This is a genomic window from Williamwhitmania taraxaci, assembly GCF_900096565.1.
GTDB classification, from domain to species: Bacteria; Bacteroidota; Bacteroidia; order Bacteroidales; family Williamwhitmaniaceae; genus Williamwhitmania; species Williamwhitmania taraxaci.
On sequence record NZ_FMYP01000021.1, the window covers coordinates 1 to 54,368 of the forward strand.

Annotated in this window: 40 protein-coding genes and 3 tRNA genes; 14 read left to right on the plus strand and 29 right to left on the minus strand. The window is 43.0% G+C overall.

Annotated elements, in window-relative coordinates; all coding sequences use genetic code 11:
- Nucleotides 1–228 (plus strand): ATP-binding protein (locus tag BLS65_RS07155; protein ID WP_170830030.1); only part of this gene is annotated, 228 nt, incomplete at its 5' end.
- 27 nt (nucleotides 229–255) lie between these two features.
- Entirely contained in the window at nucleotides 256–603 is a 348-nt protein-coding gene (locus tag BLS65_RS07160) for a YbaN family protein (RefSeq protein ID WP_170830031.1), read from the plus strand.
- Between the two features lie 54 nt (nucleotides 604–657).
- Here the strand turns inward: BLS65_RS07160 and BLS65_RS07165 are convergent, their stop codons facing one another.
- Nucleotides 658–1,044 (minus strand): hypothetical protein, encoded by a 387-nt coding sequence (locus BLS65_RS07165; protein WP_092437412.1) that lies wholly within the window; start codon nucleotides 1,042–1,044, stop codon nucleotides 658–660.
- Nucleotides 1,045–1,303: 259 nt separating this feature from the next.
- On the opposite strand from BLS65_RS07165, the gene BLS65_RS07170 reads away from it, so the two are divergent.
- Both BLS65_RS07170 and BLS65_RS07175 read left to right on the plus strand, forming a co-directional pair.
- A complete protein-coding gene (locus tag BLS65_RS07170) occupies nucleotides 1,304–3,985 on the plus strand; it encodes a glycosyltransferase (protein WP_092437414.1) in 2,682 nt (893 codons plus the stop codon).
- 7 nt (nucleotides 3,986–3,992) lie between these two features.
- Nucleotides 3,993–5,630, plus strand: a complete 1,638-nt coding sequence (locus BLS65_RS07175) for an alpha-glucosidase (RefSeq protein WP_092437416.1) — start codon at nucleotides 3,993–3,995, stop codon at nucleotides 5,628–5,630.
- Nucleotides 5,631–5,704: 74 nt separating this feature from the next.
- Here BLS65_RS07175 and creD read toward each other — a convergent pair whose 3' ends face one another.
- From creD to BLS65_RS07265, 17 genes are all read right to left on the minus strand, one after another.
- Nucleotides 5,705–7,036, minus strand: coding sequence for a cell envelope integrity protein CreD (gene creD / locus BLS65_RS07180; RefSeq protein WP_092437418.1), 1,332 nt, complete (start codon nucleotides 7,034–7,036; stop codon nucleotides 5,705–5,707).
- A 127-nt stretch (nucleotides 7,037–7,163) separates the two neighbouring features.
- Nucleotides 7,164–11,108, minus strand: coding sequence for a PAS domain S-box protein (locus BLS65_RS07185; protein ID WP_092437420.1), 3,945 nt, complete (start codon nucleotides 11,106–11,108; stop codon nucleotides 7,164–7,166).
- 501 nt (nucleotides 11,109–11,609) lie between these two features.
- Nucleotides 11,610–12,125 carry a chemotaxis protein CheW gene (locus tag BLS65_RS07195; RefSeq protein ID WP_092437424.1) on the minus strand — a complete coding sequence of 172 codons (516 nt, stop codon included), beginning with the start codon at nucleotides 12,123–12,125 and terminating at the stop codon, nucleotides 11,610–11,612.
- A gap of 68 nt (nucleotides 12,126–12,193) precedes the next feature.
- On the minus strand, nucleotides 12,194–13,930 hold the full coding sequence (locus BLS65_RS07200; RefSeq protein ID WP_092437426.1) for a methyl-accepting chemotaxis protein: 1,737 nt from the start codon (nucleotides 13,928–13,930) through the stop codon (nucleotides 12,194–12,196).
- A gap of 228 nt (nucleotides 13,931–14,158) precedes the next feature.
- A complete protein-coding gene (locus BLS65_RS07205; protein ID WP_092437428.1) occupies nucleotides 14,159–15,436 on the minus strand; it encodes a sugar MFS transporter in 1,278 nt (425 codons plus the stop codon).
- Between the two features lie 139 nt (nucleotides 15,437–15,575).
- Nucleotides 15,576–15,980, minus strand: a complete 405-nt coding sequence (locus BLS65_RS07210) for a VOC family protein (protein WP_092437430.1) — start codon at nucleotides 15,978–15,980, stop codon at nucleotides 15,576–15,578.
- 178 nt (nucleotides 15,981–16,158) lie between these two features.
- Nucleotides 16,159–16,965, minus strand: coding sequence for an undecaprenyl-diphosphate phosphatase (locus tag BLS65_RS07215; protein ID WP_092437432.1), 807 nt, complete (start codon nucleotides 16,963–16,965; stop codon nucleotides 16,159–16,161).
- A gap of 164 nt (nucleotides 16,966–17,129) precedes the next feature.
- Nucleotides 17,130–18,212: a methyltransferase gene (locus BLS65_RS07220; RefSeq protein ID WP_092437434.1), complete on the minus strand. Its 1,083-nt coding sequence runs from the start codon at nucleotides 18,210–18,212 to the stop codon at nucleotides 17,130–17,132.
- Nucleotides 18,213–18,250: 38 nt separating this feature from the next.
- Nucleotides 18,251–19,531, minus strand: a complete 1,281-nt coding sequence (locus BLS65_RS07225) for a hemolysin family protein (protein ID WP_092437436.1) — start codon at nucleotides 19,529–19,531, stop codon at nucleotides 18,251–18,253.
- 345 nt (nucleotides 19,532–19,876) lie between these two features.
- A complete protein-coding gene (locus BLS65_RS07230) occupies nucleotides 19,877–20,269 on the minus strand; it encodes an OsmC family protein (RefSeq protein ID WP_092437438.1) in 393 nt (130 codons plus the stop codon).
- Nucleotides 20,270–20,384: 115 nt separating this feature from the next.
- Nucleotides 20,385–21,920 carry an acyl-CoA carboxylase subunit beta gene (locus tag BLS65_RS07235; protein ID WP_092437440.1) on the minus strand — a complete coding sequence of 512 codons (1,536 nt, stop codon included), beginning with the start codon at nucleotides 21,918–21,920 and terminating at the stop codon, nucleotides 20,385–20,387.
- A 101-nt stretch (nucleotides 21,921–22,021) separates the two neighbouring features.
- Complete coding sequence (locus BLS65_RS07240) at nucleotides 22,022–22,531, minus strand: acyl-CoA carboxylase biotin carboxyl carrier protein subunit (protein WP_092437442.1); 510 nt, start codon at nucleotides 22,529–22,531, stop codon at nucleotides 22,022–22,024.
- Between the two features lie 26 nt (nucleotides 22,532–22,557).
- Nucleotides 22,558–24,066 carry an acetyl-CoA carboxylase biotin carboxylase subunit gene (accC, locus tag BLS65_RS07245; RefSeq protein ID WP_092437444.1) on the minus strand — a complete coding sequence of 503 codons (1,509 nt, stop codon included), beginning with the start codon at nucleotides 24,064–24,066 and terminating at the stop codon, nucleotides 22,558–22,560.
- A 230-nt stretch (nucleotides 24,067–24,296) separates the two neighbouring features.
- On the minus strand, nucleotides 24,297–25,883 hold the full coding sequence (locus BLS65_RS07250; protein ID WP_092437446.1) for a carboxypeptidase-like regulatory domain-containing protein: 1,587 nt from the start codon (nucleotides 25,881–25,883) through the stop codon (nucleotides 24,297–24,299).
- A complete protein-coding gene (locus BLS65_RS07255) occupies nucleotides 25,864–26,898 on the minus strand; it encodes a FecR family protein (RefSeq protein ID WP_092437448.1) in 1,035 nt (344 codons plus the stop codon). Before BLS65_RS07255 ends, BLS65_RS07250 begins: the two co-directional genes overlap by 20 nt.
- A 19-nt stretch (nucleotides 26,899–26,917) precedes the next feature.
- Complete coding sequence (locus BLS65_RS07260; protein WP_092437450.1) at nucleotides 26,918–27,475, minus strand: RNA polymerase sigma-70 factor; 558 nt, start codon at nucleotides 27,473–27,475, stop codon at nucleotides 26,918–26,920.
- A 168-nt stretch (nucleotides 27,476–27,643) separates the two neighbouring features.
- Nucleotides 27,644–28,924, minus strand: a complete 1,281-nt coding sequence (locus tag BLS65_RS07265) for a carboxypeptidase-like regulatory domain-containing protein (RefSeq protein ID WP_170830032.1) — start codon at nucleotides 28,922–28,924, stop codon at nucleotides 27,644–27,646.
- Between the two features lie 261 nt (nucleotides 28,925–29,185).
- On the opposite strand from BLS65_RS07265, the gene BLS65_RS07270 reads away from it, so the two are divergent.
- The 3 genes from BLS65_RS07270 to BLS65_RS07280 all read left to right on the plus strand — a co-directional run bounded on the left by BLS65_RS07270 (nucleotide 29,186) and on the right by BLS65_RS07280 (nucleotide 32,590).
- Nucleotides 29,186–31,588 carry an efflux RND transporter permease subunit gene (locus tag BLS65_RS07270; RefSeq protein ID WP_092437454.1) on the plus strand — a complete coding sequence of 801 codons (2,403 nt, stop codon included), beginning with the start codon at nucleotides 29,186–29,188 and terminating at the stop codon, nucleotides 31,586–31,588.
- A 100-nt stretch (nucleotides 31,589–31,688) separates the two neighbouring features.
- Nucleotides 31,689–31,988, plus strand: a complete 300-nt coding sequence (locus BLS65_RS07275) for a YciI family protein (protein ID WP_244500673.1) — start codon at nucleotides 31,689–31,691, stop codon at nucleotides 31,986–31,988.
- Nucleotides 31,985–32,590 (plus strand): class I SAM-dependent methyltransferase, encoded by a 606-nt coding sequence (locus tag BLS65_RS07280; RefSeq protein WP_092437456.1) that lies wholly within the window; start codon nucleotides 31,985–31,987, stop codon nucleotides 32,588–32,590. The genes BLS65_RS07275 and BLS65_RS07280 overlap by 4 nt, the downstream gene beginning before the upstream one ends.
- Before the next feature lie 250 nt (nucleotides 32,591–32,840).
- Here BLS65_RS07280 and BLS65_RS07285 read toward each other — a convergent pair whose 3' ends face one another.
- The 9 genes from BLS65_RS07285 to BLS65_RS07325 all read right to left on the minus strand — a co-directional run bounded on the left by BLS65_RS07285 (nucleotide 32,841) and on the right by BLS65_RS07325 (nucleotide 42,186).
- Complete coding sequence (locus tag BLS65_RS07285; RefSeq protein ID WP_092437458.1) at nucleotides 32,841–34,928, minus strand: methyl-accepting chemotaxis protein; 2,088 nt, start codon at nucleotides 34,926–34,928, stop codon at nucleotides 32,841–32,843.
- A 208-nt stretch (nucleotides 34,929–35,136) separates the two neighbouring features.
- Nucleotides 35,137–37,029, minus strand: coding sequence for a methyl-accepting chemotaxis protein (locus BLS65_RS18205; protein WP_092437460.1), 1,893 nt, complete (start codon nucleotides 37,027–37,029; stop codon nucleotides 35,137–35,139).
- A gap of 224 nt (nucleotides 37,030–37,253) precedes the next feature.
- Nucleotides 37,254–37,328, minus strand: a tRNA-Pro gene (locus tag BLS65_RS07295).
- A gap of 59 nt (nucleotides 37,329–37,387) precedes the next feature.
- Nucleotides 37,388–37,462 (minus strand) — tRNA-Pro (locus BLS65_RS07300).
- 19 nt (nucleotides 37,463–37,481) lie between these two features.
- Nucleotides 37,482–37,573 (minus strand) — tRNA-Ser (locus BLS65_RS07305).
- A 118-nt stretch (nucleotides 37,574–37,691) separates the two neighbouring features.
- Nucleotides 37,692–38,678: a flotillin-like protein FloA gene (gene floA, locus BLS65_RS07310; protein WP_092437462.1), complete on the minus strand. Its 987-nt coding sequence runs from the start codon at nucleotides 38,676–38,678 to the stop codon at nucleotides 37,692–37,694.
- Nucleotides 38,679–38,680: 2 nt separating this feature from the next.
- Nucleotides 38,681–39,148, minus strand: a complete 468-nt coding sequence (locus tag BLS65_RS07315; RefSeq protein ID WP_092437463.1) for an NfeD family protein — start codon at nucleotides 39,146–39,148, stop codon at nucleotides 38,681–38,683.
- Between the two features lie 10 nt (nucleotides 39,149–39,158).
- The gene (locus BLS65_RS07320; protein ID WP_092437465.1) at nucleotides 39,159–39,446 is read right to left on the minus strand and encodes an ATP-dependent Clp protease adaptor ClpS; all 288 of its coding nucleotides are present in this window, start codon (nucleotides 39,444–39,446) and stop codon (nucleotides 39,159–39,161) included.
- Nucleotides 39,447–39,462: 16 nt separating this feature from the next.
- Nucleotides 39,463–42,186: a PD40 domain-containing protein gene (locus tag BLS65_RS07325; RefSeq protein WP_170830033.1), complete on the minus strand. Its 2,724-nt coding sequence runs from the start codon at nucleotides 42,184–42,186 to the stop codon at nucleotides 39,463–39,465.
- A gap of 791 nt (nucleotides 42,187–42,977) precedes the next feature.
- Here BLS65_RS07325 and carA point away from each other — a divergent pair.
- The 7 genes from carA to BLS65_RS07370 all read left to right on the plus strand — a co-directional run bounded on the left by carA (nucleotide 42,978) and on the right by BLS65_RS07370 (nucleotide 52,085).
- Entirely contained in the window at nucleotides 42,978–44,060 is a 1,083-nt protein-coding gene (gene carA / locus BLS65_RS07335) for a glutamine-hydrolyzing carbamoyl-phosphate synthase small subunit (RefSeq protein ID WP_092437471.1), read from the plus strand.
- Between the two features lie 22 nt (nucleotides 44,061–44,082).
- A complete protein-coding gene (gene carB / locus BLS65_RS07340; RefSeq protein WP_092437473.1) occupies nucleotides 44,083–47,301 on the plus strand; it encodes a carbamoyl-phosphate synthase (glutamine-hydrolyzing) large subunit in 3,219 nt (1,072 codons plus the stop codon).
- Nucleotides 47,302–47,490: 189 nt separating this feature from the next.
- The gene (locus BLS65_RS07350) at nucleotides 47,491–48,018 is read left to right on the plus strand and encodes an RDD family protein (RefSeq protein ID WP_092437477.1); all 528 of its coding nucleotides are present in this window, start codon (nucleotides 47,491–47,493) and stop codon (nucleotides 48,016–48,018) included.
- Between the two features lie 135 nt (nucleotides 48,019–48,153).
- Entirely contained in the window at nucleotides 48,154–50,241 is a 2,088-nt protein-coding gene (locus tag BLS65_RS07355; protein WP_092437493.1) for a dipeptidyl-peptidase Dpp5, read from the plus strand.
- A 218-nt stretch (nucleotides 50,242–50,459) separates the two neighbouring features.
- On the plus strand, nucleotides 50,460–51,158 hold the full coding sequence (locus BLS65_RS07360; RefSeq protein WP_092437479.1) for a hypothetical protein: 699 nt from the start codon (nucleotides 50,460–50,462) through the stop codon (nucleotides 51,156–51,158).
- Nucleotides 51,159–51,408: 250 nt separating this feature from the next.
- Nucleotides 51,409–51,705: a type II toxin-antitoxin system HigB family toxin gene (locus BLS65_RS07365; protein WP_092437481.1), complete on the plus strand. Its 297-nt coding sequence runs from the start codon at nucleotides 51,409–51,411 to the stop codon at nucleotides 51,703–51,705.
- An 11-nt stretch (nucleotides 51,706–51,716) separates the two neighbouring features.
- On the plus strand, nucleotides 51,717–52,085 hold the full coding sequence (locus BLS65_RS07370; protein ID WP_092437483.1) for a helix-turn-helix domain-containing protein: 369 nt from the start codon (nucleotides 51,717–51,719) through the stop codon (nucleotides 52,083–52,085).
- A 113-nt stretch (nucleotides 52,086–52,198) separates the two neighbouring features.
- On the opposite strand, the gene BLS65_RS07375 is transcribed toward BLS65_RS07370, so the two are convergent.
- Both BLS65_RS07375 and BLS65_RS07380 read right to left on the minus strand, forming a co-directional pair.
- Complete coding sequence (locus BLS65_RS07375; protein ID WP_092437485.1) at nucleotides 52,199–53,518, minus strand: DEAD/DEAH box helicase; 1,320 nt, start codon at nucleotides 53,516–53,518, stop codon at nucleotides 52,199–52,201.
- 199 nt (nucleotides 53,519–53,717) lie between these two features.
- A complete protein-coding gene (locus tag BLS65_RS07380) occupies nucleotides 53,718–54,203 on the minus strand; it encodes a helix-turn-helix domain-containing protein (RefSeq protein ID WP_092437487.1) in 486 nt (161 codons plus the stop codon).
- Between the last annotated feature and the right edge of the window lie 165 nt (nucleotides 54,204–54,368).

Below are 54,368 nucleotides of genomic sequence, written 5' to 3' on the forward strand. Positions count from 1 at the left end.
GACGATCCTGCAAGAAATGCCCTAATGGATATCGTTGAACAGAAATATGACAAGACTTCTATTATCATTGCCGCACAGATACCAGTAAAAAACTGGCATGAAACAATTGGCGAAGGAACCATTGCCGATGCAATTCTAGACCGCATGGTTCACTCTTCACATCGCATTGAATTAACAGGAGAGTCAATGAGAAAAAACAAGATGAAAAAAACTCAAATTAATTCATAAATTTGGTCACGAAATCATCCTTTTTTTGTGGCACAATATCACCGAAACAAGTGGCACAATATCACCGAAATATCAACCACCACCCCATTTCTCTTGCTCGCGGCCTGGCTCTTTTTCCGAAGTTCGAGTCGTACATACCAATGGCTCCTGAACAGTAGGCTCGCTGGAAATTATATTCGCGCCTTTCGGGAGCAACGGGCAATTCCCCTGCACGCGAAGGTTATCTCCATTTTCTTGCTTTGGCTATCCATAAGTTACAGCATATTCTGGGTAGTGTCCCACACTTGGATTAAGGTATTGCTGATGGGAATCGCCATTGGGGTAAGCGTCCACATTCTCTCCTACAATACGTTGGTGAAAAACCGAAAAGAGTAGATAATTCAATTACGGACAGGGAGACTTATTACTAGTCAAAAAAATATTTTCTTACTATCGCGTAATCAGAGCGGTTTTAACAATTGTGGCAGTCCCTTGTGTGTCTTGTATTAAAGAAAGCCGGTCCTCCATAAGTCTTAATGATTTTCGAATACCCTCCTGCCACGCATAGATATCGCGAGTATATCGCTTATCATCTTGAATATCGGTAGGGTCTACAGATTCAACAGTAGCCTTCAGATGAAGAATAAATGAGTAGCCCACAATTTTATTGCTCCGTAATTTATCCCGAATGCTATCCACCTCAACAGAAATCCCCTCCGACTCAAGGTATTCCTCAAGCGCAGCCTCAAAAAGAAGATAGTGCTTGTGGCCATAATCAACTATAGCCTGACAAGCAAGCGGATAAGACTTTGCTAATGATCGGTAGGTAAGAACCATCTCAAGACTGTTATATTACAATTTTACATCAAAAAAGGATATAATAGGGTAAATGACAGGCAAATTTTTACGAAATGGTCAATTCTGAAGATGATTGACATATTTGCACTTACAAAGAAATTCGCTCATCGCAAAAAAACACAATAATTATAGATGAGAGTTTTCATAAAATTAGCTTATTAATAGCTATTTATTATATACCCAATCAATATGCAAGTAGTAAAATAGCACTATCAAAAACCAAATTAATACATCAGAAATGATAAACCAATTTAGACACAACCCATCGTTCTACACCTCCCTTAATACGGAATTAGATTCGTTTCTTTCTTATCAGAAGACACGTTTCCCCTTGGAAGATATGCTGACCATGGATATGCACTGTCATGACTTTAACAGTGATATACCCGATGAGCTAATCGGTAGAATCCTTAACGTTCCCGAAACATGGCTACCTACCGAAGATCTACTAAAAACACTCAAACACCATGGCTGCAATGCATTTACTATTACAAATCACAATAATGCCCGAAGTTGTTATGAACAGGCTAAAAACGGTGTAGACATTCTGACTGCCGCCGAATTTAGCGTTATGGTTCCCGATTTTCAGGTTGGAATCCATGTTCTCACCTATGGCTTTAATGAAGAGCAAGAAATCAAACTAAACAAACTGCGGAAAAACGTATACGATTTTCAGGAATACGCCAATGCGCAAGACATTCCAACCATTTGGGCACATCCACTTTATCACTATACGGCTAAAGTAATGCCTCCTTGGGAGTTTTTTGAAAAGATGGCGCTTGTTTTTCAACGATTTGAGATTATTAATGGACAGCGTGACACTTGGCAAAATATGCTTTCGAAGGTTTGGGTTGAGAGCCTTACTCCCGAATACGTTAAGGCTCTTGAAGAAAAACACAATATCGACTCATATAGGTATAGCCGTAACCCATATGAGAAATCCATGTCCGGTGGATCTGACTGCCATATGGGTATATTTGCTGGTCTTACGGGAACAAAACTCTACATCCCTAACCTTCAAGAGCGGTTAAAGAAGGAGTCTTCTGCGCGCCTTGCGCTCGAGGCAATTAGAGAGGGACGTATGGCACCTTTTGGAGCCAACAACCAAAGCGAGAAACTCACAGTAGCCTTTCTAGATTACTTTATGCAGATAGCACTCAACAGTAAAGATCCAGGATTGCTGCGAATTTTACTCCACCAAGGCACTACCCAAGATAAAATAATAGCCTTTGCAACCACCAATGCATTTGCAGAACTGCGCCGACATAAAGTTACCATGTCGTTTATTGAACTCTTTCATGGCTGTTTTACTGGCAAAAAAGCTCACTTTTCGAAACGCTGGTTTATATCCAAAGAATACAAACCAATTTTCGATGAGGCAAATAAAATTGCCAAAATGCGCAACGGTGCTCCTGTCGAGATGGCTGAAAAGTTCAACCAGTCCATAGAGAATATATTCGGTCGACTTAATGATATTCTTTCACACCGTCTGAAAAAGAAGTTAGAATCTATAACGATCAAATCGAAACCAGAAACAAAATCACTGAACAGTTTAATTGCCTCACTTGAACTGCCCAGTCATGTAAGGGAATTGCTTGGTAGCGATACTGTAGAATCATCGAAGAAGAAGAACAAAATGGAGTCAAACACAATTGATACTTCAAACTTCCTCGATGGATTATCCTTTCCATTCTTAGCCTCATCACTCATACTCGGTGCAACCTTTACCAGCGCTAAAGTGATGTATAACACTCGGTCGCTCTTGGCTTCCTTCGGTAATAAACTTGGTAAGTTCAACCATCCCACCCGAATGCTTTGGCTCACAGATACCTTCGGAGATCAAAATGGAGTATCGATGGTTTTGAAGTCAATGCTTCAAGAAATAAAGGCCAGAAACCTCCCCATCGACCTAATGGTGTGCAGTAATACACTAAAACCCGAGGATCATCTGATAGTGGTTAGCCCTCAATTGGAGGTTAGAGTCCCATTCTACGAACAACAACTCATTCGTATGCCCAACCTTATGGCGATCCATAAAATATTTTTGGAAGGGGAATACGACCGCATAATGTGTTCTACCGAAGGCCCCATGGGAATGATTGCTCTCTACCTGAAGCATGCCTACAGCGTTCCGGCAAACTTCTACATTCATACCGACTGGATAATGTTTGCTCGGAAAGCACTAAATCTTGATGCGCACAATCTAAACCGACTTCGCCGCCTAACGCGCGCATTCTATGGCACATTTGATAACATATTTGTTCTCAATACTGATCAGCAGCAGTGGCTTACCGGACCTCATATGAATTTTGATCCTGCACGGGTACACCTTACAGCCCATTGGGCCGACGATTGGTTTATTCCTCGATCCGTTCAAAAACATGAGGTATTTGGCTGTGCTATAAACGAAACAGTTATACTCTTTGCAGGACGGTTGAGCGAAGAAAAAGGAGTAATGGAACTCCCAAAAATATATAAAGAACTAAAGAAACGGAAACAAAAGGTCTGTTTCGTTATCGCGGGTACTGGCCCAATGGAAGAAGAACTTCGAAAGGAGATACCCAAGGCTAAGTTCCTAGGATGGGTGGATCACCACAAACTTGCAGAAATATATTCGGCCTCCGATGTTTTAGTCCTACCTTCAAAGTTCGATACGTTTGGGTGTGTTGTTCTTGAGGCAATGAGTTGCGGACTACCAGTAGTTGCCTACAAAACAAAGGGTCCCAAGGATATCATTGAGGATGGGAAAAGCGGTTTCCTCGTTTCCACTAGGATTGAAATGGCCGATAGAGTTGCACAGCTTGTTCAGGACAACAACCTTCAATTATCATTTAAAGCAGCAGCTATTAAGCGATCTAGGCTCTACAGCGCCAACAGAATTATCAAGGAATTACTTTCCAATTGCGGAATTGAAGGATAAAATTTCAATGAATATAAAGGAAAAACAAGAGTGGGTATGGTGGAAGCACGGCGTAATATACCAAATCTACCCCCGCAGTTTCAATGATTCCAATAGTGATGGGGTTGGTGACCTACCTGGAATCATAAAGAAAATTGACTACCTGAGCAGCCTTGGGATTGATGCTATATGGCTTTCGCCAATATATACTTCTCCAATGCACGATTTCGGATATGACATTAGCAATTATCGAGAGATCGATCCCGTTTTTGGAACCCTAAATGATTTCAAGAAGCTCTTAAAGGTTGCCCATTCCCGAGGCATACATGTGATAATGGACATGGTCTTGAATCACACCTCACATCTCCATCAGTGGTTCCAGGAATCGCGATTGGGCTTGAACAATCCAAAGCGCGACTGGTACATATGGCGGTCGGGAAGAAATGGACATCCGCCTAACAACTGGAAGGCTGCTTTTGGAGGAAGTGTGTGGGAATGGGATGAAAATAGCCACCAATACTACCTTCACTCTTTTTTGAAAGAACAACCTGATCTAAATTGGAGAAATAAGGAGGTGCAAAAAGCCTTTTTTGAAGATATTCGATTTTGGCTCGATATGGGTGTAGATGGGTTTCGTCTCGACGTTATAAACTGGATTGCAAAGGACAAAGACTTCAGGAGTAACCCCTGCATCATTGGAATAAATGGGCTTCAGCGTCACTTATTCGATCGAAACCGAAGTCACTCTCATAAGATTGTTAAGAAACTGAGGAAATTAATAGATAGTTACCCAAACAGAATGACAGTAGGGGAAGTGTTTGCGCTTCCACCGGGCAACCCAGAACTTTCGGCAAGCTATCTGGGCACAGGAAAAGACCAACTTAACCTTGCTTTCGATTTCTCTCTAATATATCGATGGTGGAATGCAGCTCAGTATCACCGCTGTCTCACTCGCTGGTATGAATCAATTCCTCCAAATGGATGGCCTACAATTGTACTTTCGAACCACGATATGCCTCGCGCTTTAAGCAGGTTTGGAATGGGGAGAAATCGAGATGAGAAAGCAAAGGTAGCTTCAGCTTTTCTACTAACCACAAAAGGAACACCTTTTCTATATTACGGAGAAGAAATTGGTATGCTAAACATAAAACTGGCAAGAGGTCAAATACTAGACCCCCTTGGCAAACGCTTCTACCCATTCTATGCCGGTAGAGATCGTTCGCGATCTCCAATGCAATGGGACAACTCAAAAAATAGCGGGTTTAGCAAAACGAAACCTTGGATGCCGCTTAATCCAAACTTCAAGAAAAATAATGTTAAAGTTCAGGAGACCGATAGCAGTTCATTACTTTCGTGGCACAAATCCCTTATTGCATTAAGAAAAAAGCACAAGCCATTGCATCGTGGCACTTGGCTCTCTGTAGCCGATGGGACTAACGGATATATTGGTTTTTATCGCACATTCGAAACAGAAAAAATACTAGTAATTCTAAACTTTACAGCCAGCAAGAAGAAATATTCGCTTGGAAAAGAATCAAAAATAAAATTACTTCTTTCTTCAAGAATTTATGAGAAACAAGAGTTTCGGACTACAGAACTATGTATTGATCCTTACGAAGTTTGTATTCTTATGGTAACAAAAGTATTCAATGAAAAGTCACAGTAAGGTTACGCACAAACATCTTATATGTTCCTGTTTGTTTACACTTACTGTGACTTTTAAATCAAAGTGCAACTTAACTACTCTTTTGGCATCTCAGCAGGACCCCCATTTAAGGGTGAATACCAATCGACCTTACGCGAAATGCGCATCACAACGGCCAATGCTGCAAACAAGCCAATACTTCCCATGATTAGCGCATAATCTTCCAGCTGAAGGATTGTGAATAAAAAAATATAAAGCACGCCCAACACGCCAATAAGCACTAAAGATTGCCTTCTGTTTTTGAAGATAGCAAAAGCATATGAGCCAATAAGGCCTATTGTGCCACTTGAAGCCAAGATGTATGCAACTGTAAAGCCTAACTGCTCCGATAGTGATACTAGCAATGTGTAGAAAACGCAGAGGGCTAATCCAACGAGTATGTATTGGACAGGATGAATTTTTCGCCTATTCAAAATCTCAGAGAATAGAAATACCATAAAAGTGAGCGCAATAAACATGAGCGCGTACTTGGCTGCCCTCTCCGATTTTTGGTAGTGATCGACCGGGAATAAAAGGTTAACCCCGAAGGCGGACTCGTAAACATCATAATTACTGCCAATCCATTTCTGCGGGAAGTTACGGTTTAGGTGTAGCACGGTCCAGTCGGCCTTGAACCCCGCGGGTCCCACCTCTCTGTTTTCGGGAAGAAACGCACCATCAAACTTTGGTGTGGCCCAAGTCGATTCCATTGCGACTTTTGAAACCTTTCCCAGCGGAACAAAACTCAGCGCGCTACTACCCTTCAATTTTAAGTTGATGCTATAGGTGTAAGTATTAGAGGCATCTAACTTTACGCGTGCCGAAATGCCTTGCTTTAAAACATCTTGGCTATCAAGGCCCGGAGTAACCTCATAATCGACGCCATTGAACTGAATCTTTAAATCGTTCTTAATTCCGCGCATATCAGGGATACCCAACGAAACATAGGCTTCGTCCCAAAGAATATCAGCAGGAGCTATTTTCCACTCTCCAAAATCTGGATTCTTAAACGTTCCCTTAATCAGCATGTCGGTAGTGTACAAAATCACCTTGTAAATGCCACGATACCGAATTTCAGGATCCATTTTACCTGATATATCAAGCTGTTCCGGCAAGAAGTGTGCATACTCCCTAGATTCAACTATCTTACCGTTGACTGCTGTTCGGCGAATAAAAGGCACTGAGATAACAGGTCCTGCAACGGTTTGCGCATTGCCCCATTTTCCACTAATCTCGTTCACCACCTGCTCGCTATTGAGTTGCCGCTCCTTAATCAGGTCGCGAATCATTGCGGCCGGGATGAGCAAAAATAGGGCCAAAATGCCCACCACAAAAATCTTAAAGGATACCGACTGGGATATCCAACTCCTTACATCGCTAGTTGCCATTTTGCTTTCTTTTGGGATTTAGATACAATAGAACGGTTGCCTATGTATTTCTATATAAATCAACCATTAAATTTAGCTAAAAGACCTCAGATAGAGAATTATTGCGGAAAAAGTTGAATGTATTGCGCTAACTCGTGCGCAAATATTGGGCCAGTTTAGCGTTCAGTTCGAGTTTATCGATCGGCTTAGACAGATAATCGTCGAATCCATAGTACACAAGTTTAACTTGATCACCAGGCATAACAAACGAAGTGAGGGCAATCACTGGTAGATTAGGCTTTGCTTCTTTTATGCGCTGCATTACCTCTATGCCATTTATTATCGGTAGCTTAAGGTTAGTAAGAACGAGTGCAATTTGATTGTTTGCCAGTGCAACTTCTACTGCGTCCTTCCCATTTCCATCCATGATGACTGTGCCGTTTGCATCGGCAATGAATTTTTCCATCAATACTTGGCTAGAAGTATCATCCTCCGCCACAAGAATAGTGGCACCCTCCAAATCAAGTTCAACGAAAGACGGCTCGATTTCAGTATGCTTTAATTTATTATTTGAAGCAATTGCCCCATGGAGAATAAGGCTAAAGGTCGAACCCTTGCCTAACTCGGATTTTACCGTGATTTCACCATCTAGAAGGTTGGCCATCTTTTTACAAATGGACAAACCCAATCCAACGCCATCAAACTCACGATTGAAACCATCATCTACCTGGCGGAATGGAGTAAAAATAAGGTTGAAATTTGCTGGAGCAATTCCCCTCCCGGTATCCTTCACATAGAATATCAAGTCATTGCCCGCCACGGAAATTCCATATTCAACCGTCCCCTGGAGAGTAAACTTAATGGCGTTATCGAGCAAGTGAATAAGAATTTGATTTAGCTTTGAAGCGTCGCTGCAGATGACAATGTTCGTGGCTTTATTAAATGGATCGTGGCGAATAGCGAGTTGCGATCTATTCCATTTTAATAGTGAATTATGGACAAATGGTTCAACCGCATTAAGTAATGAGGAGATATCAACCTCTGCCACATTCACCTTTACCTCACCGGCATCGAGCATTGAGAGTTCGAACATCGATTCAATAATTCCGAGAAGGTGCTTGCCCTGCTCGTTTATAATGTGACTAAAACCAGATACCTTTTCAATCTCTTTTACTCCCGGTAGAATTTGGCTAAACCCAATAATAGCATTTAACGGAGTACGCAACTCGTGCGACATGGTGGCCAGAAAAGATGATTTTAACCGATCGCTCTCCTCTGCCTTCTCCTTGGCTTTGATCAAATCCCGTTCAAATTGTTTTCGCTGCGAAATATCAATATCAAGACCAAGAATACCTAAGATTTGATCATTCTCGATAATCGGTGCCACTATTGAATTAACATTTCGGGTAACTCCAAATGCATCGACAAACTCCATCTCTTCATTGAAGGTTGCCCCCCCTTTTATACGCGCATTATTCCTGAGCCAGAGGTCGAGAGTTTCCTTCGGAATTTCCATCTCTTTAGGAGTCTTTCCCTGCATTGATCCCCAAAACAACTTTGATGTATCATTTTGCAGAAAACAGACCCCGTTCATATCGCGAGCCCATAAATCAAAGGGAATATTATTGATAACGGAATTAAGAATCACCTCACGCTCTTTAATCTTTTCGGCATTTTCTTGAATAACCTGATTGGACTCCTCCAGCTGGGCATTAGCCTCAGTCAACTCTTCGTTAAGCGACCAATATGCATCATTCTTCTCCTTAACCAGCCGTTCATTCTCCTCAGCGATTTCTTTTGCTTGAGTCAGCTTCTCCTCTGATTCCTTTTGATCTTGGATTTTACGCGCAAGAAGTATATTTTGATAGGCAAGAGAACTCAACTCGTTTGCAAAAACCTGAAGCAAATTGGTAATTGCGGTAAACTGTTCTACTGACATGTTGGACATTTTTCGATACTCGGTGAGTATATCCGCAGGATTTGCTCCTACTTCTAATGCATAGGAAGCCAACCTTTCTTCGTCGACCAACCCATGGCTAGCCTGTCCAATCATCCAAATACCAACCAACTTATTGCCCACATAGATTGGTGCACCAGCATCAATAAACCCACAACCTTTGCAAGTTTCAATATGGGCAGTTTTTGTGATTGCCGCCTTCTCCCCAACTAGTCTATCGGATGCTTCACATCGCGCTTTCCCTAGAGGAGTTTGACGGATTAACCCACAAACTCCGCTAAAGTTGCTGGGATTAGTAAGTGGAGATCCATATATATCTGTAATTACCGAAGCAACGCCGGTAGCCTTGGAAAAAGCTTCCTGAAGAATTTGGAGTTGCTCCAAATCAACAATATCGACAAGACTAAGTTCCGCCATTTCGGTTTCAGGGGAGAGAATCCTATCGAGTTTCAACTTCAGTTGTGTTTCCGATTGCCGCAAAAGTTGTTCGCTCGCCTCGGCTCTTTCCTTAGCCAAAATGATTTCCTGTTGGGATTGAATGCGATCGGTAATATCCTGAATAGTTCCAATCATCCTTATGGCAGCACCATTGGCGTCATACTCAATTTCGCCCAACCCAGAAACCCAACGCTCAAATCCATCACAAACTCTAATAATCTTATAGTCTTTTTTGAACCTTCCATACTCTTTTATGCAGGTATCTAAATGATCAGATAACATTTCGCGCTGCTCGGGCGCAATGAGCGAAAACCATCCGTTAAGGCTATGCTCATAGTGGCTATCTATTCCAAATATTTCGTCCAATACTGGTGAACTCTCCCAATACCCATCTTTTAAGTGATATATGTAGTGCCCAACTCTGGCAACTTCTTGAGCTTCTCGCAGAATTCGCTCACTTTGAAGTAATGCTTGCTCGGCACCTTTCCGCGCACTAATGTCCCTGACGATATTCATCATGGCGATGCGACCCCTATATTGGATAATTACGGCCATAACCTCAACCATTATGAAATGGCCGTCCTTATGCCTTAAGCTCGTTTCAAAATAAAAAAAACCCTTCGATTCGAGTTGAGCCTTACGATTGATCAGGGCTTGATTGTCAGTAATTTCTTCCAAATCATTTGGCGAAAGGAGGGTAAACTCCTCCTTGGTATATCCCAGCATTGCAGCTGCGAAGTTGTTCATCTCCTCAAATCGGCCGAATGTACCATCCGGATTAACGAAAAATATCGAAATACCATCTCGGTTGGCTTCAAACAGTGTTCGGTATTTGGATTCACTATCGACGAGCTCCGCCTCTATTTTCCTCCTTTGCGAAAGATCTATGTCGATGCAAAAGATTTCTGGCTCTCTGCCTGGGAAAGCAATAACAGTATGACTCGAAATTACGGGAACGTATGATCCATCCTTACGCATGAGCATTAATTCTTGAGCAGGGACGCAAGTACCCGTAAGAATCATTGAAGCAATCTCTTGACTCACCTCCTCGCGCATGGACATAGGTATAATCAAGTCAAGTAGATTTTTACCTATTGCCTCTTGAGCCGAATATCCGTAAAGTTCTTCGCTGGCGCGATTCCAGTATTTTACAATACCCTCGCTACTATACCCTTGTATAGCAATACCAAATGTCGCTTCCAACAAGATTCGAAACCGGGATTCACCTTCCTTTAATTGCTCATCGATCTCCTTGATGTGTGTAATATCACGCTTTACTCCAACTAATCGGAGCATATCGCTTTGGCTCACGATGGAGATATGTTCACTTACCCACCGAATCGCTCCACTCCGATGAACGATTCTATACTCGATGGAATCATCCAAATTATTCAATCCAAAATAGATCCGCAGCGTGTTCTTAACAAAATCGAGATCGTCGGGATGCACAACATAGAAACCAGATTCTTGCTGGTTGAGGAAATGAAGATCGTACCCTGTTAAGTCAATAATTTGTGGGGAGACATAGTTGCAAATTGGGTTACCCGTAGTATCGAGAGTATAGTGGGCAATACTTTCTTGAACATGATTAATTATAGTATCCTTCTCCTCCAATAGTCCATGAAGTTGGCTATTCTCCTTTTCGAGCAGATTAATTCTTTCCAGCAACTCGCTTATTGAAGGGGTATTGATATTCATTTAAAATTCCTTTATAAAGTGTTATGCGGATTTTAATTTTACATCATACGGAATTACCTATGCTACTTAACGTTATTCAGTGGTACTGCTTTGATTGGTCATTTGTTTTGGTTAACCAAGTTAACCCTTTTTGATGAGATTTAAGTAAATTGATCTGCTTATATGCGATTTTTTGCGAATAAATAGGTTCCGAATAGTGACCCCGACCTGACTACACATCATTGCCTCATATACTGGTAATCTTGGACAGCCCCCTTTTCCCTAAATAGTTTGATATTCTGCGTCCAACTGCGTAATTTATACCAACGGTTTGCAAATAGCAATAAATATCTATTTATCAGCCTTGCAAACAAGGTCCAATTTACCTCAAAAATGCTGACAACCTCAATTAATGAATTCCAACCGATAGGCCGATAATTTTGGACATACATCAATACGATAGCCCTAAGATGTACAAAACAAATGCACATTTAGGGCTCGCTGTAATAATCTAACATAAAACTACTTATCAGACAACTGCTCAACTAACGTAGTTGGCGTTGATTGAGTTAACGCTACAATCTCCATAGAGGAGAAAACCTTGTCGATATCGAAAAGCATTATGAAGCCATCCCCTTGCTGAATAATGCCCTCAAGAAATTCGGCCTTATACCTACTTCCAATTTTCGGAGCATCCAGAACTTTCTCCTTTTCAACTTCTATTACAGCTTGAACTGAATCCACGATAACACCGAGCCGAGCCGACGTGTTATCCATCTCCACTTCCATCACAACAATGCACGTATTTGAAGTGAACACCGTAGGCTGCATACCTAACTTCATACTGATGTCAATAACGGGAAGAACCCGCCCTCTTAAGTTGATAATCCCCTTCATGAACGACGGCGATTGTGGAACCTCTGTAATCTTAATCATTTCCAGAATGCTCAACACCCTTCCTGCGTTCACCGCAAACTCTTCCTCTCCCAGTTTAAAGGAGAGGTAAGAGTTGATATCCGACACCTTAAGCTTTATCATATGCTTATCTCTTAAGTTACAAAAACTGCCCGGCCACAAATAGCCTTTTAACCTTGACTATGTGAGAACTAGAACTTCTCATAACCAGCATCTCCAGTGGAATCGTGCATCCTATAAGCGACTCCTTTGGATGTCGTTTTTTTTACTGGGGCAGCAGTAGTCATTTTTCGAGTTGGCAATACTGTACTTTTTGCACTACCATACTGTTTTATGTTTGTTGCGGCACCCTTAACTGTTGCATTACTGCGCTTGTCGATCTTAAAGTATGAGATTATATCCTTCAGTTGTTCAGCTTGACTCGATAACTCTTCAGAGGCAGTAGCCATTTCTTCCGATGCTGCTGCATTTTGCTGAGTAACCTGATTGAGCTGCTGTAGCGCACTGTTTATTTGCTCTGCACCACTATTCTGCTCGATACTAGCAGCGGCAATCTCTTGAACCAACTTGGCTGTTTTCTGTATTTCCGGAACTACGGAATCCAGCATTTTACCTGCCTCATCCGAAATCTTCACCCCACTTTTCGATATTCGCTCAATTTCATCGGCAGCAACTTTGCTGCGCTCGGCAAGCTTGCGAACTTCGGCAGCAACTACTGCAAATCCTCTACCCTGTTCACCTGCACGAGCCGCTTCTACTGCCGCATTAAGCGCAAGAATGTTGGTTTGAAAGGCGATGTCGGAAATGATGCTTACCTTATCCGCAATGTCGCGCATGGAAGCGATGCTCATTTTAGCAGCCTCATTGCTCTTACGGATTTGCTCAGCTCCTACAACCGAAATTTTTTCGGCACCCTGGGCGTTATCGGTATTCTGCTGAATGTTGGCCGACATCTCTTCCATTGAGGCCGAAACCTCTTCAGCAGACGAAGCTTGCTCCGTTGCACCCTGCGACATCTCCTGCGAAGTGTTGCTCATTTGCAAGCTGGCCGCAAGTATATTCTCCGAACCAACTAGAACATTTGTAACTACTTCCTTTATTTTATTCGACATTGCTTGAAGCGCACGAGCCAAAGTTCCAATCTCATCCTTACGTGTAAGATATTCGGCATCGACATCTATGGTTAGATCGCCCTTACTTACAATTTCAGCAAATTCCACTCCCTTTTTGATACCAGTGGTGAGCGATTTTGTAATGACCAGTTTTGGCACTAAGGATCCAAAAATGCCGAAAATCACAAGAATAACCATACCAGTTTTGGCATTCGTTGCACTACTTTCATTCGTTTGACAGATGGCAGTCGTATTGTTGATATTGTTGACAGTCATTTCAGTAAAAGAAGCCCCCATTATCTCAGAAATGGGAACCATCGTTTCATAGGCCTTGTGGTACTTTTCGTAGAGCATAACTCGCTCTTCATTATCTGCGGCATTGATCAACTTTTCAATAGTTCCATCAAGTTCTATATAAATACCTCTCCAAGCGGCATACTCACCTTTAATCCTATCTACTAACTCCTTGCCTTTTAATGAAAATCGCGGACGATCGACAACTGATTTCCACACCTTATCTACAATCAGCCAAGTAGACTTTCGGTGTTCCAAGATTTGCTGCAACTGGCCCTTTATTTCGGCATGGTTTTCCATTGTTAAAACCTCCAGCGTTTGTGACCGAATCACCATTCGCTCGTAATTAATCTGAGACAAATCAATGAGATCAGGGATCCGATTCTCACTTATACCCAAGACGTCCGAAGAGATAGTGCTCAACCGCCAGAACCCAACACTGCCAATAAGTATTACGATTAGCATCATAACCGAGAATCCTACAGAAATCTTTGTTCCAATTTTTAAATCTGAATACTTCATAGCCGGGGATTTTAAAATTATTTTAGACGAGAAGCAAAATTACAACTTGAATAAACGACATAAAATTTTTCAGCGATGATATCCATCACTATTATAAACATTATTACAAACTAACATCGTTTGCGGTTATTCCAAATAACACACACACACCAATAATCAGTATTTACAAATAGAAAAGAGGGTGTCTAGCCTTCTAGACACCCTCTTTACCTTAAATGAAATGAGATTCTACCTCCAACTCCGTAACTTATACCAACGGGTTGCAAATAGTAGAACAATGGCGTAGCAAGGTATCAATATCCAGTAGGCATTTTGCAAGCCTATAATATCGGAGAGGTAACCCCAGAGCAACGGCAATATGGCACCGCCGGCAATAGCCATAATTAGCAACGCCGAACCGGTTTTTATGAATCGGCCAAGGTCGTGGATGGCAAGTGGCCAAATTGCAGGCCATACAAGCGCATTTGCCAAACCAAGTAGAGCAACAGCAGTAATTGAAATTGTGGGAGTGCTAAATATTGCTACCAACGAAAACAGAATACCCAGTATTGCCGAAATTTCGAGCGCTCGCCGTTGGCTAACAACTTTTGGAATAAGCACTATGCCTAGCACATACCCAACAATCATGGCGATTAGCGTAAGGGAAGTAAATACTTTTGCCGAGTTAATGGCAAAACCTTGTGCAATGCCGTATCGAATAATTGTATCACCGGCAATTACCTCCGCACCAACATAAAAAAACAGTGCAGTAGCACCAAGTATAAGATGAGGGAATTGAAAGATGCTGGTTTTCCCAGCAACCGCCTCGTCCTGCTCATTTTCCGGCTCACTTTCAACTTCAGGTAGTGGCGAATAGCGAATCATTATAGCCAGCAAGACGAGAACTCCCGTCATAACCATGTAAGGGTTAATTACTCTACTTGCCAATTCATCGAGCGCAGCAACACGAGCAATACCGTCGAGTTTTGCAAGGTTAACAACAAATGCATCGCCATCGTTAAGAATAAAGTATGCAAGAATAAGTGGAGCCAAGGTTCCTGCAACCTTATTACAAATTCCCATGATGCTGATACGTCGAGCCGCTGTTTCGCGAGGGCCGACAATGGTTATGTAAGGATTTGATGCCGTTTGGAGTATTGCTAACCCAGTTCCCATCACAAATAAGCCAAGAAGGAACAATTCGTATGTGCGAGTTTTTGCGGCAGGAACAAATAGTAAGGTTCCAAGTGCAATAACAAGCAAACCTACCATCATCCCATTTTTAAATCCAGTTTTCTTTAATACCCACGACGAAGGAAGAGCCATTACGGTATAGGAGATGTAAAAAGCAAAGGCTACAAACAGAGCCTGGAAGTTGGTGAGTTCACAAGCAATTTTTAGGTAGGGAATCAAAATTCCGTTGAGCCACGTTACAAATCCGAAGATAAAAAAAAGTGCTCCAATGATGGAGATGGATAGAACGTAACTACCCTTATTCTGAGCTTTAGTTGCTGAGGTATTGGACATAGCAAGTAATTAAATGGTTCATTGCCAATTTTACAAGTTGAATCAGGCGAGAGACAAAGGTAAAAATTCACCCTAACCCTGCAACTGGTAAATTGATTGAGAACAAAAAAACTTGCAAAGAGAGAAGTCTATGCCAATACTATTTAGCAGATGAAGCCGAATCCATGGAAAAAACTTCCCATTGATGCCCATCCAAATCGGCAAAGGAGTGACCATACATCCCATTGTGATCTTTGGGTTCCATATAGGTTGACCCACCCGATTCCACTGCCTTGTTTACCATTTCGATAACTTGCTCTTTACTGTCGAGTTGTAGCGCAACCAGCATTTCAGTATAGCGTGTGGCATCGCTTACATTTTTCTGGGTAAACGCCATAAAGTGCTTTTCAGCCAAAAGCATAACAAACATATTTTCAGCAACCTCTACGCATGCGGCAACATCGTTGGTGAACTTTAGGTTGAAGGTAAACCCAAGGTCTGCAAAGAAAATAATAGACTTACCTAGATTCTTGACAGGAAGGTTGACAAATAATTTTGATACCATAAGGCAAGGGTGTAAAGGTTAATCTTAAAAAACACAAGAATTGTAACAGCTGCTTTTTAGTAGCATTTGGAGATAAAAGTCACCTCTAATAAATACTCTTGCAAACATTAAACCCCACAAAATGTGGGGCGTAACGATATATTGTTTTGGGCGTATTAACCTGATTTACAAAATCATCCTACGAACCCAAATTCTCGAACAAGGAAGCCGACCCACTCATTAGCATGTAAATAATAAACACTACACCAATTACAATGCGATAGTATCCAAAATGTTTAAAACCGTAGTTTTCGACAATCTTGAGAAATACTTTTACAGCACCCCAAGCAGTAACAAAAGCTACTACTAAGCCTATTCCAAGCAGCAAAAGTTGGTGCGACGAAAAGGTAACATCGGTCTTTAGTAGGTCGTATCCGGTAGCAGCACACATAGTTGGAACTGCTAGTAAGAAAGAGAACTCAGTTGCTTGCTTCTTATTTAAACCGTTATACACACCACCAATGATGGTTGCAGCAGCGCGCGAAACGCCGGGAACCATGGAAACGCACTGCGCCAACCCAATAACGAACGAGCGACGGTAGGAAATATCGCCAAGATCCTCATAATCAGACTCACGAGCAACTACTCGCTTGTCGATAATAACAAGGATGATACCACCAACAATAAGCGCAACCGAAACACCAAGCGGGTTAAACAAAAATGCCTTAATGTAAGGGTAAGCCAAAAAGCCCGCAATCCCTGTTGGAATAAAGGCGATGGCCAACTTGTAGTATATGCTTAAACTTTGGAGAAAACGCTTGTAGTAAAGCATCACGATTGCCATAATCGCACCAAGTTGAATAGCTATTTCGAAGGTTTTTACGAAGGAGTCATCCTGAATCTTCATGATCGACGAAGCCAGAATCATGTGACCGGTAGAAGAAACCGGTAAAAACTCGGTAATACCCTCAATAATGGCGAGGATAATTGTTTCAATAATTCCCATTAATTCCAGTATATATTGTTAACACTCCATCTAAATTTAAATCGATGGCAAACCTACCAAAAGATGATTAGATAGGCAACAGTTTTTGGTATTTAGGCGTTTGAAAAAAGTAAACTGCAAGTCAAGAATTGCTTCTCTGCTAACTGCTGCACCAAACCATCAATTTACGACTCACTCTTCTTTAGTTCCCACAGTTCAACCTGCTCAGTTGCACGCCAAACTTGATTACGCTTGGTTTTTGATGAAGCTTCTTTTACATTTCGCGTGAGATGCTTAACCTTTACAAACCTACCTCCGGTTGATAGTTCCACCTCAACAGGGTTGTTTTTTGCAACACCGGTTGTAATCGCCAAGTTGGAAAATAGTATTACCACATGGCCATCAGGCTCAAGATTACAGTAAGCCTGCTCGAAGAAGCGGGGGAAGAGCGTTTCGTCGTAGTAAATTGCGCTATCGAGTCCAGCAATATCTCCCTGAGCTGGAATCCAAGGTGGGTTGAAAACAATCAACTCGGTCTTCTCTTTACAGTGGGAGAGTAAATCGGTAAGGATAAGATCAACCTTACTGCTCTTGCCCATCCTATCCAGCTCCTCGGCCACTCCAATAATGGCGTTTGGATTGGTATCGGTGCCTACAAGATGACGAAAGCCATGCTTTAACAGCTGCAACGAAAGCACACCGCTGCCCACACCCACATCAATGGCTGATAGCTTGGCTCCACGGTAATGCTTCAGCCATTCGTCGAAAAGTTCTATGTGGTCGAAACGAGTTGGGAAATATGTACCATAGAAGGGATGTAGTTTATAACCTAATGAGGGAATTAAAATGCCCTTTTCGTACCATTGCCAAGCGCTATTTAACCCCTGCACATCGGGGAATGATATTAGCAGGTTAGAATTCTCGGGATAAAAACGGCTCAGCCATCCTATCTCCGGCGCTTTCCTAATGGCCAACTTCTGATTGGTAACGAGCACCAAAAGGTGTTGCGAGGCCTGATGGTAAACATTACGAAATTCACGCTGGGCCTTAAAATCATTCTCGGAATAGTTGCTGCGGAGATACTTTTTCAACGCCGCCAAAACGGTTAGACCCGTGCTATAAAAATCTTGCACCAAAACATGCTCACCCTTAAGTAGGGCTTCCACTGCATACTCGGGATCATCTTTCCTGCGAACTGCAAGCACATCGCACTCTCCAATCAATGGTGAGGGAATGCTTGGCTCTATACTATCGTCGCTATAAACCATAAAGTGTATGAGGCATTGTTTGGGGAGGAAACAGAAAACTATTTTTCTCTCTTTCGAATAAGCACCTTGTCAATTTTATTACGGTCGATGTCCACTATTTCAATGGTGTAATCGCGAAAAGTAAATTTATCACCCAATTGAGGGATTTTATTGATCCGGTTAAAAACAAACCCGGCTACGGTTGAATAGCCAATTTCCTCGAAATCAATGGTAAAATCTTCGATTATCTCAGTAAGGGTTTCTAAAGGTGCATCGCCACTCACCAACACCGATTTGTCTTCGCGAACAAAAACATCAGGTTCAGGTTCCTCCCACTCATCGGGCATGGAACCAATAATGTTTTCCATGATATCATGCAGCGTAACGATGCCTTCAAAACTACCATACTCATCTACTACCACGGCAAAGTAGTTGTGCATCTGTCGAAAAAGGGCCACAAGCTGTTGTGCATTCGTGGTATCGGCCACAATAACTGGCTTGAGCAAAATTTCTTCAACGGGTTTTGGTATAGCCAAGCTCTTGTTTAGCAAATAATCCTTAATCGAAAGCACGCCAATAAAATCATCGGGATACTTTCGAAAAACAATGACCTTACTATGCTTCAGCTGCAAAACAGTTTGGTGAAAGACCTCAGGGGAGAGGGAAATATCGAGCAACTCCACATCTGTTCGGTGAGTCATAAGATGTTTGGCACGCTTTTCGGAAAAATAAAATACCTTTTCGTGTATGAGGTTCTGCCCTTTTTTAATTACACCCTCATTGGATGCAATCTTTATCATATGCCTCAACTCCTCTTCAGTAACCCGATCCGATCGCTCCTTTACCCCTATTAGCCTATTTACAAAACTCGTAGAGAAAGACAGAATCCTAACAAAAGGATAAAAGAACGAGCTGAAATAGTAGATAGCAGGCGCAACCTTAATGGCGATAGATTCGGGGTTGCTCATGGCAATGGTTTTTGGTACCAACTCCCCAATTACAATAGACACGTAGGTAATAAGAATGATTGTCGAAGTAAGCGCAATCTCAGAGGCATATGGAGCGGTTAAAGAGAATCCTTTAATAAAAGGGATTAAATCCTCCGCGATGCTCACCCCACCAAACACCCCAGTGATAATACCAATAAGGGTGATGCCTACCTGTGTAGCCGATAAGAAACTCTCCGAATCGCTTAGAAGCCGAAGTGCGATTTTGGCCCCTTTACTTCCGGCGATTTTTGCCTGCTCAAGCCTCGATTGCTTGCAGGAAACCAAGGCGATCTCCGACAGTGAAAAGAATCCATTAAGAAGAATAAGCAGCCCTAAAACAATAAATTCCATCTCAATTCGAAATAGGTAATTACGTATAACGATACACCAGTAATCGTCGCATTTCAAGGAGACAAAGATAGCACATAAACAACAATATGATTTATGAGAGGAGCACTCGGTAAACTTAAATAAACTGCGGGCATGCAGCAATTAGTTGATGTAATTTGCCATTTTGCTCCGGTATATGCAATAGGCATTCAAAGACATGAATGCCATCGCTATACAAACTCAAAATCTATGAAGCAACACGCCCCGCATGAGAATAAATACAAGCTACCCATACCTATGGTCGGCTCAAATAAAAACTATAGCTCGTAAAATCTACCTAATAGAAGTGCATCGCCTAACACACATTTAAACCAACTCGCTAATAATGGCAATTGGACTGGTTAATGTCTTATGAATAATACACTGGTTAGCAATCTGAAGGAGCCGTTCACGTTGCTCGGGGCTAAGGTCTCCGTGCAAGATTATATTCCGGTTGATATTGGAGATATTGTGTTCATTGTCGCGCTGAAAGATTACCTCAACCTCTACTTGATCCAAAGCCCACTCCTTCCTATCGGCATACATTCGTAAGGTGATAGCAGTACATGACGCCAAGGCTGAAGCGAGAAGTTCTGTTGGGGCAAAGCCAAGATCGGTACCATCGGCATGCTTGGGCTCATCGGCGATGATCGAGTTTGTTGCGGTTGTTATTACAGTTTTATAGTGGTCGTTGCCTATAATTGCTTTTACGTGTGCCATAATTTAGGTTTTAGTCGTGTTAAATTACTAAAAAAAACAATAGGTTACAAAAGAGAACACGTTGGTTTTTTCTCCAAATGCTCTCTCTATATAACCTTAAAACAACCATTATTAACTACAAAGGGATGTTACCATGCTTTTTAGGAGGTGATGCTACATTCTTATTTTGGGTCATCTCCAATGCCTGATAAAGTTTAAAACGCGTACTCTCTGGGAAGATAACCTCATCGATATAACCCAATGCAGCAGCCTTGTATGGGTTGGCAAACTTTTCCCGATAGTCGTCAACCGCCGCGATTCGCTCCTGCTCATCGAGCCGGTTCTTGTGAAGAATACTTACAGCTCCATCGGGCCCCATCACTGCAATTTCGGCAGTTGGCCATGCATAGTTAATGTCGCCGCCCAGATGCTTACTCGACATTACATCGTAAGCGCCACCGTAAGCTTTACGCACAATAAGGGTAATTTTAGGAACCGTTGCCTCAGCATAAGCGTAGAGCAACTTGGCACCATGGCGAATAACACCCCCAAACTCCTGTTCTGTGCCTGGCATAAATCCAGGAACATCCACAAACGTCATGATAGGGATATTGAAGGAATCACAGAAGCGGACAAACCTTCCCGCCTTAACCGAGGCGTTAATGTCGAGGGCTCCGGCCAAGACAGCCGGTTGATTCGCCACAATCCCAACGGGACGGCCGCCCAATCGAGCATATCCAATCACGATATTCTCGGCATAAAATGGCTGAATCTCAAAGAAGTGATTCTCGTCCATTACAGTTTCAATAATATCCCGAATATCGTATGGTTTATTTGGATCGTCGGGAACGAGCATACGTAATTTTGGATCGGCACGGTGGATTGAATCGAGCGATGGTTTTAACGGCGGATCTTCCATATTATTGGAGGGAAGATAGCTGAGTAACTCGCGAATCATTACCATGGCCACTTCGTCGTCGTCGGCCACAAAATGGGCCACTCCGCTTTTGGTATTGTGAGTTGTGGCACCGCCTAATTCTTCCTTGGTTACATCTTCGTGCGTAACGGTTTTAATGACCTCCGGTCCGGTAACAAACATGCAAGAGGAATCCTTCACCATCATAATAAAATCGGTGAGTGCAGGCGAATAAACAGCACCTCCGGCGCAAGGCCCCATGATAACGGAGATTTGAGGTACTACGCCCGAAGCCTGAACGTTTCGGTAAAAAATATCGGCATAGCCAGCCAAACTTTCAACTCCTTCCTGAATGCGCGCACCCCCTGAATCGTTAAGCCCAATTACCGGAGCCCCCATGCGGGTTGCCAGATCCATTACCTTCACAACTTTGTCGGCATTGGCACGGCTAAGGCTTCCCCCAAATACCGTAAAGTCCTGGGCGAAAACATAAACCAAACGGTCGTCCACCTTTCCGTAACCGGATACCACGCCGTCGCCCATAATTTTTTGGCTGTCCATCCCAAAATCGGTAGCTCGGTGGGTTACTAGTTTGTCAAGTTCCACGAATGTTCCGGGATCAAGAAGATCGGCAATTCGCTCACGGGCCGTTTTCCGTCCCGATTCATGAATCTTTTGGATACGATCCTTACCGCCTCCCAATTCGGACTGACGATTAAGTTCTTCTAATTGAGCGTATTTATCTAGTTTCTTCATTGTTTCTCGTTTAATTTTGATTACTCGCTACCAAAACAATAAGATTCTACCAGAAGGCTCATCCCTGTGCAGAGGAACGCTTACGGGAAGAATCGGGTTAATTATTCTATTACAATCATAACCTGTTTGGCTTCTACAATATCGCCATCCATTATGCGAACTTCGGTAATGGTTCCATCCACCTTAGCCCTAAACTCGCTTTCCATCTTCATTGCCGAAACAATCACTAAGGGTTGTCCAATAGTTACGGTTTCACCGAGAGCTACCATTACCTTTACAACCTTACCCGGCATGGGCGAGAATAAAACCTTATCGGAGTCGGAAACAAGTCCTTTAGATCGGTTCATACGGTAACGAGCTTCGGCATCAATGATCTCTGCCTCAAAAACATCTTGTTTTGTGGTAAGGCTATAGGTTCGAGGTTGATCCCCAGGGAAAAGTTCCACATTGTACGATTTATTGTTCCACAAAATGGAGTATACCCCCTGCTCAACCATAATTATATCAGCAGCATACTCAATGCCATCAATGGCAACGGAGACGAAGTTCCCGTTCCTCGCGAGCAATTCTACTTCCGCTATCCGGTCGTTTAATCTAACTTGATACGACATCGTTGTATTGTTTTAAGTGAGATCGATCAGAGCCGGAGAATGCTTTTCCTTCGGCCAAATTCCTTCCAAAGATTTCCGCGTGGCCCCTGTGGGCGCATGGGTCCTGCATTTTCAATGGCATCAATGTAGTCCACAAAAGCAGCGAGGATAGCTACGTCTTCGCATTCGATGTTGCACCGAAATTTATCCAGTAGTTCCTCCTTATGATCCTCAATAAAATGAGTATTGTACTTACCTAGTTTGAATACGCTATTCTGCATTATTCGCTCCAAAAAGCGCAGGTTGGTTTTAACTCCAGTTATCTTGTAGGAGTGCAATGCGCTACGCATTCGTTGGATGGCCTCGTGCCTATCCTGTCCCCAAACAATTAACTTCGAAATCATTGGATCGTAGTAGATAGGAATCTCATACCCTTCATAAACATATCCATCGTGCCTGACTCCAGTACCTAGTGGCTCGGTGAGGTGTTTTATTTTCCCAGGGCTGGGCATAAACCCATTATCGGGATCTTCAGCATATATTCGACACTCAATGGCATGCCCAAACTGCCTTAAATCCGATTGTCCAAAGGAGAGCTTCTCGTCTTGAGCAATCTTGATTTGCTCCTTAACCAAATCAATCCCCACAACCCTTTCGGTAATGGGATGCTCTACCTGAAGGCGAGTATTCATTTCTAGAAAGTAATAGGAAAGGTCATCTCCCACAATAAATTCGATAGTGCCAGCTCCGTAGTAGTTTACGGCTTTAGCTGCAGCCACCGCTTTTTCGCCCATTTCCGACCGAACTTCGGGGGTAAGAATTGGCGATGGAGTTTCCTCTACTACCTTTTGATGACGGCGTTGAACAGAACATTCACGTTCGAAAAGATGAACTGTGTTTCCATGCTTATCCGCTAAAATCTGAAATTCAATGTGGTGGGGCGACTGAATGTACTTCTCGATATAAACGGTATCGTCCCCAAAGGCTGATTTTGCTTCAGACTTAGACGCTCTGATAGCCGATATTAACTCACTACGGGTCTTAACCAACCGCATACCCTTTCCCCCGCCTCCGGCCGAAGCTTTTACCATAACAGGGAATCCAATATCCTCTGCGGTCTTCATGGCCTCCTCGAGCGAGGAAATCCCTTCAGTTGTTCCTGGAACGACAGGAACACCAGCCAGTATCATGGCTTGGCGCGCCCGGAGTTTATCCCCCATCGCGCTTATTGCCTCGGGCGAAGGCCCTACAAAGACGATCCCGACCTCAGCACATCGACGAGCAAATTCAGCATTCTCACTCAAAAAGCCATAGCCAGGGTGAATGGCATCAGCTCCAGCGAGTTTGGCTGCAGCAAGGATGTTATCGGCAGATAGATAGCTTTGATCCGAAGGTGCAGGTCCGATACAGTAAGCCTCATCGGCATATCTTACATGCAATGCAGTACGATCGATATCGGAGTAAACGGCCACAGTTTTTATCCCCATCTCTTTGGCCGAACGCATAACCCTTACGGCAATCTCACCTCGATTAGCGACTAGCAATTTCTTAATCATAGTCAATTAGTTTAGCATGGAGGTTCATTACGCTTCCCATTAAATAGTCTAGTTTAACTAAACCATCAAGGAAGCTAATAACGCTATTTTTTTTTTAATCCAATGACATTTCGTCTATTTTTATATGTTATTCAACATACAACTATACGGCATGGTATTAAAATTCAATGCATTGAAATGATAAAAAGTTCTGCTAAAAAATTTGCTTTGGTGGCTTTGGGTGAACCAAATTAGTTGGTCCCTTCCATGTTTTCGATGATGGGAGCAATTCTGCGCATGGATTCCAGAAGGCTTGCCTCTGGAGCAATAAAGTTGAATTCGCGCCAGAATTCATCGTCGTAAGTAAAATCCAAATCACTAAAAACAGCGCGCGAATTAATAATTTCGCTCCTTGGAAACCGAGTTACCTTGCCCAGCTCAATTTGGATGGTGGCCATCTCCAGAAAAACATGGTAGTTACTGGAAAACAATCGCGAACTCATTTTAACCTTCAAATACAAATCGCCCCGAATATGGCTTAGATAGTATTTTCCATTCCAATGCTTATACCTTACAGAGTAAGCAACTTTTGTAGGAATTACTTTTATTTTGCTGCTTTTTTTAACTACCAACTGACTACCACTCTTCTCAACAAACTCTGGGTTAATCTCAAAATCGGCTCCAAGAATGGCGAGGCTATCCATGGTAATGTATAATACACCTTTAAAGAATGGCTCGATTATCCCTTTTTGCTGCTCAAACGAGATTGCATAAACCGTTAATGAGTCTAGGGTAACGATATCAGATCGAGTATAGCGATAGTTAATCATATACTCTTTATCGAGGAACTCAGGAATGCTCTTCACTATATCTAGGCTAAGGCTCGCGCTAATCCCAGCCTTCATTTTCACAATCAAGGTATCCCGCTGGTCTCCGCTTCTAATTTTTCTAGACTTGAGTAACTTAACTTGATCCATCTCAGGGCTTCGTGTATAAGGGCTCTTATAAACCTTAAAAACAGCCTCTGAGTAACTCAAAAAATCACTATTCTTGACAACTCCTTCCCGGTAAAAAGAGGTTAAAAACGCTGGCGTTTCCCCATAGTTATGGCTTATCTGTGCCATCGCCTTTTCGACCAAGGCTTGGGGATCAACATTCCTAATTATAACTTCCTGTATGGATATCGAATGTGGTTCAAGATAAATATCTACCTGCTGGCCAGATAATAACTCAACCGGAAGTGTCTGACTTTTATATCCTAAATGGGAAATGGTGAGGGTCGAAATTAATTGTTTGGAAGGAACTTTCATTACAAAAAAACCATCCAAATTGGTGATGGTGCCAATCCCCTGCTCCACCACACCAACGGTTGCATAGGGAATAAGTTCCTTCGTTTCCTTATCGAAAACACGTCCCTTTACGATGAACGGATGAATAGAATCAACAGTAGGGCTTACCGGAATAATGGCACTAACCAACGCAACCCTATAGATGAGGATGTACTTGTCGAGAACCTTTATGGCAAGGTTAGGTCTATTTAGCAGTCCGGATAAAACAATTAGAACGGGGTCGTTCTTCGCCTCAAGTTTAACCTTTCTATCGCTGTCTAAATCTTTGCTATCGTAAACAAAATTATAGCCAATTTGATCTGAAATAAGATTTAGCGCCTCATAAAGTGTCACTCTTTTGCTTTCGATGGTGACCCGCTGATCCAGTGGACTTTTTTGTGCAAAACCAATGATAGTGATACACAGAAAAAGCAGTAGGACCAAAAGTCTTGGACCTACTGCATTGAAAATATTGAATATACGCTGCTTCCTAGTTACCTCGTTTATCATTTGCCTCGCGCAGTATAGTTGAACCCGAAGCCGAATCCGATTTTAGATTCAAGGTTACACAAATCACTTCGGTCATAGTTTCGATTGAGCTATCATTAAAAGTAACGGTTAATCGACGAGCGGCAACAGCATCACTCTCAATCATGATACTAGAATGGTAGTTACTATTAATGACCTTGACAATATTTTCAAGCGTTTCGTCCTTGAAGCGCATCCGCTTGGTTTTCCATGCAAGATAGGAGTTGTCGGTATTCTTCTCCTTGTAAAAGTGATTAGCAGTAGAAGTTAACTTTTCACCAGCGTTTATGATAAAACTTTCCATTGAACCACTTTTAGGGGTTACCCGAACTTGACCTCGTTCTACGATCAACTCAAAACTACTGTTTTTATTGGACTTAACGTTAAAGGCTGTACCTAAAACTTCCACGGTTGCACTACTGGTTTCAATGACAAATGGCTTATCGGGATTGCGCGCAATATCGAAGTAGGCCTCACCTGTCAACTCAACTTTTCGCTCATCGCGACTAAACTGCTCAGGATAGGAAAATGAGGTGTTGTGAGCCAGATACACAACAGAGCCGTCCTTGAGCGTTTGGATTAATGCAGATGGATCACTGGTGGTGGTCAACGTAATGAAAGAGGTCGATGGTTTTTGGTTCGCAACGTAATAGGTTGTTAATCCAAGGCCAATTATCCCCACAAACACAGCAGCCCATTGCCATACAGGCATGACTCTTCGCTGTAGTAAGAATACATTTTTAGATGCGGGAATCAACTTTTCCTCCTGAAACCGATCATGCAACTTATCCCAAGCCTTACCTGTATCCACCTTATTGTTTTTTGTGTATCGTTCTATCAAATCCCAATCTCTTTTCATCTTGTCAATTAAAATACGGTTACTAGGTAACCTGTCAGCGTTTTCTAAAAACGACGCTCTTTCTGCCTCTCCCATCTCTCCTGCCAAGAATCGAGCGATCGTCTCCACCTGCTTGTTATTGTCTTGCTGTAGTTTCATGGCTCTTTTTGATTAGCAATTAAAGGGCATATTCCTGATAGTGCTTTAAATTCTTTCTGAAGTGCTGAAGTGCTTTGCCCATATCGGCCTCCACTGTTTTAACGGATATGGAGAGCGATTCGGCGATTTCCTGGTATTTCAAACCATCGAACCTGCTCATCTTGAAAATCTTGCTGCACCTCTCGGGCAATTCATCTAAGGTTTTATCAACAATTGCATTCAACTCATTCAATTCCAATTCATCAGAGGCATTTCCCGATTCGATATCTTTCTCTACCGCCATTACCTCTTTTGCATGTTTCCTAGTAACCGCGATGTGCTCAAGGTATCGCAAGGAGTTATTTCGAATGGAGCGGAAGAGATATGCTTTAAGGGATATCTTTACTTCAATAGTTTCCCTGTTTTTCCAGTAGTTATAGAAGAACTCCTCAACAACCTCCTCAGCGGCATCCATGTCGTGGACTATTTGAAATGCATATCTACACAAAGGCTCATAGAAAGTTCGAAAGACCTTCTCAAACTCACTGATGTCGCTATTAATTATTTTACGTTGTGAGAGTATGCCGTGCAGTGCCATTAGACAAGTCAAATTAACAAACTTAAAAGTAGCAAAAATTTAGTAAACCTATGCTGCTATGATATTAATAAGGGCTATCCTCCATCCTAATACGAGACCTAACCAACGCTTATTCCCAAAACTACAACCTATTTCCTTAGTTTTAGAAGGACAGCCCTTACTTAAAAGTTATTGTTTTGACCGATCTTGCTGCTTTACGTACTGCTTATTGAACTTTTTAATAGCATCTTGAATCGATTCCTCCGGTTCAATGACGTTTTGGTCGCCCCAGAAATCTCCATTGAAGTATGCATGCACCCTGTCGGCAAAAATTTCGGTTGACTTGAACGCATCCTTCGACTGAAATTTCACCACATTAACGGAACTCCTATCGGTAACGGCTTGTTCGGAAACAACGGTATAGTTGTTCTTAAACCAACGCTTTTTCCAATCGCAACGGAATTTAATCTCACTCCGAGTATAATTCAAGTAGTACTTCCCATCAAACTGCTTGTAGGTTACCATGTAGGTTGCACTAGTTGGAGTGAAGATCAAGCCGTAGGGTTTTTTGCGAATAAACTGCTGGCTTGCCTTATTCATATCGGACATATCCATGGTGAAAGTAATCATTGAGATTGCTTTCCGTTCTTTCGAGATATAGAGTTTGCCGATATAAAGCGGATACGGAAGAATAACTCTTGGGGTAAAGGAAACAACGTAGTTGAGGTCGTTATCAATGTTTACCATGTCGGTAACTTCAAAATGGTAACTATCCAAACTTTCCTGCGAAAGAAGCACGTCCGGATTTTTAACCACGTCGAGCAAAAGCATTACGCTTGGCCCCCCTTGCAGTTTAATCGCTAAGGTATCGGCCTTCTTGATGTTATTCCCTTTTCGCGCTTTGTTTATCTTAACCCTATCGTTATCAAAACTAGATCCGTATGGCGCTTTATAGATATCTACCAACGCTTCGGAGATAGAGAGAAAGTCCTTGCGTTGCTTTACATACTCCCGATAAAAAGCGACCATACTATTTGGAACGTCATTGTAGTTATCCTTGATTTTATTAACAGCCTCCTCAACGAGTGAACGTGCATTTTCCGGAGTAATAATTACCGCATCCAAGACAATTGAATAGGCATCAACATAACAAACAACCTCCTTTTCTTGCGATTCCGAAACAGAAAATAACTTATTTACATATCCCAAGTGGGAAACTTCAAACGACAAGGCATTGAGCGAAGTCAAGACCTTTAAGGAGAACTCCCCTTCGGAGTTGGCGACAGTTCCCACGCTTGACCCAACAATATTTATGCTAGCAAAGGGAAGCCTGTCTTTGGTTTTTGAATCCTTTACTACTCCAGTAATGGTAACAAACGGTGCAGCCTCCTGCCCAAAAGCACTACCTGCACTCACAAGAAGCATGATTATCATGCCTATTCCAGCCAGTTTATTCATTAACGCTTTCATATGGTCTGTTTTTTGGTGAAACATTATATTTACCCTAACACATTAAAGAGCGGTGAGAAAGATTTTACCCTATAGCTATTATTGATTTTATTTTCCAATGAGGTAATAAATTCTGTTGATCAATTGATTATTACCTCAATTGTGACACATTAAAAAAGATATTTTTAGGTTTTTTGAGTAAAATAATTATTTTTTACGACACTATAATCAATATATTCTCGAAACAAAATACCTTTACAGGCTTTTACTTTAAAAAATATCATGCTGACAGCCGTATCTCGCATCATACTTAGGAACAGATCTATAATAGTAATAATACTTGCACTGTTCACCATTTTTATGGCCTATAATGCCGCTTCTGTAAGGCTATCTTACGAATCGGTTAAGCTGCTTTCCAAAAAAGACAGCGCATTAATAGACTACGAACAATTCAAGAAACACTTTGGTGAAGATGGGAATATCTATGTAATTGGATCCATCAATCCCGATATTTTCACCCTAGATCAATTCAACGCATGGTATCGCCTTGGTAATGATATCAGAAAGATCAACGGCGTGGAAGAGGTGATTAGCATGGCAAGGACAAAAACCTTGGTGAAGAATCAGCTTACCCATCGATTCGATTTCCTCTCAGTTGTTAGCCAAGAGGCTACATCTCAATCAGAAGTAGATAGCTTAAAAAAGGAAATCCTTAAAACAAAATTTTACGAAGGCCTACTCTTCAATCCGAAAACGAAGGCCTACCTCATGGCCATTACCATTGATAAGGAAAAAATAGCGGACGAGGGAAGAATTGCCATTGTAAATGCCATCACCAACGTTGCCGAGGCATACCGTATTCAGAACAAGGTTGAAGTCCACTACTCCGGATTGCCATACATCAGAACGATTACTACTCAACTAATTAAGAACGAATTACTTCTCTTTATCATATTAAGTCTTGTAGTTGCCTCCCTAATCATGCTGCTCTTTTTTCGTTCACTCCGAGCAGTGATAAGTTCGCTTATTGTTGTAATAATCAGTATCATATGGGTATTAGGTACCATTTCCCTATTCAACTATAAAATCACCATTCTCTCGGGAGTTATTCCGTCACTCATGGTAATAATTGCCATAGAGAACTGCATCTACATTCTGAATAAATACCACTGGGAGTATCGCATTCACGGCAATAAGATAAAAGCCCTTTCAAGAGTGATTCAGCGAATTGGGCTAGCGTCACTCATGACCAACGTAGCAACCGCTATTGGATTTGCAGCATTTATACTTATTCCAAACCAGGTGCTTAAGGAGTTTGGATTGGTTACCGCCATCAACATTATGCTGCTTTACCTTCTCACTATCACCATATTACCAATAATATTTAGTTACCAAGAGGCGCCAAAGCCAAGACATCTAAAGCATTTAGATAGTCATTTTTTTAGTAATGTTCTTGCAAAAGTTATCGAAACAATCTCTACTCGGAGGAATTACATATACGCCATTGCTGGAGTTATGCTGCTATTTGGAGTTATTGGGGTAAGCCTCATAAAAACCTCAGGGAAAGTGGTAGACGATCTGCAAACGGACGATCCAATATACTTAGATCTGAAATTTTTTGAACGCAACTTTGGCGGTGTTATGCCGTTCGAAATCTCCGTCGATACAAAGAAGAAAAATGGAGTAATGCAGTATCCAACTCTGGAAAAAATCAATCGCCTACAAACTGCTATCAACAAGTATCCGGAGTTCTCCAAACCGCTCTCGCTAGCAGAACTGCTCAAATTTGCCCGCCAATCCTACTATGGTGGTAATCCGGCCATGTATGGTTTTCCAAACTCCATGGAGAGTGGATTCGTGCTATCCTATCTGCCGAAAAAAATGGAAGGGAAAAAGAATCCACTTCAAGCGTTCGTCGATTCCACAAAACAGATCACTCGAATAAGCTTCCAGATGCAGGATGTAGGAACCAAGCGTATGGAATTCCTCACCCATGCAATCGACTCCACAATTAAAAGCATATTCGACGCGGAGAGATACACCGTTTCCATGACCGGAAACAGCGTGGTTTTTGCAAAAGGAACCAACTTCCTCATTCGGAATCTATTCGAAAGTGTTATTATTGCAATTATTATGATTTCACTCCTTATGGCACTACTATTCTCCTCTTTCCGGATGATACTAGTATCCATGATTCCAAATATAATCCCGCTAATCATTACAGCCGCCCTCATGGGTTTCCTTGGTATTCCAATAAAGCCATCAACCATTATAGTATTTAGCATCGCCCTTGGAATCTCGGTGGACAATACCATTCAATATCTATCGCGCTATCGGCATGAGTTGAAACTTACCAAGGGAGACATTAAGCTATCTGCAATAAATGCGCTACAAGAGGCAGGCTTTAGCATGATCTACACCAGCATCGTTCTGGTTCTTGGATTTAGTGTATTCACCGTTTCGGGATTCGGAGGAACTCAAGCCCTTGGAATTCTCATTTCTACCACACTCTTTATCGCCATGTTCTTTAATATGATGGTACTTCCTTCACTACTCCTAACTATCGACAAACGACTGGTCAGCAAGAATTTTACAGAACCCATTCTTGACGTATACGACGAAGATGAAACCCCCAGTTTAGAGGCTGAAAACGATAACGAATTCTCCGATTTAGAGAAAGAATAAACAATAACAATATTCGAAACTGCAATGGGCCACCTCTAAGAAAAGGTTGGCCCATTCGTTTTACTTCGCTACCTTGCACGCCCTACCCCCTAAATTATCGATGATGCTTTTCATTATTATTGTAACCTACATAAAACCCATCGAGGAGATTGATCGCTTTCTTGTCAACCACCGAGCGTTCCTCGAAACGTACTACATAAAAGGACAATTCATCGCTTCTGGGCCTCTAAACCCAAGAACCGGAGGAATACTTATCTCGAAGGGAAAAAGCAAGCAGGAACTGCTGGATATCTTTAATAACGACCCTTTTCATATTCACGGTATTGCCACATATGAGGTCATGGAATTCAATCCGGTAAAGTACCACGAAGCATTTAAACCCTTTATTGACGGATTATGAACCTCCAGGAAAAATGCTCCGTGCTATACTTTCACCAGCTATGCCTTAGCGAATCGGGCGATGGTACGTATGGCGCACTTGGTTGGGTAGAAAAGGGCAACCAGCTTACCCGTTTTGATGTCCTCTCCAATATTGCCAACTTAAATGGTGCATCGGTGCTTGACCTAGGCTGTGGCTACGGCCATCTCAAAAAATACCTCGACGAACGATACTACAATATTACCTATACCGGTATCGATTTTATGCCAGAATTTGTCAAGTTAGCTCAACAAACCTATGCCGAAGACCCAAACGCTTTATTTATACGACGCGATTTCGCAGAAGGAGAACTCCCGCTTGCCGACTATGTTTTTGCGAGCGGCATATTTTGCTACCGCAGCAGCGACGAAAACTACTACAAACAATTAATTGAAAGGATGTACACCGCCGCCAAGAAAGGCGTTGGCTTTAACATGCTCGACATAGATAAGTTCCCTATTTCCGGTTTCTTAAAAGCCCATGGAATAGCCTCGACAAAAGCATTTTGTGAATCACTGTCGTCCAACGTTGTTCTAAAGCAAGGCTATCTCCCTGAGGACTTTACAGTTTTTATGTACAAATAACAATGAGATTAACAAAGCAGAATGCTACAGATAACTATAATCAAATAGCTAAATCTCTTTAGTATCGATACTACTCCACTAATCGAGTTGATCCATGCTTACAAACTAAGCAGCCATTCCCAGCAGAATAAAAAAATCCAATCAATAATTCGGTTGACTTTGATTCTCCAATTTCCCTTTTGTTAACAGAAAGTATACCCCACAATTACTTATAGGGTATACCTTTTTTCTTGCAAAGAGAATGCGTCTACTAAAACCGTTCATACTCATCATCCTTGCTCATTTGTAGAGGGACTCCCTTTCCATTCGACTCCATAGAAATAGAAAACTTGGGTTTTGGGATCGAATTAGCCTGATTCTTCAATGCCTGATTCATTTGGACCTCCCTACGATTAACACGGTTACCTTTCGTTGAAAACCTATATGAATCATTGGACTCCTCTCCAGTTTTGAAATAGGATACAATATCCTTTAATTGTTCGGCTTGACTTGCCAATTCTTCAGCGCTAGTAGCAATCTCCTCCGAAGCAGCGGCGTTTAACTGAGTAACCTGATTGAGCTGTTGAAGAGCAGCGTTTACCTGATCGGAACCTGCCCCCTGCTCAATACTTGCAGCAGCAATCTCTTGAATGAGGTGCGCATTCTTCTTTATTTCAGGAATAATTGTGGCCAGCTGAATACCGGCATCTTCTGAAACTGCCACTCCATTTTTTGTCAACTTTGATATCTCCTCTGCCGACACTTTGCTGCGCTCTGCCAACTTTCGAACCTCGGTAGCAACCACAGCAAACCCACGCCCAGACTCTCCTGCACGAGCGGCTTCCACTGCTGCATTTAGCGCAAGGATATTGGTTTGAAACGCAATGTCGGAGATGATGGAAACCTTTTCGGCAATTTGCTTCATGGCTGCTACTGCCTCAGTTACAGCAGCATTTCCATGGTTCATTCCCTCTACTCCTACCAGAGCGATTTTTTCTGCGACACGCGCATTATCCATATTCTGTTTGGTGTTGGCAGCCATTTGCTCCATGGAGGCAGAAACCTCCTCGGCAGAAGACGCTTGCTCGCTTGCTCCTTGAGACATTTGCTGCGAACCGGAACTCAACTGCATACTAGCAGCGAGTATACTCTCCGAACCAACACGGATACTACCAACTACCGATCGCAGCTTTTCGGCCATCGACTCTAAGGCATTAGAGAGTTGACCTATTTCGTCCTTTTGATTATCGTCAATCACCATATTAAGCTGTCCTTCGGAGATTGTTTGGGCAAACGCAGCCGCGTTTTGAATGCGGTTGATTATCGGTGTAAGAATATAGTTTAGTGCAAAAAACATCAACAGAATGCCGCCCAGTACACTAAGAGAAACTACGATCAATAGTTTAGTGATGCCTGCATTAATATCACTTTCATAAACGGTTACGCAAACGTAACTCTGATAGGGTTCAAAATATTTAAAATATTGGTATTTCCATCGTCCCTCGGAGTTATCCGGCCATCGATAGCGGAATTTGTAATCGGTTGATTTTGCATCTAACAGTTGCTTATAAAACGTAGCATTAGAAAGGTTAGCCCCCTCCTTGTCGGGGTGTATAATTACATCACCCGTTTTGCTCATTAAGTATGGGTAACCGGAGTAATACTTTTTATTAGCAAAAACCTGCTTCAAAAAGGCATAGTCCTTTTCCTTTTGCCCAACATAGAGCATGCCCTTAACTTCGCCAGCGATAACAATTGGCTCGTATGCAGTTATATACCAATCGTTCACCACAAATGCTCTTCCATAAAACGTTTCTCCTCTTTCTACTGTTTTAATCACTTCGGCGGAGTTCGGTATGAAGGTCCCCACGGCACGTTGTCCATCCTTCTTGATCACATTGGTAGAAATACGGAGATAGCCATCGCTAATTTTCTGGAAAATGGTAGCCGTCTCAACCGACTCTCCCTTTATTCGGTCTACGATTTCGGTGCTTTTATATAGAGGAACCCCATTAATATTCCAAACGGGAATTTGGTATTCGTTTGTCTCATTGGTTATTTGATTCATCCCGGACACCGCCATCGTGGTCTTCGTCTCTTGAATAACTCCAGTTTCTTTAAGAATATTATCGGCAAGATTCAGCGAGACATTAACCACCTGCTGCTTAAGATTAACATGATCTTGCAGGAGAGTGTAGAGATCATCTAGATGACTTCGCATGCGCTCATCAATTTCATGCGTAATATCTTTTCGCTGCATTTGGTAAATCACCAAACCAAGGGTAGCGAAGATGCCAATAAGAACTGCTATTGCAGCAATATTAAACTTGGCCTTTAACTTTAAATCACGGTAGTTCATAGTAGTAATATTTTACGTTAAAAACTATGCGTTGGTAATCCAGTTATATCCGCCACAGCAGCAGGAAATGTAATCAACTGCTCCTGTATACTCTATAATTTTGTTAAGTGGCACCTATTTAGCGATAAGCATCCCTGTAATAATTACTGCGTTGGATAAATTTCAAACACCACCAATAAGGGCCAGAATCGAAGGCAGTAATCCTCAACTAGAAGCGCGTATACTCTGCATCACTCTCCAATTTGGTTGACATAATATCTACGCGTCGTTTCTTTTCTGTAACAACGGTAGGAAAACTTTTTTTAAGTCTGGGTCCATGACTGTTCTGTTGTTTCTGAGTAGGTCTTAGTAATTGAGTCCTCCTCTGTATTGAATTAGAATCAAGTTGAAAGTAAGAAATCACCTCCTTTAACTGTTCGGCTTGACTCGCCAACTCTTCGGCACTGGTAGCCATCTCCTCCGCAGAAGCAGCATTCTGCTGGGTAATCTGATTTAGTTGCTGTATTGCACTGTTGATTTGATCGGAACCCACACCTTGTTCGATACTGGCGGCAGCTATTTCCTGAATAAGTAGGACATTTTTTTGCGTTTCTGGTATTATCGACGATAGCTGGCGTCCAGCTTCCTCCGATACAGCGACGCCGCTCTTAGTAAGTTTGGTGATCTCATCGGCAGATACCTTACTTCGCTCAGCCAACTTCCGAACTTCTGCTGCCACTACTGCAAATCCTCGTCCATGCTCACCGGCTCTAGCCGCCTCCACAGCAGCATTCAGCGCAAGAATATTAGTTTGGAAAGCAATATCGGTGATAATAGTAACCTTCTCAGCAATTTGTTTCATGGCAGCAACAGCCTCCATCGCGGCAGCATTACCCTTAGTTATACTCTCGGCACCTGCAAGGGTAATCTTCTCGGCAATACGTGCATTTTCGGTATTCTGTTGGATGTTTGCAGCCATCTGTTCCATGGATGCAGAAACCTCCTCGGCAGAAGAGGCTTGCTCGCTGGCTCCTTGTGCCATTTGTTGAGAATTGGAACTTAGCTGCAAACTGGCGGACAGTATGTTATCGGAACCGCTGTGGATGGTCGAAACGACCTCACGTAGCTTTTCAACCATATCATTCATGCTGCGAGAGAAAGCACCTACTTCGTCCTTACGTACCAATAAATCAGAATCAGCACTTATTTCAAGTTTCCCTTGACTAATGTTTTCTGCCACAACTAGGCCCTTTTCGATACCAGAGGATATGCTTCTACTAAAGAGAAATGAGACAACGATACCTAAAATTATTGCCAAAACAAGAACAATAAAAGTTAGGGCAATTCCACTGTTGACAGAATCGGCTGCCATGTTTTGAATAAGAACAATGCTCTTATCGAGTACCCCAGAAATCTCTGTCCAAAGAATATTTTGAGAAGCCGTAAGATCTGCCTGCTGGTTTACCTGCTGCACATACTCATTAAAACTCCCTTTATATACGACTAAAACTTTAGCAATATCATTCAATTTAAGTTGATTAGCCATATCAACATTAGCATCTATAGCATCTTGCCACATCTGATAGTCTTCGGCATTTCCACTGTTTACGTATCGAGATTCCAGAAGCCGTAATTCCAAGAAGTGTTGAACACCAGCAGAAACACTACCTCCACTTTTTTTGTGTGCTAAGGTTAATGCTTCATCAGCAGATTTCTCCATTACAGCAAGTTTTTCAACCTTAATGATCTGAGCATCATTTAGTTTTTGAAAAGTAGAATAGTAATTAGTTAATCCTTGGTCTATAATATCAACAAGTTTTGAATTGCCAGCAGTAACGAGACTTTTGAGGTCGGCCGTCATGGCTAATCCGTTGTTGTAACGATCATTCGCATCGGCAAGAAGGGTTACTTTATTCTGGGAAGCAGCAGTCTGCTCCAGCACACGAAGTTGAAGGAAGGTATTACGAAGTCCAAGAACAAGACTCTCCTTTTGGTGTTGTTTTTGAATATCAACAATGGTAAAATAACCAATAACGCCTACCACAACGGTAAGTACAAGCACAAGGCCGAAACCTAGCATAGCCCTATGCTTAATTTTTAGATTTGAGATTTTACTTGCCATAGACTACTCGTTTTGCAAAGAATGAAGAAGCATAAAGTTAGACCATTTAGTCAAACAGTTCTTAATTATTTACTACTCCTATGAAAAACAAATGAGCAAAACGGTAGGCTATTTAGTATTAGCTTATGTTTATAGTGGATCGCAGTAGAGCGAGCGAGAATTAGCGATTTCGCCAAAAAAAAGCTTAAACGCAAAAAAGAGCGACAAATGTCGCTCTTTTTCTGTCGGGGTACCAGGATTCGAACCTGGGACCCCCTGGTCCCAAACCAGGTGCGCTAACCGGACTGCGCTACACCCCGAGAACTTCTCACTTCAAAAATTAAATGGAAAAAGAGAGCCATTTGCAACTCTTTTTCTGTCGGGGTACCAGGATTCGAACCTGGGACCCCCTGGTCCCAAACCAGGTGCGCTAACCGGACTGCGCTACACCCCGATGGCATTTAATTTTTGTGTGGCGGAGAGAGGGGGATTCGAACCCCCGGTACCGATTACTCAGTACGTCAGTTTAGCAAACTGGTGGTTTCAGCCACTCACCCACCTCTCCGGGAAGGCTGTGCAAAAGTAGAAAAACATTCGTATTCTGCAAAGGAATGCGAAAAAAAAGAACAAAAAAAAGAGAGGCCCAAAGCCTCTCCTTTTTAAGTATACTGACGAGCAAACGCTTACTGTTTGTTGGTTTGTCCTGTTTGATTCGGTTTTGCAATGGATTCCCGCATATCGGTATCTGCTTGCAAGTTTCTCAACTTGTAGTAATCCATAATTCCAAGATTACCCGAACGGAACGATTCAGCAATAGCCATTGGGATTTCAGCCTCAGCCTCAATCACTTTTGCCCTTGCTTCCTGTGCCTTTGCTTTCATCTCTTGCTCCAATGCTACAGCCATTGCTCTACGCTCTTCGGCCTTTGCTTGGGCAATGTTTTTATCGGCGTTCGCTTGGTCCATCTGTAAAACAGCACCAATATTACGTCCAATATCGATATCAGCAATATCGATGGATAAAATTTCGAAAGCCGTTCCGGAGTCGAGCCCCTTATCGAGCACCACGCGCGAAATATAGTCGGGATTTTCCATTACCGATTTATGCGATGCAGAAGAACCGATTGACGATACAATCCCCTCGCCAACACGAGCCAAGATGGTCTCCTCTCCAGCTCCACCCACCAACTGCTTAATGTTTGCCCTTAGGGTAACACGTGCCTTGGCGATTAACTGAATTCCATCCTTTGCTACAGCGGTAACTGGAGGCGTGTTAATAACTCGTGGATTCACCGACATTTGAACTGCTTCAAAAACATCTCTTCCTGCCAAATCGATGGCTGTTGCCATTCTAAAATCCAGCGGAATATTAGCTTTTTGGGCCGATACCAAGGCATGAACAACCTTAACAACATTTCCACCGGCCATGTAGTGAGCCTCCATTTCGTTGGGGTCAAGAACAAGACCTGCTTTGGTTCCAGTAATCAGCGCCGTAACAATGGTGGATGGCGGAACTTTTCTCCAGCGCATCAGAATAAGCTGAAGCAAGGAAACTTTAACATCGGAAATAATGGCGGTAAACCACAATCCAATTGGAATAAAATAGAGAATAAACCATAGTCCTACAAGGGAGATGGCTATAATAATTAAATAAAATCCTGTATCAGTCATAGTTAACTATTTTTTGGTTTTACAATTATACGCGCTTTCTCCACCTTCACCACTACCACCTCTGTTCGAGAGTCGATATAGGCTCCGGTGCTTTTTGCTTCAATATCAATACCTTTTATGGAAACAAGACCAATGGGTGCAAGGCGAGATTTCGCAACACCTTCATCGCCCATCAAAATTTCTACTCGATCGAGTTCCGTCTCCACCGATGAGTCTACTCGAGACTTTTGAGTAAACCGGTGCCATGTCTTCGCCCGCAAGGAAACAACTGCAAGCGCAAGTGAAAGTGCAAAAGAGACGAATAGAGTAATATTACCTGCCGTAGTCCCAATAGTAGTATAAGCGAGATAAATGCCGCTTACCAGAGATATGGCCCCAAGCACCCCAGCCACTGTAAATCCGGGAATGAGCAAAAATTCGACAAAAAAGAGTAAAAGCCCAATTAGAATAAGGCCTGCAACTAAAGTCATGGCAAATATATTAACTTAAACTATTTTCGATAGTGGCCTGAAGACCTCTTCGGTTCAACTCATCCTTGATAGGTTTCAGTCGGGTTAGAGAGCCATACTTTACATTACACTTTCCCTTGTAATGTGTAATAAGGGTGCACTGTTCCGCTTGCAGGCTTCCATGGTCACAAACCTCTACCAACGTATCCACAACGTAGACGAACTCATTTACCTCATCGTTGTGAAGCACTAGAACCTGCTTCAAATTCAGTTCGTCCAACAAATCCTCCATTTGGGAGGAACTATATTGTTCTTCCATCGTTTTGCTCTATCGTTTATTCTTGAACACTAACCGCAGCGACATATGCCTCCACGAATCCACCCGAAAGCAAGGCCTCTTTTAAGTGAAGCGCTTCCTCAAAGTTAGCAAAATTACCAACACTAAAACTTACTACGTGATCGGAGATAAGTTTCTTGGCAACTTCCTTACCCTTGGCATAATCCCCAATAATTCCCTGAGCACCTGAAGGTAACACTTCTTCGAAGGTGCCAATTACAACCCTGAAAAATTTATTATTATTTGTAGGGAATTCACTCAAGTCGGTAGGAACAGCTTTATCTGCCTCAGGTTTCCGTTCCTCAAAATTTTGGGCCCGAGTCAACGGAACGACCTTACCTTTGAGCCAACTCACCAGAAAAGCATCCTTGAATCCTCTCGATTTGGCCAGGACTAATCCAACTTGAGCATCGGCTAATGTGAAGAATCTACCTGCATAATACTTTTTTATAGTACCGGACTTAAGGTTTTCGCCCGTAATTGGTGCCAAGCCTTTGAATGAGGAGAAGATAATGGGTTGACTAAAAGCACCTAGCTGGACTTTATATATAACGCCTATAGGCAATGATTCATCAAATGGAATAGGATTGTCGCTACTATACGGAAAAGGATCGGCAACGATAAGTCCCGTGGAATAATTGCTCTTTAACTTAACGGCTATAGCCACAGAAGGCTTAGCATCAGGTTTTAGAGAGGCTTGTATGTCTTTTGGTTTGGGTTGTTCGAAAACGTAAAATGGAATTGAACTGCGATGCTCTAACCTTTGGATATTCCGCTTTAGTGAATCAACCAAATCGAGTTGCAGCATCGAAGCCACAACTAATTTATACCGCAACAATCCTCGCTCCTCTACCCATAGGGCATCCCGAATACCTTCAAAATTATCAAGTGTGGCGGATACGTTTTTGCTATTATTAAAAATCCCCTGAGCAGAAATCATATCGGCATTTGCTGCCTGAAATTCAAAATCCTGCTCTGGGTCCTTGGCTAATTCCAAAAGCCGCTCCTTAATTATGTTATGTATCCCAACGCTTAACAGCCTCCTTTTATCTAAAAAATCTGAAGGAGAAAGAAGTTCCTTGGCTTGAATATCGGCTAAGGATTGTTTTATTCTCGAAACAACATCGGGCTGATCCGAAACCGTGAGCATTGTTTCCAAGTCTTTCCTTTCGCGCAGCAATTCCAGACTTGCGTAAAAAGCCGTATCGAGTTTTACCGTAGTATTCCAAAGTCGACGTAATGCAACCACCCTCTCATTTCCAAAGAAATCAACAACCTTTTTGCTGAATAAAAAATCAAACCCAGATATGGGCCCCGTTACCGCCACTTCGGGAGAACGTTTGGCCAAGAATTGCTCCTCCATAAATGTAGCAGCCCTATTCAATTCGGCAATCTGGCTTGACACCCTTCGCTGCCCCACCTCTAGCCTCATTATTTCGTTCCCTAGGCTGTCGTTCCTTAAAGCACCCTTTTCCTTTTGAAAAGCAATCCTCGCCAAGTCAACCTTTTTTCGAATCGAGTCCTGTGTTTCCTGTAGCAAAAATAGCGAGGTCATTAATTCCATGTAGCCTAAATCATACTGCAACCCTTCAACTCTTGCTTTAGGTTTATTTCGCGTTGGGGTATCAGTTATAACAACCTTAGTAGCAACCGTTCTTAGTTCGGCTGCGGCAACTCGCTCCGCCACTCCCGAAAGGCTTTGGTTAATACCATTTAAGGGGATAATGACCTTATAAACGACCACTGAATCACCCGAAGCATTGCGATTGGAAGCAAACATTGCCGTTTTGCCATCCTTGTCTGGAACAAAGAAAAAATCATCGGCTGGAGAGTTAATGGGGAAGCCCATATTTTCGGGTACGCCCCACTTACCCGAAGCAGGATCATAGGTTGATTTATAAATATCGTAACCGCCCATTCCAAAGAGAGCATTGGAGGCAAAATACAAAACAGCACCGGCAAGAGCAGGTATAGGGAATATTTCGTCCCCGTCCGAACTTATTGGGTTTAGTAATTCTACGGGCTGCTCCCATTCTGTCCCATTTGTCTTTGTGGTTTTCCATAGATTCAATCCATGCATATCAGTTTTACCAAAGCTGGAGAAGTAAATCACGTCAGGATCGCCACTCGTGGCGGAAGGATAATAAACAGCCAAAGGAATTCGCCGTTTCATTTTCCTATCAACCTTCGATATCAACTCTTGGGGCATCGGCCCCAGCTGACCTTCGCCTGGTGATACAGTATAGTAGTATATCATAGAGTCCAGAGAGACCTTGGCTTGGCCGAGCACCTGAATATCGGTGGCATATTTGGTGAGATAAATTCCATTTTCGCACCAAGTAACGACTCCTTCCACAATATTGTTGTTGAATACCTTACCACCACCAGCAACCATGTATTGACGGAACCAATCTATGGCCTCCTCGAATCGATAAAGTCTGCGGCAAACATCACCCAAATAGTAATAAACCTCTACTGGAACCTCCTTCTGCGAAGCAAGACGAAGTAGCTTGTAGGCACGCAGTAAGTCGAGACTCGACTTACTCAAACACACCCCAGTCTGATATTGATAGCGCCCATCGGCCGGAAATAGCGCCAGAAGTTGCTCCGAATAGGGCAAAGCAGCCGCAAAATTATCACCATCGAACTGTTTTTTTGTAGCGGTGCGGATGGAGTCAATCCTTGCCGACTGAGCATGAATCTGCATGCCAATCAGTTGCATAACAAAAAGCAATAAGAGATATTTTAGACAACTTCTAACCATAAACTAAACCAATGATATTTAAGCAATTTGGGTAAAAATAGTTATAATGACCGATATACCAACGCAGACAAGAATGAATGTGCAACAAAAATGTTGTGTTGGGAACACATATTGCATTTCGTTATTGGTTCCACAGCAGAGCTCTAAGTAAGTGGCTAAATTCTAACTAAAAACACGTGTATATTTATACATCTAAAAAAACAACAAATAATAGTTTTAACCTTACTTACTGACACTTAAAAATATTAAAGAAATAATATTACGCATATTTATTTATAGTAAAAACATTTTTATTAGATTTGCTCCGCAGAAAATAGTATTTCTGGTCAAAACGCAATCCGCTATCAATGAAAAGCATTTCAGAGAATATAGCAAATAATCACGCCCATTCGGCATGGTTATTCCGTTTTGGCAAGGGTTCTATTTATACATTTCTAAAAGCATGGGGAACGTATAGATGGGAGTGTAACGACAGCACTGAGTCGACATTTATTTCAGCGTTCCGAGACACACCAATTAGAAAAAGAGGACTGCAAGAAAAATACCCAAAATTGACCCATTTGATCTCCGTCGAACATATTCTTAGGTCAATGGCGACCGATCGTTGTTTGGAGATAAAAGAGGAACCGAGCAGCCTTCCACCGTTTCAGGCATTTCCACCAAAGTGCAATACACAGTTAGTTTATGGTAAAGGTCGACGTAATGTCGACCTTTTTTTTTGTGCGAATAAATCCCGAAACATATAAATCATGGAAAAAACAAAGGCAAAGTTGGTTTTAGAAGATGGCTCGGCGTACGAGGGCTTCTCTTTCGGCTACCAAGGTAGTTCGGCAGGAGAATTGGTCTTCAATACTGCCATGACAGGCTACCCCGAGAGTTTGACCGACCCCTCCTACAAAGGTCAGATACTCGTAGCCACCTATCCACTGATCGGAAACTATGGTATTCCCAACAATAGCAAATCCGACAATCTTTCCCGCTTCTTTGAATCGGAAGCAATTCAGGTTTCTGGATTGGTGGTTTCGGAATTTAGCGGGGAATATAGCCACTGGAATGCGACCAAAAGCCTTTCTGTCTGGCTTCAGGAGCAAAAAATCCCTGCAATAACCGGTATCGATACACGGGCACTTACCAAAACAATTCGCGAAAATGGGAGCACCCTCGCCAAAATCGTTTTTACTAAAGACATTGCCTGGCGAAACCCAGATACGGAAGACCTCGTTGGACAGGTATCCATAAAAGAGAAACAGATATATGGAAACGGAAAACATCGCATCGCACTGATCGATTGTGGGGTAAAAAACAATATCATCCGGTGCCTCCTTTCCCGCGACACTACCGTAGTGAGGCTTCCCTACGACTACGACTTCAATCAAGAAGCATGGGATGGATTGTTCATATCCAACGGGCCTGGGGATCCTAAAATGAATACCAAAACCATTGCTCACCTTGCACGAGCGTTGGAAGGAGAGAAGCCAATCATGGGGATATGTCTTGGCACGCAGCTTATGGCACTTGCCTCAGGAGCCAATACATACAAATTACCTTACGGACATAGAAGCCACAACCAACCTGTAGTTTTGTGTGGAACCGATCGCTGCTTTATTACTTCTCAAAACCATGGGTTTGCCATAGACCGGGATTCCCTTGACTCAGACTGGTATGTCATGTTCGAAAATGCCAATGACAAAACGTGTGAAGGTATAAAGCACATATCAAAACCCTTCTTTGCAGCACAATTCCATCCTGAAGCCTCAGGAGGTCCTACCGATACGGAATTTCTCTTTGACGACTTTATTGAGTCGATCGAAAACCATAAGCGCAACCTCTAATACACTGAAACAATTAACGAAAATGAAGCAGTATAAAAAGATACTAGTTCTTGGTTCAGGAGCCCTTAAAATAGGCGAGGCCGGAGAGTTTGACTATAGCGGCACTCAGGCTCTGAAAGCCCTAAAAGAGGAGGGTATTAGAACCATCCTTATAAATCCAAACATTGCCACGGTGCAAACCAGTAAGGGAGTGGCCGATGAAGTTTACTTTTTACCCGTAACGCCATACTTTGTAGAAAAGGTAATTGCCAAGGAAAAGCCCGATGGCATATACCTTTCGTTTGGCGGTCAAACTGCCCTCAACTGTGGCACCACGCTATATAAATCGGGGTTTCTCGCAAAACATAACGTTGAGGTATTGGGAACTCCTGTTGAAACTATTATAAACACTGAGGACAGAGAACTCTTTGCAGCGAAACTTCGAGAGATTGAAGTATTAACGCCCAAAAGCATTGCCGTAGAAAGCGTCGACGAGGCACTCAATGCAGCCAAAACCATTGGTTTCCCACTGATTATCAGGGCAGCATTTACCCTTGGTGGGCAAGGAAGTGGTTTCTGCAACAGCATGGATGAACTTAAAACGCTTGCCACCAATGCCTTTTCTTACTCACCACAAATACTAGTAGAAGAATCCCTAAAAGGATGGAAAGAGATCGAGTATGAGGTTGTCCGAGACAGGTTTGATAATTGCATTACCGTTTGCAACATGGAAAACTTCGATCCATTGGGCATACACACCGGCGAAAGCATTGTAGTAGCCCCCTCACAAACCCTTACCAACTCCGAATACCACAAGCTGAGATCGCTTGCCATAAGGATTATCCGCCACCTTGGCGTGGTGGGCGAATGCAATGTTCAGTACACCCTCGACCCCAACAGCGAGGATTATCGAGTAATTGAGGTAAATGCACGCCTCTCAAGATCATCTGCATTAGCCAGTAAAGCCACCGGATATCCCCTAGCCTTTGTGGCTGCCAAACTTGGCCTCGGTTATGGATTACACCAACTCAAAAATAGCGTAACACAAACCACAACGGCATGCTTTGAACCCGCCCTCGATTACGTGGTAGTGAAGATTCCGCGCTGGGACTTAACCAAATTCCATGGGGTAAGCCGTGAAATTGGCTCTGCTATGAAAAGCGTTGGCGAAGTAATGGCCATTGGACGGTCGTTCGAAGAGGCAATACAAAAGGGTTTGCGTATGGTTGGGCAAGGTATGCATGGGCTAGTAGCCAACCCGTCATTCAATTTTCCTAATTTAGAGGAAGCCCTCTCCCACCCTACCGATCAGCGGATTTTTGCAGTGGCAGATGCACTGGAACAAGGTTGGGACATTGAACGGATTCACGCGCACACAAAAATAGACCGATGGTTCTTAGGGAAACTTGCAAACATTGTTGCCCACAAAAATTTTCTGAGGAACAAAAAGACACTGGAGGCATTCGACAAAGAAACCATGCGGGATGCTAAGCGAATGGGCTTCTCCGATTTTCAAATAGCACGAATTCTCTACGATCCTGAATCAAAGAACATTGAAGCACATCAACTCAGAGTAAGGGAATACCGGAAAAAACTGGGAGTAACTCCAGTGGTGAAACAAATCGATACGCTTGCCGCCGAATACCCCTCGCACACCGCCTACTTCTACTTAACCTATCACGGCACCGAGCATGACTTGCAATACAGCGATACAGGAAAATCGGTTGTTGTACTTGGATCGGGGGCATATCGAATTGGTAGTTCAGTGGAGTTTGACTGGTGCACTGTGAGTGCCGCCAAGCAAATCCGAAAACACGGCCTTCGGGCGGTAATGATAAACTACAACCCCGAAACCGTAAGCACCGATTATGACGTGTGCGACAGCCTCTACTTCGACGAACTCTCCTTTGAACGGGTACTCGATATTGTCGAACTCGAAAACCCCATTGGAGTAGTAGTTTCGGTAGGTGGTCAAATCCCAAACAACCTAGCTATGCGACTCCACAATGCGGGAGTCAACGTGCTTGGCACCTCACCCGAATCCATCGACCGCGCCGAGGACCGCAAGAAGTTCTCTGCCATGCTCGACAGGCTGCTCGTCGATCAGCCTCGATGGAGTGAACTTTCCACGTTTGAGGAAATTGAAAAATTCATCGAAGAGGTTGGATATCCCGTTCTCATTAGGCCCTCATACGTACTCTCTGGTTCGGCCATGAACGTGGTGTCGAATCCCCACGAGTTACACGGATTCCTTACCCTTGCAGCCAGCGTTTCCAAAACCCATCCGGTGGTAGTGAGCGAGTTTATTGAAGGAGCCAAAGAGATAGAGTTCGACGGCGTAGCCAACAACGGGAAGGTGATGTTCGACGCCATTTCGGAGCACGTAGAATTTGGTGGTGTCCACTCGGGTGATGCCACATTAGTGTTTCCGCCCCAGAAGCTCTACTTTGAAACAATACGCCGCATTCGAAAAATTGCCGCTGAAATTGCGCTGGAGCTTAACATTACAGGACCATTCAACATGCAATTACTGGCTCGCAACAACGATATAAAAGTTATTGAGTGCAACCTAAGGGCCAGCCGCAGCTTCCCTTTTGTCTCCAAGGTGCTGGGGTATGACTTTATCTCGGCAGCTACGGACTATATGCTTGGAAGGCTTCCTATGTCCATGCCTCCATCTATGTTTGAGATAAACCATGTAGGCATTAAGGCATCGCAGTTCTCCTTTAGCCGGCTCTCCAAGGCCGATCCAATCCTTGGAGTTGACATGGCTTCCACCGGCGAGGTAGGATGCTTAGGCGTAGACTTTGACGATGCATTGCTCAAAGCCATGCTCAGCGTGGGCTACCGCATTCCGCAAAAATGTATACTGGTATCATCGGGACCTATACGATCGAAATTGGCGCTGCTTGCCCCACTATCGCTACTATCCGAAAGAGGTTACTCCATCATGGCAACAAAGGGAACAGCAAAGTTCCTCAACGACAATGGAATTAAAGCAGAAGCAGTTGCTTGGCCTGATGAAGTTGAGCACCCCAACTGCCTCGACCTTATTAAAGAGAAGGAGGTAGAACTGGTCATTAACATCCCCAAAAACCTTTCTACAAAGGAACTCTATAACGACTATACCATTCGCCGCACTGCCATCGACTATAATGTACCGCTCATTACCAATGCAAGACTGGGCGCTGCATTCCTTTACGCATTAACTAGAAAAAATGTGGCCGATCTAACAATAACTCCTTGGAGTGAATATGTTTAAAAGCCATGCCGACAAATTCAAACAAACAGTAACAAAGGCTGAGTGTAGAATACGACTTCTCTTAAAATTCTATTCAATATTCACCAACCACGATCTAATTCTAATTACTCAGAAAAAAAAAGAGTTCATTAAATTGAGCACGTTCAAAATGTTTTACTTTGTAGCCACAAACCTTAAAACTATACTACTATGGAAAAAAGAGTCGGCTTTGGAATTCGCTTAGGTGCTTATCTTATTGATTTAGTAATTGCAGGAATTTTAGCATCAATTCTCAGTATTGTTTTTGCAGGGCTATTTGCAACAATTGGTGCTGGAGTGGGTAATGCAAGTGGCGAAGAATATGGTGCTGCTGCCGGAGGTATTGTAGGTTTTATTGCAGGATTAACTGCCGGATTTATGGTTGCTGTTCCCCTATACTTTCTTATGGAAGCATTTCTTGGCTATACCCTAGGCAAGTTAATTCTTGGTATCGCTATTGCTAAAGAAGATGGCACAAAGGGTGATATCAAAGATTTCTTCCTCCGCTATGCTATCAAAAATAGCGGAACTCTTCTTGCATTGCTAGGTTTACTTACTCTTAGCTTCATCGGAACGCTGGGTACTATTGCTTCACTTGCAATCTTTGTTGGATGCTTCTTTGTACTTGCAGATAAAAAACAATCGTTCCACGACATGCTTTCAAAGACTGCAGTTTTCAAAAAAGAGGATATTGCTTAGATTTTCTTAAAATGCGTTTTGAAGGCCTCCCCTGTGGAGGCCTTTTTCGTTAAACAAAAACTTAGACCTTTTCCATTGCTTCTTTATCCACAAAGCCTTAACTTGGGCACCAAATACCTTAAATCAATACGCCATATGAGAAAAAGTATAATCATCCTTGCCACTGGGCTTGCACTCTTTGGTTGCAAACCTAAAGAAGCAGAAGTTTCTGTGATTGGAAAGCCCGATCTCAAACTCACCTCCACTACCCTAACCCCCGAAGTGCTCTGGTCGTTCGGCCGATTGGGCGACACAAAGGTTTCCCCCGATGGAAAGCAAATTGCCTACACCGTAACTTACTACAGTATTTCCGAAAATAAGGGGAACGCCGAAATCTACATTATGAATGCAGATGGATCGGATAAGAAGCAGCTCACCAAGACTCCTAAAAGCGAGTTTGGGCTAGAGTGGAAGGCCGATGGATCGAGCCTCTACTTCATGAGCGCAGAGACAGGAAACCCTGAACTCTTCAGCATCAAGCCTGACGGTTCGGATAGAACGCAGCTTACCCATCTCGACAAACCTATTACCAACTACTTGGTTTCGCCAGCTGGTGGCAAAATACTGCTTACCATCGACACCAAGGTGGATACCTCCACTGCCGACCGTTACCCCGATCTCGACAAATCCGATGGAATGGTTATTACCGACTTGATGTATCGCCACTGGGATAGCTGGGAAGATGGCAGCTACCAACACATTTACATTGCCGATTTTGATGGCAGCAAGATAGGCGAACCTCAAGACATAATGCCCGGCGAAGCATGGGATTCCCCACTGATGCCTTTTGGTGGAATTGACGAAATCAGCTGGAGCCCCGATGGCAAATCGGTTGCCTATACCTGCAAGAAGCAAAAGGGCAAGGATTACGCCTTCTCCACCAACTCCGACATCTACCTCTATAACCTCGAGAGCAAGGAGACCAAGAACCTAACCGAAGGCATGCCCGGCTACGATCGTGTACCAGTATTCACCCCTCAAGGCGATAAAATGCTTTGGGTGAGCATGGCCCGCGGTGGCTTTGAGGCCGATCGTGAGCGTCTTTTCTGCCTCGATTTTAAAACTGGCGAAAAGAAGGAGCTACTTCCTAATTTCGACCATAGCCCTGCAAGTTTGAGCTTTACCGCCGATGGCAAAACCCTCTACTTTGTTACCGGTATCGATGCCACCTTCCAGGTTTACGGCCTCAACATGGATAACCTTGAACTAAAACCCATCACCAAGGGATGGCACGACTACCACAGCGTGGAGGTTGCCGGCAATACCCTCGTGGGCACCAAGGTATCCATTGTTAAACCAGCCGAGATTTACACGATCGATCCTACCAGCGGAACGGAGACCGAGCTAAGCTTTATCAATAAAGAGTTGCTCGATCAGCTCCACATGCCCAAGGTTACCCAACGCATGATTAAGACCAGCGACGGCATGTTGATGCCAACGTGGGTAATCCTTCCTCCCGATTTCGATAGCACCAAGAAATACCCCGCGCTGCTTTACTGCGAAGGCGGCCCTCAAAGCCCCGTAAGCCAATTCTGGAGCTACCGCTGGAACTTTAGCATCATGGCCAGCAACGGTTATGTAATTGTTGCCCCAAGCCGTCGCGGCGTGCTCACTCTAGGTCAAAAGTGGACCGATGCAATCAGCAAGGATCACGGAGGTCAGGAGATGCGCGACCTACTTTGCGCCATTGATGAGGTAAAGCAGGAACCTTGGGTAGATGCGGACAACCTTGGTGCTACCGGTGCCAGCTATGGAGGATATACCGTTTACTGGCTTGCAGGCAACCACCACAAGCGATTTAAAGCATTCCTCTCGCACTGCGGCGTGTTTAACTCCGAAATGGAGTATATGACCACGGACGAAATGTTTTTCGACAGCTGGGAAATGGGCGGTGCACCTTGGGAAACCAACAATAAGGTAGCCATGAAGAGCTTTTCACAAAGCCCTCATAAGTTTGTAAAAAACTGGGACACTCCAATCCTTATTATTGAAGGCGGTAACGACTTCCGAATTCCTTACACCCAAGGGATGGCAGCCTTTAATACAGCACAGGAGCTAGGCGTTCCTAGCAAATTCCTCTTCTTTCCGAGCGAAAGCCACTGGGTGCTAAAACCCCAAAACGGCATTCTCTGGCAGCGTGAGTACTTTGCCTGGTTCGACAAATGGCTTAAAGTGAAGAAGTAAAAAGTAAAAGGATGGCAAGTGCGAATACGTAAGTTTAACAGCAATTAGCCACCTTTTAGATAAAACAGAATGATAACAGGGGGCTGCATCGCAAGATGTGGCCCTTTGTTTATTTGACGACAAGCCGACTATAGGTAAAATAGAAAATGTTTTGTAGATTTGATACGAAAACGGCTGAAGGGAAAATTAAATTTGATTTATAAATCCGAACCTTTACGATGAAAGTGTCAATGTTTATTATCGCATTTCTATTTATTCAAGCAATCACAAACGGACAAGATAAGACCGATAAAAATACATCATCACGATGTTTCATTGCCGATGTATTCATGAAATTACCTTTTACTAGCCTAAATGAAGAAGAGAAAAAGGAATTACTTAAGAATACAGAAAGAGTATTAGATGAAGAAAGGCAAACAATAGAAATAGATACTATCAATAATTTCATCTTCATTCAATCTTGTTTTATAGAAAGTATGACAATGCCCTGTGAGAATTACTACATAAGGTCATACCTGCAGAAAAAGAATGTATACAAAATAGTTTACTCGAATAGTTCCACTTGTTTTGCTGATAAACACCAGCAAGAACTTGAAGTATATGAGTATAATTTAGGCACAAAAGTCCTCATGAAAGATACAACTGAATACAAAGTGCTCAAACTATCACTGAAAGATTTCTTCAAAGTCAACACGCCAGAAATAGTATTGGCAAAATATTCTGAAAATGTTAGTCCTATATATACGTTTAATGGGAAAAGGATATCGTGCTATATATCTGATGCTGGATATTCAAACACTTTACGTAATGAACCATGGTTAAAAGGGCGTGATATCGAAATTGAATGGGATGGAAACACTTTTCTTATAATAAAGTTTATACCATACAATGATGACAACAAGTCATTTGAAGAATAAGAGATACCATCATCCCCCCCAACAAAAAAACCGCCCCAATCAAGGGCGGTTTTTTTATATCGTTGGAATATCAACTATCGGTTCGAAGACCTGCGCTTGCTGCCACGATCGTCGGGGCGGCTGCTGCGGCTTGGACCACGTCCATCTTAGTAACTGCCACGGTGCCATCAGTAACAACCATCCTAAAAATCAGAGCCAATAGTTCCCGTATCGAGAACTATTGCTATCTTTGCATTTGGAAAGAAGAATAATGGAAAGGATTTTTGGGAAAAGCACGCTGAGAGAGTATTGGGAACATGCCCCAGACTCAGAACAATACCTGAAAACTTGGTGCGACACAGCTATGAGTTCTTCGTGGAAATCGCCAAATGAAGTGAAAACCACCTATGCGAATGCAAGCATTCTGAAAGACAGCAGGATTGTATTCAACATAAAGGGAAATTCATACAGACTTATAGCAAAATTCAACTTTGAGAAACAGTGGATTTTTATCCGGTTTATTGGAACTCATTCCGAATATGACAAGATTGATGCGAACTCGATTTAAAAATTAGAATTATGGAACTGAAACCGATAAAGAGTGAAACCGATTACCAATCTGCCTTAAAGCGATTGGAATTAGTTTTTGATGCCCCAACCAGTACTCCAGAAAGCGACGAAGCCGATATTTTGGGACTCATGGTTGACGAATACGAAAAGAAACACTACCGCATCGAAGCCCCAGACCCCATTGAGGCAATTAAAATCCGCATGGAAGAATTACACCTTAAACAAGTGGATTTAGTCGCTGAAATTGGAGGGAAAAGCAGGGTCTCTGAAATACTGAATCGCAAAAGGAAATTAACGGTTGAAATGATTAGGAATCTGAGCCATAAGCTTAACCTTTCGCCAGAATTACTAATTGCAGACTATCAACTAACGAGATAAAATAAGCACGGTTGGTAATATGCCACCGGCAATACAGGCAAGCATAGCCGCGATCGTTAAACCAAAAAACCGCCCCTTTCAAGGGCGGTTTTTTTATATCGTTGGAATATCAACTATCGGTTCGAAGACCTGCGCTCGCTGCCACGATCGTCGGGGCGGCTGCTGCGGCTCGGACCACGTCCATCCTGATGTCCACGACGGCGTTCGTCGGGGCTGGAGCGACGCTCTTCGCCTGCACGAGGCTTGCCTATGCCACGAAAACCACCCCGAGCAAATGCTGCTGCCGGAGCTGGTGACGATGATGCGTAGGGATGATCCTTTACTACCGGTATCGACTTACCAATCAATTTTTCAATATCCTTTAGGAATGCACGCTCCTCTGCATCGCAAAACGAAATGGCCTGACCCTCATGACCTGCTCGGCCGGTACGGCCAATTCGGTGTACATAGGTTTCGGGTACGTTGGGCAACTCAAAGTTGATTACGTGCGATAGCTCGTCGATATCGATACCGCGTGCTGCAATATCGGTAGCAACTAAAGCCTTGATTTTTCTGTTCTTAAATCGCTCCAATGCTCCCTGACGGGCATTCTGCGACTTGTTACCATGAATGGCCTCGGCCGTTACGCCGTTCTTATCGAGGATACGAACAACCTTATCGGCGCCGTGTTTAGTACGAGTGAAAATTAGCGCTGAGGTTACATTCTCCCCCGTTAGTAGGTGTAGAAGTAGACCATTTTTGCTACCCTTATCCACATAGTAAAGGGATTGATCGATAATATCGGCGGTTGAAGCCTGAGGTGTAACTTCTACCCGAGCAGGATCGGTAAGTATTGATGAGGCAAGCTTGGTTATGGCCGGTGGCATGGTAGCCGAGAAAAACAGCGTCTGGCGCTCCTTGGGAATTATCGCAATAATGCGTTTAACATCATGAATAAAGCCCATGTCGAGCATGCGATCCGCCTCGTCCAAAACAAAGATATCGATTTGTCGAAGGTTGATAAACTTCTGATTCACCAAGTCGAGCAACCGGCCCGGGGTAGCAATAAGAATATCTACGCCCCGCTTAAGGGCTAAGGTTTGCTGATACTGCGATACGCCGCCAAAAACTACGGTATGTGTAAGGCCTGTGTGTCGTCCGTAGGAGGAAAAACTCTCGCCAATTTGAATAGCCAACTCACGCGTCGGTGTAACAATCAGCGCTTTGATGCGGCTCGGTTCGTTTCGGAGTTTACGCTTCTCGTGAAGGATTTGCAAAATTGGAATAGCAAATGCAGCTGTTTTTCCCGTTCCGGTTTGTGCACAGCCGATAAGGTCTTGGCCTTGAAGTACTATTGGAATTGCTTGTTCTTGAATAGGGGTTGGGATGGTGTAACCTTCAGTAACTAGAGCCCTTTGAATCGGCTCAATAAGATTTAAATTTTTAAAGGACATAGATTGTTATTGTAAAGGCTAGCCCAATTCAAAGAAAGAAGGAACCTTTTAATTAAAATAAACCGCAAAGTAACCTATAAACATCGAGATAAGCACATTTGTTTGACAGATATTTTACAAACACACCTCTTCAACGGATAAAAGAGCCCCATAGCCACGCATATAATACACAGATTTACACCTCTATTAAGAAAAGCGGCTACCCCTGCTCCAAACTATCAATTAGTTGCCGTACCTGCTCCAGCTTCTCCACCGGAAGCTTATGCAGCTGGCCCGCAATGTTTGCTTGCAGCTCGGTTCGCCTGAGCAACCTCAGCGGATGAGCTTCCGGCAAATCATCGGCCGAGCCATCAACAGTAAGCAGATCGTTGGGAGTGCAGTAAAAGGCCTTGCACAGGCGCTCCATAAGCTCGAAACTGATGCGCTGCTGATCAATACGCACAAGGCGGCCGATGGTATGGTAAGGAAAACCGTGCTTGGTAAGGTAGCGCGAGAGACTTTCGATGCCCTTCTCTTTGCAAATGCGTGGTAGTAGATAAAACGGTCGAAGTTGTGCCACCCATTTCGGTTCAAGTTGTGCCAGGCGTTTCGGTCGAAGTTGTGCCACTTTTTTAGGTGCATTTAGGCTATTGTTTCGGTCGAAGTTGCGCCACCCGTTTCGACGCAAATTGCGCCATTGAGCCATTGAAAGGAATGATTTCTATCTTATCGCTGAAACTTAAATCAGGGATATGGCCGCAAAGAAGATAGATATCATGGATGTACGACAATTAATTCAGTTAAAAATCAAAGGAGAAAGCAACCGCAGCTGTTCTTCAAGTTTAGCCATACACCGCAATACGGTAAATTA

Coding starts and splice junctions, on each gene's coding strand:
- BLS65_RS07165 (WP_092437412.1), bottom strand. CDS start 1,044: ATGGTTCTTACCTACCGATCATTAGCAAAGTCTTATCCGCTTGCTTGT.
- BLS65_RS07170 (WP_092437414.1), top strand. CDS start 1,304: ATGATAAACCAATTTAGACACAACCCATCGTTCTACACCTCCCTTAAT.
- BLS65_RS07175 (WP_092437416.1), top strand. CDS start 3,993: ATGAATATAAAGGAAAAACAAGAGTGGGTATGGTGGAAGCACGGCGTA.
- creD (WP_092437418.1), bottom strand. CDS start 7,036: ATGGCAACTAGCGATGTAAGGAGTTGGATATCCCAGTCGGTATCCTTT.
- BLS65_RS07185 (WP_092437420.1), bottom strand. CDS start 11,108: ATGAATATCAATACCCCTTCAATAAGCGAGTTGCTGGAAAGAATTAAT.
- BLS65_RS07195 (WP_092437424.1), bottom strand. CDS start 12,125: ATGATAAAGCTTAAGGTGTCGGATATCAACTCTTACCTCTCCTTTAAA.
- BLS65_RS07200 (WP_092437426.1), bottom strand. CDS start 13,930: ATGAAGTATTCAGATTTAAAAATTGGAACAAAGATTTCTGTAGGATTC.
- BLS65_RS07205 (WP_092437428.1), bottom strand. CDS start 15,436: ATGTCCAATACCTCAGCAACTAAAGCTCAGAATAAGGGTAGTTACGTT.
- BLS65_RS07210 (WP_092437430.1), bottom strand. CDS start 15,980: ATGGTATCAAAATTATTTGTCAACCTTCCTGTCAAGAATCTAGGTAAG.
- BLS65_RS07215 (WP_092437432.1), bottom strand. CDS start 16,965: ATGGGAATTATTGAAACAATTATCCTCGCCATTATTGAGGGTATTACC.
- BLS65_RS07220 (WP_092437434.1), bottom strand. CDS start 18,212: ATGGTTTATAGCGACGATAGTATAGAGCCAAGCATTCCCTCACCATTG.
- BLS65_RS07225 (WP_092437436.1), bottom strand. CDS start 19,531: ATGGAATTTATTGTTTTAGGGCTGCTTATTCTTCTTAATGGATTCTTT.
- BLS65_RS07230 (WP_092437438.1), bottom strand. CDS start 20,269: ATGGCACACGTAAAAGCAATTATAGGCAACGACCACTATAAAACTGTA.
- BLS65_RS07235 (WP_092437440.1), bottom strand. CDS start 21,920: ATGAAGAAACTAGATAAATACGCTCAATTAGAAGAACTTAATCGTCAG.
- BLS65_RS07240 (WP_092437442.1), bottom strand. CDS start 22,531: ATGTCGTATCAAGTTAGATTAAACGACCGGATAGCGGAAGTAGAATTG.
- accC (WP_092437444.1), bottom strand. CDS start 24,066: ATGATTAAGAAATTGCTAGTCGCTAATCGAGGTGAGATTGCCGTAAGG.
- BLS65_RS07250 (WP_092437446.1), bottom strand. CDS start 25,883: ATGATAAACGAGGTAACTAGGAAGCAGCGTATATTCAATATTTTCAAT.
- BLS65_RS07255 (WP_092437448.1), bottom strand. CDS start 26,898: ATGAAACTACAGCAAGACAATAACAAGCAGGTGGAGACGATCGCTCGA.
- BLS65_RS07260 (WP_092437450.1), bottom strand. CDS start 27,475: ATGGCACTGCACGGCATACTCTCACAACGTAAAATAATTAATAGCGAC.
- BLS65_RS07265 (WP_170830032.1), bottom strand. CDS start 28,924: ATGAAAGCGTTAATGAATAAACTGGCTGGAATAGGCATGATAATCATG.
- BLS65_RS07270 (WP_092437454.1), top strand. CDS start 29,186: ATGCTGACAGCCGTATCTCGCATCATACTTAGGAACAGATCTATAATA.
- BLS65_RS07275 (WP_244500673.1), top strand. CDS start 31,689: ATGATGCTTTTCATTATTATTGTAACCTACATAAAACCCATCGAGGAG.
- BLS65_RS07280 (WP_092437456.1), top strand. CDS start 31,985: ATGAACCTCCAGGAAAAATGCTCCGTGCTATACTTTCACCAGCTATGC.
- BLS65_RS07285 (WP_092437458.1), bottom strand. CDS start 34,928: ATGAACTACCGTGATTTAAAGTTAAAGGCCAAGTTTAATATTGCTGCA.
- BLS65_RS18205 (WP_092437460.1), bottom strand. CDS start 37,029: ATGGCAAGTAAAATCTCAAATCTAAAAATTAAGCATAGGGCTATGCTA.
- floA (WP_092437462.1), bottom strand. CDS start 38,678: ATGACTGATACAGGATTTTATTTAATTATTATAGCCATCTCCCTTGTA.
- BLS65_RS07315 (WP_092437463.1), bottom strand. CDS start 39,148: ATGACTTTAGTTGCAGGCCTTATTCTAATTGGGCTTTTACTCTTTTTT.
- BLS65_RS07320 (WP_092437465.1), bottom strand. CDS start 39,446: ATGGAAGAACAATATAGTTCCTCCCAAATGGAGGATTTGTTGGACGAA.
- BLS65_RS07325 (WP_170830033.1), bottom strand. CDS start 42,186: ATGCAACTGATTGGCATGCAGATTCATGCTCAGTCGGCAAGGATTGAC.
- carA (WP_092437471.1), top strand. CDS start 42,978: ATGGAAAAAACAAAGGCAAAGTTGGTTTTAGAAGATGGCTCGGCGTAC.
- carB (WP_092437473.1), top strand. CDS start 44,083: ATGAAGCAGTATAAAAAGATACTAGTTCTTGGTTCAGGAGCCCTTAAA.
- BLS65_RS07350 (WP_092437477.1), top strand. CDS start 47,491: ATGGAAAAAAGAGTCGGCTTTGGAATTCGCTTAGGTGCTTATCTTATT.
- BLS65_RS07355 (WP_092437493.1), top strand. CDS start 48,154: ATGAGAAAAAGTATAATCATCCTTGCCACTGGGCTTGCACTCTTTGGT.
- BLS65_RS07360 (WP_092437479.1), top strand. CDS start 50,460: ATGAAAGTGTCAATGTTTATTATCGCATTTCTATTTATTCAAGCAATC.
- BLS65_RS07365 (WP_092437481.1), top strand. CDS start 51,409: ATGGAAAGGATTTTTGGGAAAAGCACGCTGAGAGAGTATTGGGAACAT.
- BLS65_RS07370 (WP_092437483.1), top strand. CDS start 51,717: ATGGAACTGAAACCGATAAAGAGTGAAACCGATTACCAATCTGCCTTA.
- BLS65_RS07375 (WP_092437485.1), bottom strand. CDS start 53,518: ATGTCCTTTAAAAATTTAAATCTTATTGAGCCGATTCAAAGGGCTCTA.
- BLS65_RS07380 (WP_092437487.1), bottom strand. CDS start 54,203: ATGGCTCAATGGCGCAATTTGCGTCGAAACGGGTGGCGCAACTTCGAC.